Below are 57671 nucleotides of genomic sequence, written 5' to 3'. Positions count from 1 at the left end.
GTAGTCGTGGTCCTCGAGCCAGCCGTACAGGGGCAGCCGCTCGTCGAAGCGCTCGTGGGCCACGCCGTCGCGGCGGACGGCGAAGTTGCAGCCGTAGAGGGTGAGGCTGGGCTGCCAGGTGCCGCCGAGGGGCTCGGTGGTGGAGCGCTCGAGGGCGGCGCGGGCGGTCTCGGGGTCGACGGCGTCGCCGACGGCGCCGTCGAGGAGCACCCGCCCCGTGAGGGCGACGACGTCGGGGTGGGCGGCGAAGAAGCGCATCGCCTCGGCGAGGTAGTCGGGGCGGACCACGGCGTCGTCGTCGAAGAAGAAGACGTGGGTGGCGTCGGGCACGGCGTCGAGGCCGGCGTTGCGCTGGCTGGTGAGGCCGCGGGCGTGGACGACGCGCACGTGGTCGGGCAGCGGCGCGGCGGGCAGGCTCGCGGCGTCGGGCACGGACACCACGACGCGGACGTCGACGCCCAGGCCGGGGAGGGTCTGGTGGGCGAGGTCGGCGACGACCTCCCCCAGCAGCTCGGGGCGCCCCGCGGAGGCGAGGACGACGGCGACCCGGGGCTGACCGTCCCGCTGGGCGGCGGGCGCGCTCACAGCCAGCTCGCCCTCAGGAGACCGAGCACGACGTCCTCGGCGAGCCGGCGGCGCCCGAGCCCGCCGCGGGTGACCGGGGCGTAGGTGCCGGCGGCCGCGAGCCTCGCGAGCAGGCGGGCCCTGGCGGGCAGCCCGGCGGCGCGGTGCAGCTCGCTGCGCAGGGCGTACAGCCGCGCCACCCGCTCGTACCGCTCGACGACGGCGCGCCAGACCCCGCGGTCGAGAACGCTGGCGGGGGCGGACGGCGCGTGGCGGGTGGCCAGCTCGGCGCGGTGCGCGGCGGTGCGGGAGAGGAAGTCGAGCCGCTCGGAACCCTCGGCCACCTTGTTGCGGTACCGCTGCACGAACGGCACGGGTCGCACCCCGTACGACTGGGTGGGGTGCTGGCGGTAGTGCGCCAGCGGGTGGGCGATGAGCGCGCTGCGGCCGAAGTTGGTGGCGAGGAAGTAGACCCACCGGTCGTGCGGGAGCACCTTGGTGGCGGTGTACGTGTCGGTGCCGCGCTCGGCGTGCGGGAGCAGCTGGAGCAGGCGGGCGTCGATGGTCATGGCGAAGCCGAAGTAGAGGCCGAAGGGCTCCGACGCGCCGGGCTCGACCACGGCGTCGTGGGTGATGAGCTGCGGGTCGAGGCGGATCGGGGTGCCCTCGACGTCCACGAGCACCACCTGGTGGGTGGCCATCACGGCGTCGTGGGCGACGATCGCCGCCACCGACTCCTCGACCTTGCGGGGCAGCCACACGTCGTCCTGGTCGCTGAAGGCGATGTAGCGGCCGCGCGCCCGGCGGGCGGTCTCGAGGAAGTTGTCGGCGAAGCCGAGGTTGGTGGGGTTGCGCACCACGTGCACGGGGAACGCGCTGGTGGCGGCGAACTCCTCGAGGACGCGCAGCGTGTCGTCGGTGGAGCCGTCGTCGCCGACGAGGAGCTCGCACGGCTGCAGCGTCTGCGCGGCGATGCTGTCGAGCTGCTCCCGCAGGTGGCGCGCCCCGTCGTACGTCGCCATCACCACCGAGACACCGGGTGCAGCGCGTGCGTCGGTCAGGTCGCTCTGGTCGGGCACGGGAGCCAGCGTGGCGCACGGCGGTCGGCTGCGGGGCTGCGGGGTGGGACCGCGGGGTGGCTGCTCGCGAGCGGCTCCGTGGTAGTCCTGGGCGGGTGACGCGACGAGCCCGGTGGCTGCTGATGGCGAGCCACGTCCCCGCCAGCGGCCGTCTCGGCGGCATCGTCAGGTACACCGTCGAGCTGGCCAGGGCGCTGGAGCGGCGCGACGACGTCGAGCTGCACCTGCTCACCTCAGCGGCGGCCGCGCAGCCGCTGGCGGCCCTGGTCGGCGGGGACGCGTCGCGGGTGCACGCGGCTCCCGCGGCGGCCGACAAGGCGCTCCCGGCGTGGGAGCGGTGGGTGCTCGGGACGCGCCTCGGCGGGCTGGGTCTGGCCGACGGCGCGTTCGACGTCGTCCACGGCGTGAAGCACCTGGTGCCGCGCGGAGTGGGGGCGCGGACCGCCCTGACGGTGCACGACATGGTGCTCGCCGACCGCCCGCAGGACTTCCCGCCGGCCAAGCGGGTGCTGCTGCAGCGGCCGTACGCCGCCTCGATCCGCCAGGCCGACGCGCTGGTGTGCGTCTCGGAGGCGACGCGCGCCGCGCTGCTGGCGCACCACCCGCAGGTGGCGGACCGCGCCGCGGTGGTGCTGTCGGCGACGGGCCCGGCGCTGCTGGAGGCGCCCGCCACCCCGGTGCCGCAGCTGGCGGGGCGGCGGTTCGGGCTGGTGGTGGGCGACTCCTCCCCCCGCAAGAACCTCGCCACGGCCGTCTCGGCGTGGGCCCGCGCGGTGGACACCCACCCCGAGCACGCCGACGCGGCCCTCGCGCTGGTGGGTCCGCCGCCGTGGGGCGAGGAGGCGTACGGGCCCGACCACGCCCGGCTGGTGGCGTCGGGGCACCTCGTGCAGCTGCAGGGGGTCGACGACGCGGCCCTGCGCTGGTGCTACGAGAACGCCGCGGTGGTGCTGGCCCCGAGCCTGGTGGAGGGGTACGGCCTGCCGGCGCAGGAGGCCCTCGACCTGGGCGCGCCGCTGGTGACCTCCCTCGACCCGGCGCTGGTGGAGGTCAGCGGGGGCACGGCGCGGCACGTCGCGGCGACCGACGTGGAGGCGTGGGCGCGCGCCGTCGTCGAGCACCTGGCACCCGGGGCGCCCCGGCCGGCGCCGCGCGCGCACCCCCGCACCTGGGACGCGGTCGCTGCCGAGACCGTCCGCGCTGTCCTCCCCCACCCCCGCACGTGATCATGGGCTTCAGGAGCGCTTTCCGACCGGCAGGGGCCACAGGAGCACCAGACGCCCCTTTTCGGCGATCTTGCACCGGTTCGGACACGCCGGATCTAGCGGAACGCCCCTCGGGCGGCAGACCCGTGCGCCAGGATGGCCGGGTACGAGCCCCATGGAAGGTGCCCGCATGCCCGCTTCCCCGCGTGTCACGATCGTCCACGAGCGCTTCACGGAGTTCGCCGGCTCCGAGGCCGTGGTCGAGGCGATGGCCCGACGCTGGCCCCAGGCACCCCTGCACGCGCCGGTGGCGCTGCCGGGCGTCATGCCCGCCGACCTCGAGCACCGCGTGCGCTCCACCCCGCTGAGCCGCCTGCTGCGCGGCAGCCGGTACGCGCACCTGCTGCCAGCGCTGCCGCTGGCGATGCGCGCGATGCGCCTGCCGGCGTCCGACGTCGTCATCGCCAGCCACCACGCGTTCGCCACGCAGGTGGCCGTCCGGGCCGGTGGCGCCCCCGTGGTCGCGTACGTGCACAGCCCCGCGCGGTGGATCTGGGAGGCGTCGATGCGCCGCGGCGAGGGCGCAGGCCTGGGCGCTGCGGGCCTCGCGGCGTTCTCGAGCGCGTTCAAGCCGTTCGACGTGGCGGCGGCCCAGCAGGTGCACACGCTGCTGGCCAACTCCAGCGCCGTCGCCGAGCGGATCCGCACCTGGTGGGGCCGCGAGGCGCAGGTGGTCGCTCCGCCGGTGAACACCGGCTTCTACCGACCCGACGCGTCCGTGCCCCGCGAGGAATTCTTCCTCCTCGCCGGCCGGCTGGTGCCCTACAAGCGCCCCGACCTGGCCGTCCGCGCCGCGGCGCGCGCCGGGGTCCGCCTGGTGGTGGCCGGCGAGGGTCGCGCGCTGCGGCAGGCGCAGGCGCTCGCCGGTCCGGAGACGACGTTCGTGGGCCGGGTGGACGACGACGAGCTGCGCGACCTCTTCCGGCGCTGCCGCGCGCTGCTCATGCCGGGCGTGGAGGACTTCGGCATCGTCCCCGTCGAGGCCCAGGCCTGCGGCGCGCCGGTGATCGGCGTCCGCGCCGGGGGCAACCTCGACACGGTGCTGCCCGGCCTGACCGGTGAGCTGGTCGCCCCGATGGCGGGCCCCGCGGCCGCCGGCGACGACGAGGCCGAGGTCGACCGCTGGGCCGAGGTGCTGCGCGCCTTCGACGCCGCCGCGTACGACGCCCGCCGGGTGCGCGCGCACGCCGAGACGTTCTCGCGCGCCGCCTTCACGGCCTCGATGGCGCGGGTGGTGCAGGACGTGCTCGACGGCCCCGCCGTGCCGCAGCCCCGCTCCGAGCAGACCGAGCCCGTCGTCCTGCCGGTGGAGCTGCCGGTCACCCCCGTGGTGGGCGCGCCGGCGGCGCTCCGCCCGCCCCTGGGGACCGCCCCCCGTCCGTGATCAGGACGCCAGGTGGCGGCGAGCCGCGGCGTGCGCATGCACCTGCCGCGGGACGACGACGGGAACGGGGTCACCCGCACGCAGGCGACGCGTGACCAGGCGCTCCCGTGCCTCGGACTGGGCGACGGTGCGCCCGACCAGCAGCGCCAGCAGCGCGGCGACCGGGATCCAGGCGACGAGAACGGCGACGAGCCAGATGTCCACGGACCCAGTTCTAGGCCGTGCGACCGGGCGGTAGGTCCACGGAGCCTGTGAGCGTGCTGGACGCCGGTGCGTTCGCGCACCGGCCCGCCGTCGTCACCCGATCTGGTCTGGCCGGTCACCGTTCGCCCGGCGCACCATCGTGGGATGTCGTGGCGCTGCCGGCTGGGGTGGCACCGGTGGGTGCTCTACCCCGCCACGCTCCGGCAGGACGCCGGGGAGCCCGCCTACGTCTGCGAACGCTGCGGGCGCGAGCCCCTCACCTGGTGAGGAGCCCGCGCCCGCAGAAGTCGTGGGAGTGGGTGCTCAGGCGGCGGACCTGCCGCGGGGCCTGAGGGTGCGGACCTCGGCGAGGTCCGGGACGGGCTTGAGCTTCCGGAGGTCTCGGACCTCGCGGTGGCCGTGCCTCCAGCGGTCTGACTTGCCGGAGATGGCGAGCGAGCGCCCGACCACCAGGGCCAGACCGAGGGCGACCACGACCCACAGGCCGACCAGCGCGACGATGAGCATGCGCCAGTTGTACCCCTCCGAGGCAAGATCAAACCCGCCAGGGGCGTGGCGCGCGCCGTGTCGCCCTCAAGTGACACCTCCAGGGGGACACATCCGACATACCGCCTGGTCCTGCGGTTGGAGGCGGCTCCGCGGATGCGCCCCTTCGCGGTGACCGCTCCGTCACCCCTCCCGCGACGATCAAGCGCCTCCGCGCCACGTGCAGTCGCCCGTGCGTGGCAGTTCAGGCAGGCGCGGGGACGGCGAGGGCGAGCACCGCGCCGCCGGCCAGCAGCGCCGGCACAGCGACCAGGTCTCCCAGGGTGAAACCGTGCTCGGGCGAGAAGGTCAGCAGGATCGGCCCCTCGAGGGGCCCGTTCAGCAGCCACCACACCCCGGTGACCACGACGGCGCTGAGCCCGACGCGCCACCCCTCGTGCGGAACGGGCGCCTGCACCAGCACCGCGAGGCACTGCAGCGTCAGCGCCACCAGCGCGAGCCCGACGAGGACGGCGACGACGAGGGAAGGGCGTGCGTCGAGGGGCATCAGGGCATCGTGCCCTGCCCCCAGGCCCCCCGGCGGACGGGAGCACTCGGTCGAGCCTGGGAGGTGGCGCTGAGGCGCTTGATCGTCGCTGAGGGGGGCGGGGCGGAGGAGAGGGGTCAGCGGCCGAGCTGGGCGTACTTGGCCTCGGTGGCCGCCTTGCGGGGGCGCCACCAGGCCTCGTTGTCGCGGTACCACTCCAGCGTCGCCTTGAGGCCGGAGCGCAGGTCGCGGTGCAGGGGCCGCCAGCCGAGCTCGTCGCGCAGCAGCGACGCGTCGATGGCGTACCGCAGGTCGTGACCGGGGCGGTCGGCGACGAGGTCGTACGCGTCGGCGTCCTGCCCCGCCAGCTCCAGCAGGGTGCGCACCACCCGGAGGTTGTTCGCCTCCCCGTCGGCGCCGATGAGGTAGGTCTCCCCGATCCGCCCGCGCTGCAGGACCGCCCAGACGGCGCGGTTGTGGTCCTCGACGTGGATCCAGTCGCGGACGTTGGTGCCGGCGCCGTACACCTTGGGCCGCACGCCGTCGATGATGTTGGTGACCTGGCGCGGGATGAACTTCTCCACGTGCTGCCAGGGTCCGTAGTTGTTGGAGCAGTTCGAGATGGTCGCCTGCACCCCGAACGAGCGGACCCACGCGCGCACCAGCAGGTCCGACCCCGCCTTGGTCGCCGAGTACGGCGAAGAGGGGTTGTACGGCGTCTCCGCGGTGAACTTCGAGCGCTCCGGGTCGTCGGAGGGGTCGGCGAGGGGCAGGTCGCCGTAGACCTCGTCGGTAGAGACGTGGTGCAGCCGCACCCCGTGCTCGCGGACCGCCTCGAGCAGCGCGTACGTGCCGAGGAGGTTGGTCTGCACGAAGGGCCACGGGTCGTGCAGGGAGTTGTCGTTGTGGCTCTCCGCGGCGAAGTGGACGACGGCGCCCGGCCCGTCGGAGTCCGCCAGCTCGCCGACCAGCCGCTGCACCAGGGCGGAGTCGGCGACGTCGCCCTCCACCAGCCGCACCCGCGGGTCCGAGCCCTCGGTGACGGACGCCAGCGTGGCGCGGTCTCCCGCGTAGGTCAGCTTGTCGAGCACGGTGATCTCGACGTCGGGCCGCTGCTGCGCGGTGGCGTGCACGAAGTTGGCGCCGATGAACCCGGCGCCGCCGGTGACGAGCAGCCTCACAGCGTCTCCCCTCCGAAGCCGCCGGAGGCCACCGGGTCGCGGCGGTCGAGCAGCGACAGCAGGTACGCGCCGTAGCCCGACTTCACGAGCGGCTCGGCCCGTTCTCTCAGGTCGGCGTCGGAGAGGAAGCCCATGTGCCAGGCGACCTCCTCGGGCGCGCCGATCTTCAGGCCCTGCCGCTGCTCGATGGTGCGGATGTAGGTGCCGGCGTCCATCAGCGACTCGACGGTGCCGGTGTCGAGCCACGCGGTGCCGCGGGGCAGCACCTCGACCCAGAGGCGTCCTTGCTCGAGGTAGGTGCGGTTGACGTCGGTGATCTCGTACTCGCCGCGCGCCGAGGGCTGCAGGTCGCGCGCGATGGCGAGCACGTCGTTGTCGTAGAAGTACAGGCCGGGCACGGCGTAGTTGGAGCGCGGCGCGGCCGGCTTCTCCTCCAGGGAGACCGCCTTGCCCGACGCGTCGAACTCGATGACGCCGTACGCCGTCGGGTCGGCCACCCAGTAGCCGAAGATCGAGGCGCCGTCGATGTCGACGAAGCGCGAGAGCTGGGTGCCCAGGCCGGGGCCGTAGAAGATGTTGTCGCCGAGCACGAGCGCCACGGTGTCGCCGCCGACGAAGTCCGCGCCGAGCACGAACGCCTGCGCGAGCCCGTTGGGCTCGGCCTGCACGGTGTAGCTGATGGCGATGCCGAACTGCGAGCCGTCACCGAGCAGCCGCTGGAAGGCCGGGGCGTCGTGGGGGGTGGTGATGACCAGCACGTCGTCGATGCCGGCGGCGATCAGCGTGGAGAGCGGGTAGTAGACCATCGGCTTGTCGTAGACCGGCACCAGCTGCTTGCTCGTGCCGAGCGTCAGCGGGTGCAGGCGCGTGCCCGAGCCGCCGGCCAGGATGATCCCCTTCACGTCACGCACGGTATCGGTGCCGCCGACCAGGTGAAGGGCACTTGGGCTGCTCGCTCCGCCCGAGTGGTTGCCGCTCCCGACCGGCGCAACCTCCCCCGGGAGGGGGCCCCTCCCCCACTACCGTCGACGGGTGCAGATCGAGGCCCTTCCCCTCGAGGGCGCCTGGTCGTTCACCCCGAAGCAGTTCGGTGACGACCGCGGCACCTTCCTCGAAGCCTTCAGGTCCGACGCCTTCGTCGAGGCCGTCGGCCACCCGCTCTTCGTGGAGCAGGTGAACTGCTCAGTCTCCGCGGCGGGCGTGCTGCGCGGCATCCACTACGCCGACGTACCCCCGGGGCAGGCCAAGTACGTGATGTGCACGGCCGGGGCGGTGCTCGACGTCATCGTCGACATCCGCGTGGGCTCCCCCACCTTCGGCCAGTGGACCTCGGTGCTGCTCGATGACGTCGACCGCCGCGCCGTCTACCTCTCCGAGGGCCTGGGCCACGGCTTCTGCTCCCTCGAGGACGGCTCGACCGTGACCTACCTGTGCTCCACCGGCTACAACCCGACCGCTGAGCACGGCACGCACCCGCTCGACGCGGAGCTGGGCATCGAGTGGCCGACGGTCGGGCGCAACGGTGAGCCGCTGACCTACGAGCTGTCCGCCAAGGACCAGCAGGCCCCCACGCTGGCGCAGGCCCGCGAGGCCGGCCTGCTGCCCACCTACCCGGCGCTGGTCCGATGAGGGTCCTGGTCACCGGCGCGGGCGGCATGCTCGGGCAGGACGTCGTGGCGCTGTTCCGCGAGCGTGGCCACGAGGTGACGGCGGCGACGCGCGCCGACCTGGACGTGCTGGACCCGCGCGCGCTGGCCGAGCTGGTGCCGGGCCACGACACGGTCATCAACTGCGCCGCCTACACGGCGGTGGACGCCGCGGAGACGGACCCCGAGGCGGCGGCTGACCTCAACGCCGTGGCTCCCGGGTACATCGGCGCGGCGTGCGCCAAGGCCGGAACGCGGCTGGTGCAGGTGTCGACGGACTACGTCTTCGCCGGCGACGCCACGGAGCCGTACGCGGAAGACGCACCTGTGGCCCCCAAGTCCGTCTACGGGCGCACGAAGGCCGACGGCGAGCGCACGGCCCGCCGCGCATGCCCCGACACCCTCGTTCTACGGACCGCATGGCTCTACGGCGCGGGTGGCCCGTGCTTCCCCAAGACCATCCTCAAGCTGGCGCGGGAGCGCGGCGCTGTCAGCGTGGTCGACGACCAGATCGGCCAGCCGACGTGGACCGTCGACGTCGCACGGGTGATCGCCGACCTCCTGGACGTCGGCGCCCCAGCAGGGACGTACCACGCGACGTCGAGCGGCTCGACGAGCTGGTACGGCTTCACCCGCGAGGTGGTCGGCTCCGCGGGGCTGGACCGCGACGTCGTCTCCGCGACCACGTCCGCCGCCTTCGTGCGCCCGGCGCCCCGGCCGGCGTGGTCGGTGCTGGGGCACGACGCGCTGGAAGCGGTCGGTGTGACGCCTATCGGCCCGTGGAGCGCTAGGTGGCGAGCTGCGAGCAGCACCGTGCTCGGTCCCTGAGCTGACGCTCTCGACGCTGGCGATCGACTACCGGGGTCTTGCGCCCGCAGAGCCCCGAGAGGGTGTCGACAACTGACCAGGAAAACGCAGAGCACGGACACCCGGGCGCTGGCCCCGCTCGGAGGACACCCAGGCGGGCCGCGGACGGCCGACCCGTGCGGAGAGCGGCCGTGGTAGCGGTGCGGGTGCTCGCCGCCCTCGTGGCGGCGGGCGCCGTGGTCCTCTTCGCCGCTCCGCACGTCGGCGTCGAACGCTGGCAGGTCATCGCCCCGGCGCTCCCCGCGCGCGGGGCCCTGGCGGTCGCCGCGAGCGCGGCCCTCGTCGTCGTCCTGCTCCTGCTGGTCACGCGCGTCGTGCGGCTGCGGCTCGGACTGCCGCTCGCCGCTGCACTCGCTCTCGCCGTGGGCCTGCACCTACCCGTGGTGCTCGCGCGCGGGGTGGTCGGCGAGCCGGTCGCGGCACCGGCCGCCGGGCAGCTGCGGGTGCTGGAGTGGAACACCAACGGGCGACTCACCACGCCGGACGTCGTGGCGGAGCTGGCGGTGGCGCAGCACGCGGACCTCGTCGTCCTGCCGCAGCAGGCGCTACGCACCGACGACGACTACCGCGCCGCCTTCACCGCCGCTGGGCAGCGCATGGTCCGCGTCAACGACGAGCTGCCGTCGGAGCAGGTCGCGGTGTGGGCCTCCCCCGGCCTCGCCGGGCGCTACACCGCACTGCCGGGCCCCGACCCGAGGAAGGCGGTCGAGCTGGTTCCCGACAACGCGTCGCTGCCGACGGTGCTGGCGCTGCACGCCCCCTGGCCGGTGGGGCCAGGGCTGCCGGGGTGGGAGCGCGACGTCGACTGGGTCGCGGCGAGGTGCTCCACCACCTCGCCCGTGCTGGTGGCCGGCGACTTCAACGCGAGCGTCGACGACTTCGGCGGTCCGCGCCTCGGCCTCTGCGCAGACGCCGCGTCGCTGCGGCACAGCGCTGGGGTGGGCACGTGGCGGACGGGACTGCCGCCGCTGCTGGCGATGCCGATCGACCACGTGCTGGCCACCCCGGCGGTCGGGCGGGTCACCAGCTTCACCGTGCTGAGCAGCGAAGACGGCTCGGGAACGCGGCACCGACCGACGATGACGGTCTTCACGCCCACCGGCTGACGCCGCTCCAAGGGTCCGGATCTCCACCCGGCCGGTTCTGCCCGGGGTTCCGCCGACAGGTGGCGGGCTCCGCGGCCCGGCCCGAGGGCTGAGCGGTGCTCCGCAGAAGCGCCCCTTCGGAGTGACCGGGCGGTCACGCTGATGGGGCACATCTGCGGAGCGACCGGACGAGCGGCCGGTGGGGTCAGTGAGCGGCGCCGATGGCGCGGTCGTGCGCGTAGATCCGGTTGTTCACCTGCTGCAACCGGCTGCTCATGAGGCAGGCGTCGACGACCCACCACACGAAGAGCGCGAACAGCAGCACGTAGCCGATGAGCACCAGCGTCAGCAGCCAGCCCAGCAGGTTCAGGCACAGCTTGGCGACGCCGGCGCCGGTGTGGCGCAGGGAGAGGTCGTGGGCGCCGAACCCGCCGAGGAACACCCAGAACAGCCACGCGGCAGTCGTGTCCTTGTACGGCTGGGGGAAGACCGTCTGGCCCATCCCGTACCCCGGCGGCGGTCCGTACGCAGGGGGCTGCCCCGGGTGCGGCTGTCCGGCGTAGGGCTGCACGCCGTACCCCGGCGTCCCCTGGGGCTGGGGCCCGGTGTGCGGTGGCTGGCCGTAGACGTCGTCGGTGCTCATGGACTCCCCCGGTGGCCAGTGGCCGTCGGCCGCGCTGGCCCACCACGGTAGGCGCGCGGGCGGCGTCGGCACAGACCCAGCACCGGCGCGCCGCGCGTGGTCGCCAGAGCACGCGGCGTGAGCAGCACCCTCCGAACGGTCCCTCTCGCACCGCTGGTGATCGTCGGGTGCCGCTCCGGCAGGCGCTGCGTGCTTGGGTGGTCGCGCGCGTCTCGCGCCTCCTTCCCGCACCCCGGGGGCCAGCGGCCCCCTCGGACGACAAGGACCTGCCTGCTGTGACCGCGACGGCTCCCCAGCGCCCCGACGCCGACCCCGCCCGCGGGGGCGCCGCCTCCCCCGCCGCCTCCCCCACGGCGCCCCCCGGCCCGCCCCAGGCCCCGGCGCCCCGCGCCGCGCGGCCCTCCCGCTGGGTCCGGGGGCGCCGCGTCCCCGCCGCCTCCAGCCGGGCCACCGGCCTGCTGCGGGAGCTCGCCCGCCACGCCCCCCTCGCCCTGGCGGTCGCGCTGCCGGTGGCCCTGCTCGTCGGCCTCCTCACCGGCCCGCTGGGGGCCCGCGCCGAGGTGGTGCACCGCGCCACCACCAGCGGTGTCGTCGTCCCGGGGTCTGCCGGTGACACCACCGACCCCGACGACGCCGCCCGCGTCGCCGCCGCCTACGTCGCTGCGGCCACCGACCCCGAGCTGCTGGCCACCGCCGCGGCCGGCACCGGCTGGACCGCGGAGCAGGCCTCGGAGCGCATCGCCGTCGCGCTGGGCGAGACGCCGGGCGTCGTCGACGTCACCGTCACCACCTCGGGCGCCGGCACCTCCACGGAGCAGGCGCAGGAGGTGGCCGCCGCCGTCCTCCCCGCCCTCGAGCCCGCGGTGCTCGCCGAGCACACCGCGGCGGTCCAGACCTGGACCGACCAGCTCGACGAGCAGCTGGCCGCCGTCCAGGCCCAGCTCGCCCAGGTCAACGCCACCGCCCCCGGTTCCGCCGACGCCAACCGCCTCGCCGCCGACGCCGAGCTGCGCGTCCAGCAGCTGAGCCGCATCGAGCGCGCCCAGCCCCCGGCGCTCATGAGCTCCGGTCAGGCCGTCGCGCTGCCCGACGTCGTCCCCGCCAGCACCGCAGGACGGGCCTGGCGCGACGCCGCGGTCGCCTTCGTGGTCACCGCCCTGCTCGTGGCCGCGCTGGCCACGGCTCTCGCCGGACGGCGCGGTCACGCCCTGACCCGCGCGACGGGGCGCCGCCTCGCGCGGCGCGGCCTCGGCTCCTACCTCGAGGTGCCCCGCGACCCGGTGGGCACCTCGGCGCTGCTCCCCCTGCGCGCCGCTGTGGGCAGCGCGCTGGCCGCCGGCCAGCAGGTGGTGGTGCTCGTGGCCCCCGGCGCCACCCGCGGCGAGGCCGCCTCGATGGTGGCTCCGGCCGGGGCCGGGTCGGCGCACCTCGTCGTCGTCAACCTCGACCAGCCGTGGTGGCGCTACGTCGACGCCACCCGCGCCGCCCAGGTGGTGCTGGTGGCCCCGTACGGGTCGAGCTCGCGCGCGCTCGCCGACGAGGCCACCACCGCGCTGGCCCCCCTGGGCGCCCCCGTGCACGTGGTGCTGCTGACGGTGCCCGCGGGCCTGACGCCGTTCGACGTCACGACCACCGGCAGCCTCCCGGTGGTCCCTCCCGCCGCCGCGCGGAGTTCGCTCTAGCGGCTCGACGCGCCTACCGTCGGAGAGCGCGCCGTCCTGCGGGACGGCCAGCACCGGCCCAGCGACGCGGTGGTGCTCCCACCCGACCGCGAGGCACGGAGGACCCCCGTGAGCACCGACCAGGCGACCACCCCCGCCACAGGACCGCCCGCTCCGCCGCCGACGCCGCGCTCGCGCGTGGTCGCCCTCGCGCGCCGGAACCCGCTGGTGGTGCTCGCGCTGGCCCTCCAGGCGGTGATCGCGCTGCGCCTGCACAACTCGGCCTTCCAGGACGAGGCGCTGTACCTGGCCACCGGCCACTGGCTCCTCCAGGACCGGGCCGGCGGCCCGCCGCTCACCTCCGCCCCCGAGGGCTGGTTCACCGGTGCGCCGCAGCTCTACCCGGTGCTGGCGGCCCTGCTCGACAGCGCGGGTGGGCTCGGCCTGGTGCGGACCGCGTCGACGGTGCTGCTGCTGGCGACGACGGCGGCTGTGGCGTGGTCGGCCAGCAGCGTCATGCACCTGCTCGGGGGCGCCCTGAACAGCGATAGCGACGACGACGGCGACGGCGACGGTGACGACGCTGGCGCTGGCGGCACCGCGAGGGCCGCGCGGCGCGCCGCGGCGGGCGCGGCCTTGGCGGTCGCAGCGACGGGGCCGCTGCTGGCGCTGGGGCACTTCGCGTCGATGGACGCCGCCGCGTACGCCTGCCTGGCGTGGGCGCTGGCGCTGGGGCTGCACGCCGTGCGACGGGGTGGGTCGCGCTGGGCCTGGTGGGGCGCTGGCGCCGGCGCGCTGCTGGGGCTCGCGGTGCTGCTGAAGTACACCTCCGGCATCGCGGTGCCGTTCGTGCTGCTCGCCCTGGTGGGCGCGGCGCCCGCGGTCGGTCGCCCCCGGGCCGTGCGCGTCGCGGCGGTCGCCGCCGGGACGGGCGCGCTCGTGCTGCTGCTCTCGGCGCTGACCTGGGGCCGCGGGCTGGTGGCCGGGTTCGTCTCCAGCACCCTGGCCCGGCAGCCCGTGGCACCCGCCCCCGCGTCGGAGCTGGCGCTCGAGGTGCTCCGCGACGCAGGCCTCCCGCTGCTGCTGGCCGTCGCGGGCGCCGTCGTCCTCTTCCGTCACCGGCCCCTGCTGGGCGCCGCCCTCGGGCTCGGGGCGCTCGCCCCCGCGGTGCTGCAGGTGGTCACCGGCGAGCAGGTCTCCCTCTACAAGGCCCCGGCGCTCGGGACGGTGCTCGGGGCGGTCGCCGCCGGGGTGCTCGTCGCCGCGGCCCGCGCGTGGTGGGCCTCGGCGCTGGTGGTGACAGCGCTCGTCGTCGCCGTCGCGCTCGGGGCGGGCACCGCCTCGCGGCTCTTCGGCAGCTGGGCCAGCTCCGACCCCCTGCGCGACGTCCTCGTGCCGCTGGTCGAGCAGCGTCCGGGCGCCGGCGTGGCCGGGGACAACCCCGAGACGATGCAGTACCCGCTGTGGGAGCAGGTGCCGTCGCAGCGCTGGGGCGCCTTCTACCCCGGCGCCTACCAGCGCGACGGGCTCGTCGACGCCGCCGCCTACGAGGCCGCCCTCTCCGCCGGTGACTTCTCGGTGGTCTTCTTCGACGGCTCCTCGGCCACGGGCCGCGAGCTCGAGCCGCAGATGCCCGGGCTGGGGTTCGAGCAGGCGGCGCAGGTCAGCTCCCCCGAAGGCGGCCGCACCTGGACCGTCTGGACCAGCTCCCGGTGATCATGCAGAAGACCCGCACCTCGGGGCTCGAGGTGCGGGTCCTCTGCATGATCACGGCGTCGCGGGTGACTCCAGCTCGGAGCGCGCGCGGTCCAGCGCCGCTGCGCCGGCACCGGCCCGCTCCAGCGCCAGCAGCGCCGCGCCCGTGACGGGCGCCCCGCTCGGGCGCAGCACGCGGGCGTGCGGGGCCAGGGCGAGGATCCCCCGGGTGGTCCGCTCGGTGAGGCGGGCGTGCCCGGCCTGCAGCACCGAGCCGCCCAGCACCACGGGCACCGGCTCGGCGGCCAGGTCGAGCCGCCTGACGATCGCCGCGACGAAGGCGAGCACCTCGTCGGCCTGCCGGTCGACCAGCGCACCGGCCACCTCGTCTCCGGCCCCGGCGGCGCGGAAGACCTCCGGGGCCATGCGGTTGAGGTCCGACCCCGGGCGCTGTCCCAGGTGGATCTGCTCCACCACCTCCAGCACCGACGCGACGCCCATCACCCGGCACACGCCCTCGACCAGAGCGGTGGCAGGACCGCGGCCGTCGACGGCGCGCGCGGCGTGCCACAGCGCCTCCGCCCCCAGGCCGGCCCCGCCGCCCCAGTCTCCGGAGAGCGCGCCGAGCGCCGGGAAGCGCACCCGCTCGCCGTCGCCCCGCAGGCCGACGGCGTTCATGCCGGTGCCGCAGACCACGGCGATCGCGTCGGGGGCGCTCGTGCCGCTGCGCAGGAGGGCGAACAGGTCGTTGTCGATCAGGGGGTCCACGGCCCAGTCACAGCCGTCCAGGGCCCGCGCGTACGTCGAGACCTCCACGGGCAGGTCCATGCCCGCCAGGTAGAGGTCGACGCCGGACACGCGCTCGGCGCCGCCGGCCGCGGCGCTCACGTCGCGCACCAGGGCGCCCACCACCTCCACCGAGGGGGCGAGCCCCACGGTCTGCGGGTTGCTGCCCGTGCCGCGGGCGCGGGCCAGCACGCGGCCCTCGAGGTCGAGGGCGACGGCGTCGGTCTTGCTGCCGCCGCCGTCGACGGCGACGACCACGCGCGGACTGGTCACCGCGCCCACGGCAGGAACCCTGCGTTCTGCGCGAGCAGCAGGTCGGTGAGCCTCTCGGCCCGGGCGTGCTGCAGCACCAGCGGGTGCGCCCGCATCGCGGCGAGCACCCGCCCGCGGCCCCCGTGCACGGCCGCGTCCAGCGCCAGCCGCTCGTACCCGGCGACGGCGGCGACCAGCCCGCGGGCCGCCTCCGGCAGCGGCGCCACCAGCTCGGCCACGAACCGGCCGCCCGTGAAGGTGGCGGGCACCTCGATGACGTGGTCGTCCGGGAGGAACGGCAGGACGCCGTCGTTGCGCAGGTCCACCACGCGCGGGCGGCCGACGGGACCGCCGGCGGCTCCACCCCACCGGCTGCCCCGCATCGCGACCAGCAGCTCGACGGCGGCCTCGGAGTAGAACGCCCCACCCCGGCGTTCCAGCGCCGCCGGCTTGGTGTCGACCGACGGGTCGGCGTACACGGCCAGCAGCTCGCGCTCGATGGCGCGCACCGCCTCCGCCCGGGTGGGGCTGGTGAGCTGCTCGGCGAGCACCTCGTCGTGCGCGTAGTAGTAGCGCAGGTAGTACGACGGCACGGACCCCAGCTCCGCCAGCAGCGCGGGCGGCAGCTCGACGTCGTCGGCCACCTCCTGCAGCCGCTCCGCGAGCAGCCCCGGCAGCCTGTCGACGCCGCCGACCACCGCGCTGCGCTCCCACGTCAGGTGGTTCAGCCCCACGTGGCCGAGCTGCACGTCGTCGGCGGGCACCCCCAGCGCCGCGGCGAAGCGCCGCTGGAACCCGATGGCCACGTTGCACAGGCCGACGGCGCGGTGCCCGGCCTGCAGCAGCGCCCGCGTGACGATGCCGACGGGGTTGGTGAAGTCGACGATCCACGCGCCCGGCTTCGCGCGCTCCCGGACGACGTCGGCGATGGCCAGGGCCACCGGCACGGTGCGCAGCGCCTTGGCGAGTCCGCCGGGACCAGTGGTCTCCTGGCCGATGCAGCCCACCTCGTGGGGCCACGTCTCGTCGGCGTGCCGCGCGTCCTGCCCACCGACGCGCAGCTGCAGCAGCACCGCGTCGGCGCCGTCGACGCCCGCGGCGAGGTCGCTGGTGGTGGTCAGCCGGGCCGGGTGGCCGGCGCGGGCGAGCATGCGCCGCCCGATGCCGCCGACTAGCTCCAGGCGCTGCGGGTCGGGGTCGACGAGCACCAGCTCGTCGAGCGGCAGCACGTCGCGGTAGCGCTGGAAGCCGTCGACCAGCTCGGGGGTGTACGTCGAGCCGCCGCCGACGATGGCGAGCTTCACGGGGTCCTCCTGGGGTTCCGATGACCGGCGCTCACCGAGCGAGCAGCGCGTCCACCTCCGCCACCATCGTCACGGCGTGCTCGAGCATCTGTCGAACCCGATCACGAGACGGGTGGGTGGTGCCGTGGTGCGCGTCGTCCTTCTCGTCGAGCAGCCTCGTGAGCGCCTTCGCGCTCGCCTCAGCCCCGCGAACGGTCTCCAGGACCCTCACCGCCGTTCAGCGTGCCCGGGGCAGCGCCCGCGCCCGACGCGAGGTGCGCGGCTCGACCGGTGAGGGGGACGGGACGACGCCACAGCGCGAAGAGGACCGCCCCCCCATGTGCATCGGACGTGACACACCTCAACTCCAGCTGACACCCATCGCATCACGCGAGGAGGGCCATGAGCACCGCGGTGGTGGACCGGGCGAGCGCAGCAGCGCCGCGCAGCCGCGGGTGAGGTCGGCGTCGGCCAGCCGCTGGTCCGCGGGCGTCTCCCCGTGCGCCACCAGCCGGAGCGCGACGCCCTCGCGCATCCCCCGGCCCGCGCCGCGCGGCACCCCGGCGAGCGCGGTGCCCCACGCGGCGTCGTACACCGCGTCGTTGCGCCGCTGCACGTCACGCAGCCACGGGTGCGACGCCGCGAGCGCGCACGAGAGCACCCCGGCCCGCGTGGTGACCGGGTCGCTCCAGGCGTGCAGGTCGCTGCGGGCGGGGACGGCGGCCGCGTCGTCGACGGTCGGGCCGGGCGGCAGGAGCGCAAGCAGCTGGCCGGCCTGGGCGATGGCCGCGGCGGAGTGGTGCTCGAAGGACCTGGCGCTGCTGGGGGCGCCGGGTGCACCGGCGGCGGCGGGCTGGAGCTCGGCGAGCAGCAGGCGCACTCCCCCGCGTCGAGCAGAGCGGTGGTCATGGGGTGCGCGGCGAGGCGCTCGCGGGCCTGCGGGGTGCGGCGCGTCGACGTCCCGGGGTCGAGGAGGCGGCGCGGCACCCCGTGATCATCGCCCGCGGTCGAAGGAGACGTGCACGTGGTCGAGGTGGTCGAGGGTCACCGAGGAGCCCAGGGGGTTCTCGTAGTCGCGCCAGGTGGGCCGCTGCGCCGTCCAGATCCGGCCCTGCCAGATCACCTGCTCCACCCCCAGGCCGCGGTGGTCGGCCACGAGGGCGTTCGCCACGGCCCACCCCAGCTGGGTGCCCGCGGCGTCGGGCACGGAGCCGGCGGTGGAGACCATGACGTCGCAGGCGTGGCCGTCGTAGTGGTAGCTGTCCTCGACGTGCCCGGCGCTCGCGACGCACGAGGACACCGGCACCACGACGCCGAAGCTCGCCTGCAGCCACCGGCGCCCGAACTCCGCGTTCGGTGCGAGCCCGTCGGCGCCCACCGGCCACGCGGGCAGCGGCCGCTCCGGGACGGACCCCGCCACCACCAGGCCCGGGACGGTCTCCACGGTGTCGCGCGCGGCCATCGCGGTGATGGCCGCGACGTAGTCGTGGGTCTGCCCCGCGGAGAACGACGGCGGCGGCACCCCCTCGTACCGCGCCACGGCACCCGGCCCGGCGTTGTAGGCGGCGAGCATCAGGGAGACCGCGTCGCCGTCGTACCCCTTGCCGCTCACCTGGTCGATCAGGTGGCAGTCGTAGGCGGCGGCCGAGGCCAGGGAGTCGGCGGGGTCGGTGATCTCCGCTCCCCCGCCGTTCGCGTCGACGGCGTGCTCCTTCCACGTGCCGGGCATGAACTGGCCCAGCCCGCGAGCGCCGGCGGAGCTGACCGCGCGGGGGTCCCACCCCGACTCCTGGGTGATCTGCGCCGCGAGCACGGGAGCGGGCAGGGCGGGGCAGAGCGTGAGGGCGTAGTCGAAGGCGGCGCGGTAGCGCTGGGGCACGGCGCCGTCGGCCACGGCCACCGACGACGTGGAGGGCGCCGTCCCCCGCTGGGGGTCTCGGGCGGCCAGCACGCCGACCACCACGACCACGCCCGCGAGCGTCACCGCCACGGCCACCAGCGCCACGACCAGGGCGGTCGCGATGCCGGCGAACCACCACAGCTGGCGGCGCAGCCCCACTCCCGGCACGCCTCAGACGAGCCGCTGGGAGGTGTCGGCGATGCGCTGCTCGCAGCCGTGCAGCACGTGCTGCACGGCGCGGGCGGGCTCGCCGGGCACCTTCCACACCGCCTGGTGGGCGCCGAGCTGCTCCAGGGCGTCGACCTCGACGTCGGAGAACCCCAGGTGACGCCCGAAGACGCGGGCGTTGACGGGCTCCTGCCGGAACGACACGACGATGTCGGCGTCGCTGACGAAGCTGCCGCCCTCAAGCATGTCGACCAGGTGCTGGGTGGCCCCCAGGAACTCCACGCCGAGGGTGCGCGCCTTCTTCATCACCTCCTGGACCACCACGCCCAGCTCGGGCACCCGGAAGGCGTTCCACAGCTCGTCGACGACGACGACGCCCCACCCCTTGCCGGGCGCGGTCCAGCTGCCGAGCACGAGCGCCGCCGAGGCGGCCATGAGCACGGGGACGACGTCGGGGTGCGTGCTCGCCACCTCCGACAGGTCCCAGGTGACGACGTCGGCGTCCAGGTCGACGGTGTCGGAGGTGGGCCCGTCAACGAATCCGGCGAGGTCACCGTGCACGAGCCTGTCGAGCAGCAGCCCGAGGTCGCGCCCCCAGGCGAACAGCTCGCCCTCGGTGACGGTCGAGGCGGTGGGCTCCTCGGGCACCGGCGCCGCGGGGTCCGCCGGCGCGGTGAGCAGGGCCGCGCGCAGGTCGACGACGGTCGGAGCGCGCTCGTCGTCGTGCGGGGCGCTGAGGAGGCGGGCCAGCCGCACCCGCAGCGCGAACCCCTCCTGCGGGGTGAGGCGGCGCCCGGCGAGGAACTGCAGCACCGAGCGGACCAGCCCCTCCCGGCCCCCGGCGTCGCGGGCGCCGAAGAGGCGGGGGTCGAGCAGGTTGAGCCGCAGCGGCCCGCCGCTGGAGAAGCGGTGCACCGAGCCGCCGGCCTCGCGCACCAGGGCGCAGAACTCCCCCTCGGAGACCTCCCGCTCCACGCCGTCGACCCGCTCGACGTAGTTCACGGCCCGCGTGTCGTAGACCCAGGCGCGGAACCCGTGCTCGGCGACGGCCCGCACCAGGTACGACTTCAGCAGGGCGCTCTTGCCCGCGTACTTCGACCCCAGCACCAGCGTCGCCGACCCGGACGTCCCGGCGGAGAACCACGCGCGGCCGCTGTGGCGGACCGGCTCGCCGGTGTGCGCGTCGTACCCGACGAAGACGCCCTCGGGCGAGTCCCACGGCGCGCTGTGCGCGAAGGGGAACAGCGGCTGCAGGGCGTACAGGTCGCTGCGGATGGGCGGAGCGCCGTAGTCGTCCATCCCCAGCGGGCCCCGGGCGAGGGCGACCAGGCGGGACCGCTCGTCACCGGTGGGCGCCAGCGACGCGCCGTGCTCGACGGGCGGCCGCGGTCCCGTGCCGTCACCCGGCTCGCGCAGGCGGTAGGCGATCGCGGCCGCTGCGCGGGCGACGCCGTCCCACGCGGCCTCGGTGGCGCGCCGGCCCCGCTCGCGAGCGCGGGCCAGACTCGGAGGTGCCGGGGCCGGAGGGGCCGGGGCCGGGTGCACCGCGACCGGGGCCGGTGGAGCCGGTTCCCGGGGCTCCGCAGATGGGCCCCTTGGGAGTGACCGGTCGGTCACAACCATGGGGCGCATCCTCGGAGCGCCCCCACCAGAGCGCGGCGCCTTCCGCGATGACGAGCTCCCCGATGACGAGCTCCGTGGTGACGGGCCTTCAGGCGGCGCGGGGCGCGTGGTCGACACCCGGTCTGCGGGTGTCCGACCCGGTGCGTCGTCGACGGGAGGCTCCGCGGATGGGCCCCTTGCGAGTGACCGGTCGGTCACCGCGATGGGGCGCACCTGCGGAGCGCGGCGGCGGGCCACCGGCTGCGCGGGGCGCCGCTCAGAGGACACGCGCGAGCCCCCGGCCCAGCAGGGTGCCCGCCACCACCGCCTGGTCCTGGCGCAGCGCGGCCACGGGGGACAGGTGCACCCCGCAGCCCCGGGCGGCGGCGACGAGGGCCTCGCAGTCGGCGTCGAGGTCGTCGAGGGAGGCGGCGTTGACCACGAAGAACCCCGCGCCGTAGCCGCCGTGCCAGCCGCCACCGGCGGAGGAGACGTTGTGCTGCCGCTCGTCGGCGGGCCGGTCGAGGCTGGCGCGCAGGTGGGAGGTGGACTCGCGGACCTGCCGGCGCAGCTCGGTGCCCTGGTCGTGGCGCTGGGCCTCGTTGAGGGTGGCCACCCGCCCGCGCACGTCGACCACCACCGCGGTGACGTACTCCAGCGTCCGCCCGCGCACGGCGGCGCCGAGGGTGTGGAGCGGCACCAGCGACTGCGACGTCTTCACCTCGTCGGTGAAGCCGGCCACCTCGAAGCCGCGCAGGAACCCGTCGCCGTGGCGGCCGTGCACGCCCACGTGCGTGGGGTGCACCTCCATCGGGGGCACCATGCGCGAGAGGTCGGTGGGCGCGTCGTCCCACAGCGACACCGACCTGTCGAGCAGCCCGCGGTTCACCCCGGCGAGGGCCTGGGCGTCCAGCGGCCGGCGGACCACCACCTCCGCGGCGGCCAGCAGCGGCACCGCGGCCTCCAGCCGGGCGGCGACGACGCGCGCAGCGGCCAGGTGCGGGTCGCTCTCCCCGCGGGCCCGGGCCTGGCGGGCGGCGGCCCGCAGCGGCGCCGAGGAGGTGGCCCACAGGGTGAGGAAGTGCTCGTAGGTGGGGTGGGCCGCGGCGTCGTCGCGCGAGGCCTCGGTGGCGGCCCGGAACGACGCCGGGGCCGCGTCCGACGGCGGCGGCAGGGCGCTCACGTCGGTGTAGGAGCACACCGAGTACATGGCGACCCTGTCGAAGGAGTCCGACAGCTGCCCCAGCGCCCGCGCCAGCCCACCGCGCAGGCGGTCCGAGCGGAGCACGTCGGGCAGGCCGCCCCACGCGGCGTCGACCTGCACGGTGACCCCGTAGTGGCCGCCACCGCCCGCCTCGGGCTGGAAGAACACGCACACGTCGCCGTCGGCAGCGGGGCGGCCCAGGGACACGGGGACGTCGCGCCAGGTGATCCGCCCGAAGGCCGACGGCGGGCGCCCCGGCGCGTGCCGCCCGCCCTCCATGCCGGCGAAGCCGCCGGCCGAGGAGTACCGCAGCTCGCCGCCGCGCGCGAGGGTGCGCCAGCGGACCACGTCGAGGAGGCGCTGGTAGAGCGGCCGCACCCCGAACGGGGCCGAGAACAGCACCACGCCGGCCACCCCGAGCACCGCCCCGGTGACGATCAGCTCGGGGCTGCGCGCCCACACGCCCAGCGGCACGCTGAGCACGAACACGCCGACGAAGAACCAGGGCAGCAGCGCCTCGCGGGCGAACCTGCCGCGGGCCAGCGCCGCGAACGTCACCGACCGCTCGCCGACCACGTACTCATTGGGGACGCGGGCCACGGGGGCTCCTGCCTCTCGGGGGGCGGCCGGACCGGCCCGGACCACCGCTGCCGCCGGCGCTGCTCGAGGAGCCGCCGACGCGCCGTCCCCGGCGCTCGCGGGCGCGGTCGCCGTAGGTGCGCGGGCCCGACGGGTCCCCGGAGCCGGTCGCGCCCGGTCCGCCGGGCGCGCCGTCGGGGCGGGTGCCCGCCGCGGGGGTGCGGTGCTCGGGCGCGCGGCCGAGCCAGTACAGGGGGTTGGCGCGGCTGCGGGCGGCGGCGCGATCCTCGCGGCGTGCCTCGCGGTCGGCGCGGCGGGCGTCCCAGCGGGCCCCGGCGGCCGAAGCCAGCCGGCTCTGCTCCAGCCGCGAGGGGGGCCGGTCACCGCTGCGCGAGGGCCGCCACAACCGGCCGCGCTGCCGGCGCCGCTGGCCGGCCCGCCGGGCGCCCGCGTAGGCGGCGTGCCCGGCGTAGGTGCCGAACACCAGCGACAGGAACGAGCCCCCGAGCAGGGCGAACAGCACCACGCCGATGATGTAGAGCAGGCTGATGAAGCTCTCGTCGGCGGTCGAGAAGTCGAGGAACGACACCCCGATGACCATCAGGTCGACGAACTGCAGGGGGAAGAGCAGGGTCCCCGCCATGATGCGGAAGTACGTGCGCAGCGCGGCGCCGTCGTCGCCCGCGATGGCCTGCAGCAGGCCGAACTGCCCGAAGACGGGGATGGCGTAGACGGCGATCTGGCGCAGCACGAACGCGAACAGCACCACCAGCAGCAGCGGGAAGAGGAACGCCGTCAGCAGCACCGCGGCGAGGAGCGCGCCGGGTGAGTCGCCCAGGGCGACGGCGCTCGACACCTGCCCGGCCAGCTCGGTGACGCGCGAGGCGAACACCCCCGCGAAGGCACCGGTGACGGCGAGCACGCCGGCGTCGACCAGCAGCAGGAAGAACGGCACCGAGAACGCCCCCGGCAGGCCCACCGCCAGCAGCACGAACGACCGTCCCGCCGAGCGCATCCCCTCGGCGGCACCGTTCACGACCAGCGAGACCATCCACTGCACCACCGCCACGAGCAGCGCGACGACGACGAGCAGCCCGAAGTGCCAGAGGTAGACCTGCCAGTAGTTCCCGCGCAGCGGGTTGAAGGCCACGTACGTGGTCACGGTGGTGACCGAGTACTCGAACATCCAGCTGACCGAGTCGCCGAGGGTGTCGGCCAGGCAGTCGTCGGCGGCCCCCGGCGAGCTCACCCAGCCGAACAGGCCGCTGGGGCACGACGCCGCCCACGCACCGGAGCCCGCGGCGCCGTCCGCCCCCGCGGCGGTGCCGGTGGCGTCACCGGTGGCGCCGGTGGAGGGCGAGGGCACCGGGATTCGGGAGACCGGGTCGTCGGCGCCGGGGGCCGCGGCGGCGCCGGAGGTGTCGGGCGGCACCGGCAGCGCCGACGCCGCGAGCGCCGCGCCGGTGGGCACGAGCACGAGGAGCAGGGCGAGCAGCAGCGACGTCGCGAGGCCCGGCGCGGCCGGCTCGGCCCGCACGGGTGCTCCACCGGCGACCGGCCTCATGTGAGGAGGTCGAACCAGCCGAGCGTGAAGGTGGAGAACGCGCCGATGATGACGATGACGAGGGCGCAGCCCACCGCTGACAGCAGCGACCCGGTGGCCTTCGAGCCCTTGCGGAGCCCGCCGACGGCGGCGATCAGGGAGATCACCAGGCCGAGGACGGCGGCCACGAGCACCAGGAACAGCACCACGCCGAGCAGGCGCCCGGCGGGGCCGGCGAAGGAGGAGAAGGGCCCCGGGGAGGGCGAGGACTCCTCCAGCATCCGGCGCAGGAACTCCCGCGAGGTGCCGTAGTCGGTGTCGTCGGTGGGCGACGGCGTGGCCGAGGCTGCCAGGAGCGAGCCGTGCAGCGCGTGGGCGGCCTGCACCGCCGGCACCGCGACCGCTGAGACGCCCACCAGGTTCCTCCTCCGGGCGCAGCAGATCACAACTGCACCATCTGTCCCATGTGTACCAGATGGGTCCCCCGCAGGGGGAGGTCTGGGGAAGGGCGCAGCAGGAGGGCGGCAGCCCGGGGGCGCCGGCGGAGGCGCGGCCGGGTCAGTCCGCGGGCGTCGCGGGCTCGTCGGCCACGGGGGTGGCCGGGACGGCGGGGGTTGCGGGGGTTGCGGGGGTTGCGGCTGCGGCCGGAGCTGCCGCGGCGGCGGCCCGCTCCTCGGCCTCGGCGGCCCATCGGGCGTCACGGGCGCGGCGGGCGGCATCGGCGATGCCCCCCGGTCGGCGGCGGCGGTCGGCGGTGGGGGGCACGGGTGGTCCTCAGAACGGGCGGCGCCCGCTGCTGGACGGCCGTCAGCCCCGATCGTGGCACCGGACGGCAGGCCGCGGGAGGGGGCCGCACCCGTGGTGGGGGCCTCCCCTTCGGGGGTCACGCACCGTGATCACCGCCGGTGGGGCGGCACCCCCTGGACCATCGCGCCCCAGTAGATCCAGGTGGCGGCCCGCAGCGCGAGGGACTCACCGGCCGCGCCGGGGTCGTCGCGGCCGTCGTCGCCCGTGGCCAGCACCCGCATCGCCGTCCCCTCGCCCAGGGCCCCGATCGCCCGGCACAGGTCGGTCGGGTCGACGTCGTCGCGCAGCCCGGCCCCCGTGGCGGTCGCCACCGCCTCCAGCCGGGCGGCCACCACGGCGTCCTCGCGCGCGTACGCCTCGCGCAGCCGCGCGGCCACCACCGGGCGCGCCCGGGCGAGGGTGGTGAGCAGCAGCCGCAGGCGCAGCCCCGGGCTGCGGTCGTGGCTGGTGAAGGCGGCCTCCGCCGAGCGCCGCGTCGCGTCGCGCAGCTCCACGCCGGTGCGGGGGCGCTGGTCGGGGACGGAGGCGACCACCAGCGAGGCGTCGCGGACGGCGAAGGCCACGACGTCGTCCACGAAGTGCTCCCGGTTGGGCCACCGGTCGCGCAGGCGGGCGCTGGTGGCGCTCGCCCCGGCCCCGCCGGCGGCCCGGGCGACCTGCACGACCCGCGCCACCGACAGCACGTCGAAGAAGCGCGACGGCGCCGGCGGCGGCGCGGGCGCTCCCCCCGGCCGGGGCCGGGTGACGCCGAACTCCTCCGCCAGGACCTCCAGGCCGCCGACGAGCAGCTGGCGGGTGATGCCGTCGCGCGCGAGGCGCTCGCGCGCGGCGGCGGTGCGGCGCGCGCCCGAGAGCGGGTCGGTCAGGCGGGTCAGGACGGCGGGGAGGTCGCCCTCGGGGTCGGCCGCCCACACCGGCCACCGGCCGAAGGCCCCGCCGGGAGCACCCCGAGCGCCCGGGGCCCCCGGCGCCTCCGCGGGCTCCGCCGGCTCCAGGCAGGCCCGGGCCAGCGCCGTCCCGCCGGCGACGAGCAGCCGCACCGCCTCGGCCCGGCGCTCGGGGGTGTCTCCGAGGGCCAGCAGACGCAGGTTGGCCCCCTCCGCGAGCGCCGCCGCCGCACGGACGCCGTCGAGCAGGTGCCGCGGCGAGCGCGGCCGGTACCCGGCGGCCCGGAACAGCTCGGTCCACGCGGTGGCCCAGGTGGCGTTGAGGCGGGCCTGGGCGCGGGCGCGCTCCGCCCGCAGGCCGGGGCGCACCGGCCCCAGCGCGCTGGCCAGCACCTCCAGGCGGCTGGAGATGGGCAGGGCGCCCACCACGAGGGTGGCGTCGGCGACGGCGGCGAGGACCCGGGGAACGTCGGCGGGCCCGGCGGGCGGCTGCAGGTCGCGCATCCGCGTCGCGTAGGCCGTCAGCCAGTGCTGCGGCCACAGGGCGTAGGCGAGCAGGTCGTCGACGTAGGGGGCCGAGCGCGGCCACCGGTCGCGCAGGTGCCACGAGGTCACGCGCAGCGGCCCGGCGGCCGTGGCGGCGGCCGCGACCCGGCGGGCCGAGAGCACCTCCAGGAACCGGGCCTGGGGCAGGCCGGCGACGCCCGAGCCGGCGGCGGAGACCTCCCCGGTGCCGCCGATCTCCTCCATGAGCACGGCCACGCCCGCCTCGAGCAGGGCCCGGGTGGTGGGGTCGTTGGCCAGGCGCGTGCGTGCGGCGGCGGTGCGCCGGGTGGACGTCGCGGGGTCGACGAGGCGGACCAGCACGGCCTCCAGGCCGGGGGGCACCCCCGGCGCTGCGCCGCCACCGCCCCCCGCGCCAGCGCTCGTCACGTCGTCCACCACCGGTGACTCTGCCCCGGAGGGTGCCGCTGCGTCAGGGTTCGTGACCGAACGGTGATCATGGCGCTCCCGGTGTGCCGCGGGTCTCCTCGAACGCTCGTGGAAGTGTCGCGCTCGACTGGCACCGCGCCCCCGCTGCCGAACACCCTGTCGACCTGCCCGGCGAGGTCCGGGCGCGCACGGGGGTGAGCACGGTGCTGGTGGAGCACGAGGTGGACGGCAGTGGGGGCGACGGACGCCCGCGGGGGACGACGGACCTGCTGCAGCGGACGGACACCGCAGACGCACGGGGCGCGGCCCGCCCGGGCCCGGCGCTGGGCCTGGTCGGCGGGCACCCCCTGGGTGCGGTCGGCCTGTCCGCGGCCTTCGGGGGCTCCGAGGTGGTCGCCGTCGGCAGCGGGGCGCTGCCCCCGCGCTCGGTGGTGGTGGCCGACCTGACCTGCTCGGGCTGCTCGCCGGCCACCGCCGACCTGGCGCAGCTGGCCCGCCAGCACCGCCTGGTGCTGCTCATGGGCCAGGGGCAGGTGGGCCTGGCCGAGGAGGCGCTGGCCGACGGCGCGCTGTGCTCCGTCGGCGCGTGGGAGCCGGTCGCGGAGCTCCGGCGCGCGGTGGCCGCCGCCGCGGCCGGGACCCCGTGGGTCTCCCCCGCCGCCGCCGCGGCAGGCGCCCAGGTGCGCGAGGTGCGCGCCCTGCTCTCGCGCCAGGAGCGCGAGGTGCTGCGCCTCTACGGCGCGGACCTGCCCGTGAAGTCGGTGGCCCGCCGGATGGGCATCACCGTCGGCACGGCGAAGGAGTACCTCAAGCGCATGCGGGCCAAGCTCGCGGTGCGCGGCGTGCCCGTGGGCACCAAGGTCGACCTGCGGGTCCTCGCCGAGCAGCTCGGCCTGCTCTCGCCCCGGGCGCAGTGCGGGAGCGCACCGGCCGTCGTCGACCTGCGCGCCGAGGTCGGCTGACCGCCCGCCGACCTCAGAGGACGGCGAGCACGGGCACCGCGGACGCCTCGCGCCCCGCGGGGGTGCGCTGCGCCGGGAGCACCACGGCCAGCACCGGCACCACCGGGGCGACCGCCAGCGCCGCCCCCGCCACCGGCGCGAGCACGGCGGCGGGGGCGAGCGCGGCGGCGGGGCCCGCGAACGACACCAGCGCCGCCTCCGGCAGCACGAGGACCTCGCGGCGGGCGAAGACGAGCCGGCTGCTCACCGCGAAGGACACCAGGCAGCTGACGGCCGTCGCGAGCAGCGCGCTGACCAGCGGCGGGGCGTCCAGGAGGCGGTGGGCGGCCGAGAAGCAGGCGGAGTTGACCCCGAAGGCCACCAGCGCCGACCCGTGGAACAGCGCCCACGCCCGCACCAGGCGGCCGGCGCTCTCACGGCCCGGAGCGCGCCGGCTCGACCACGTCCACCAGTAGCTCGCGGCGAAGTTGGCCTGGACGGAGACGCCGAAGGCGACGGCGTTGGCGGCCTCGGCCACCACCAGGTGCACCGCCAGCGACAGCACCGCCAGGTGCACGGCCGTCGAGGCGAGACCCACCACGAGGAAGCGGGCCCGCGGGTCGCGGAGCACTCCCAGCGCCACGGCGCGCTGCGTCGTCATGATCCCTCCCGGGACGTCACCTGCGGCCAGTATGTGGTCGCGCGACGCCGCCGGGAGGGGTTTCGCGGAGCCCGTCCCGGGGTCCTCCCCCGGCGGGTCAGCGGCGGGTCAGCGGCGGGGCGCCGTGCGCTGCTGGTCCTCGACGGCGCTGTTCTGGCTGTACCCCGTGCGGAAGCCCACCAGCTGCATCCCCGGGGAGACCTCCTGGGCGTAGACCTGCTGGTAGTGGCCGCGGAAGTACTGCTCCACCGCGTCCTCGTAGCCCTGGTCGTAGCTCAGCAGCAGGTACACCCGCTGGTGGCCGGCGACGAGCTCGTCGACCTGACCGGGCAGCGCGGCCTCGTCGAAGGCGGGCAGGCCGCCCTCCTGGCGGCGGTCCCACTCGGGCAGGGTCACCACGCGGGCGGCGCCGTCGTAGTAGCGCTCGAAGGGCCAGATGGTGAAGGGCGAGCTGACCACGACGAGGTCGGACGGCGTCACCTTGGCCTCCAGCAGCTCGGCCGCGCCGCGGTAGTCCTCCTTGACGGGGGTGGCCGCGGAGGTGGCCTGCACCCCGGTGCCCACCACCGTCGCGACCAGCAGCACCGCCGCGAGCGCCACCCCGACCCGCTTCGACAGCATCCGCAGGAACGCCGCGACGACCACGAGGAGCGCCGGCAGCGCCGCGATCATGTAGCGGGACAGGAAGAACGGGGTGATGAGGTGGCTGACGGCGAAGGCCATCAGCACCGGCCCGAAGGCCGCCACCAGCAGGTACGCCGTGGCGCGCGACATCCGCACCCCGACGCGCACGCTGGCGAGGCCCGCGAGCGCGAGCAGCGGCCAGGTGGCCACGAGCACCGTGTTGGCGGCGTCGCTCTGGAAGCCGAAGAGGAACTGCGAGTAGACGTTGGAGAAGTCGACCGACGACGGCGAGGGCAGCTGGGGCCGGGTGTCGGAGGCGGCGCCGCTGGCGGTGAAGTACAGCAGCCACGGGACGAGCGCGAGGCACACCAGCGCCGCGGTGCCGGCCATGCGGCCCACCCCGCGCCAGCTGCGTCCCGACGGCGCGAGGCGCGCGACGAGGAAGAACGCGCCCTGGGCGAAGAGCACGAAGAGGAAGAAGTAGTGGGTGTACGCCCCGACCACCGCGGTGGCGGCGTACCCGGCCCAGGCGCCCCAGCGGCCGGTGGTGGCCGGGTCGAGCACCTTGAGGAAGAAGTGCTGGCTGGCCAGGGTGACCAGCACGAGCATCGTGTACATCCGCGCCTCGTTGCCGTACCAGTTCATGAACGGCGACAGGCTGAAGACGACGACGGCGAACAGCGACCACCGCGTGTCGAGCGCCCTGCGCGCGACCAGGTACAGCAGGGGGATCGACGCCAGGAAGAAGATGAGCGACAGGGCGCGAGCCGTCTCCAGGTCGGTCCCGTACAGCAGCCGCCACGTGCGCAGGAGCAGGTGGTAGCCCGGGACGTGCACGTCCTGGGCGACGGTGACGAGCACCTCGGAGTAGCGGTGGTCCGTCTGCCCGAGGCTCTGCGCCTCGTCCAGGCGCATGCTGAGCCCGGCGAAGTACAGGCGCGACAGGAGCAGGACCGCTGCGGCGCACGCGAGCTGCACGCCGGCGACAACGGCGAGGCGGTGCCGCGCGGCGAAGCCCTCGACCCCGTCCCACGTGCGCCGGGTCCGGCGGCGCAGGGCGGGCAGGCCGCCCGCGGGGGCCCCTGCGCGGGCGCCGCCGGCCGGCGCCCCGGGCCGCTCGCCCGGGGCGAGGGTGCGGTCGTCCAGGGCGGTGCTCATCGGGTCTCCTCCCCCGCCAGGGCGGGCGCGGTGGCGGTGGGGCCGGCCGTCGGGCGGACGGCGGTCGGCTGGTCGCGCAGGTCGCGCTCGCGCAGGTCGAGCACCGCGTCGTCAGCACCGCCGGCGGCGGGCTGCGCGCGGCGCGGGGCCGCGGCGGCGATGAAGGGCAGCGAGATGGCGACGTGCACCGACAGCCACGCGGCGTTGGCCATCAGGGAGGCCGACGTCCCCTCGCGGGCCAGGCCGACGGCGAGCGCCGTGAGGGCGACGCCGATGTACACCAGCTGCGGGACCACGAGCCGCAGGAAGTTCGGCTGCCCGCCGGCGCCGACGGCCTTGCTGGTGACCACGAAGCTGGTCTTGCGCTGCAGCAGCACCGCGGTCAGGGCGGACAGCTGCAGCCACCACGCCGACAGCGAGAAGGCGATCGCCTGGAAGCTGTAGGAGGCGTTGCTGGTGCGCTGCAGCACCGCGAGGTTCAGCCACAGGTAGGGCACGAAGACCAGCGCCAGCACCATCGTCGAGGTGACGATCGGGGTCTGGCCGGTGAGCAGGAAGATGATCGGCAGCAGCGCCCCGGCCAGCACCACGGCGCCGGACAGGTAGTAGCTGGCCGAGGTCAGGTACTGCACCTTCTGCGAGAAGGACAGGCCGCGGCGCAGCAGCGGGTTGTACTTGAAGATCACCTCGAGGCTGCCGCGGGTCCAGCGGAACTGCTGCTTGTAGTAGTTGAGGAAGTCGTCCGGGGCCAGGCCCTGCGCCAGGACCTTCGGCACGTAGACGCTGCGCCAGCCCTTCTCGTGGAGGAACAGCGACGTGAGGAAGTCCTCGGCGATGTTCTCCTCGCACATGCCGCCGACCTGCTCCAGCGCCGTGCGCCGGATGGCCATGTTGGTGCCGCACAGGAAGGCGGAGTCCAGGCGCGACTTGCCGCTCATGATCGGCCCGAAGAACAGGGTCTGCTGCTGCCAGGAGGTCCGCGTGACGCGGTTCTCGTCGAAGTTCTTGTAGTACTGCGGCGTCTGCACGAAGCCGAGCCGCTCGTCGGTGAAGTACCCCATGACGTGGAGCAGGAAGTCGTCGTGGGGCACGTGGTCGGCGTCGAAGACCACGACGAACGGGTTCTCGGTGCGGCGCAGCGCGTGGTTGATGTTGCCGGCCTTGGCGCCGCCGGGGGTGGTGCGGGTGAAGCACTCGATCCCGAGCTCGGCGGCCAGCACCTCGACGTCGCGCCAGTCGGCCTTCTTGGCCACCAGCCCGTCGTTCAGCAGCGCGATGCGCACCGGCCCGGGGTAGCGCATGGCCAGCGCCGCGAGCGCGGTCTCGCGGACCACCTCGACGGGCTCACCGCAGACGGTGATGAAGACGTCGACGCCGCCGGCGAAGCCCGCGGCGAAGGGGCGGGCGCGGTCGCGGCCCCACACGGTGTGGCAGTAGCCGGCCAGCTGGGCGAGGTGGAAGACCTCGGTCACCACGAGCAGCCAGAACAGGAGGGCGTTGCCGCGCTGGAAGGCGAAGCAGATCATCGCCACGTAGGCCACGGCGAGCACGAAGCTGCCGACCAGGAGTACGCGGCTGGGCACCGGCTCCAGGAAGGACTCGTCGGGGACGTGCTGCGCGGCCGGCTGCTGCCCGGCGGGCACCGGCGGCCCGGCGGGCCGGGCGGAGGTGGTCTGGCTCATGGGACGTCGCTCCCGGGGCTCGTGTTCAGGTTCGGCAGCGCGCCGAGGTGGAGGGCCGTGCCGAACCACAGCCAGTTGGCGTCGTAGTAGCCGAGGCGCTCGGGGGTGCGGCGCAGGTCGGCGTCGTACTGGGGGCGCAGCTGGGTGCGGTAGACCTCGTCGGCGGCGCGGGGGTCGGCGGCGTCCAGGGCGCCGATCGCGCCGCCGGCCATCGCGACCGAGGTGTAGTCGACGGCGCGCTGGCCGTCGCGCTGGTACACCGCGGGCAGCTCGCCGGCGTCGTCCCGCGCTGCGGCGAGCACCGGCGCCTGCTGCTGCAGCAGCGCGAGGGCGCGCGGCTCGCCGTGCCACAGGTGGTCCAGCGACAGGCGCCACGGCAGGCGCAGGCCCTCGTAGCCGAAGTCGGTGCCCGAGCCCCCGCTGGTGGCGGCGAGGTCGGCGGGCAGCGCCTGGCCGGTCTCGCGGTCCAGGCGCACCCAGTCGGGCACCAGGCCCACCCCGGCGGCCTCGGGGCCGTCGCCGATCTGCTCGGTGCTGAGCTGCTCGAGCACGGTGTAGGTGTTGTCGACGAGCCCGTTCCAGTCGTGCTCGGGGTCGACGTGGGCGAACGCGCGGTAGGCGTACGGCGCGAAGTAGCTGGGGTTCACGAGCACCGAGGTGGCGTCGTTGCGCTCCAGGTCGTTGGCCACGAGCACCGGGCGCCCGGCGACCTCGACGACCTCGGCCTGCCAGATCGCGCCGACCAGCGGCAGCGCGTCGTAGAGGTAGTCGTCGTCCTTCCAGCGCGAGTGGGCCATGAGCAGCGCGAAGGCGACGTCGACGTCGGCGTCGCTGGCGGTGTTCTGCCCGCCGCGGTCGGTCTGGATGCCGTAGGTGCCGTCAGCGCTGTCGGTGAGGGGGCCGAAGCGCCACGACAGCAGCCCGTCGGGGCGCTGCAGGTTGTCCTTGGCCCACTGCCAGCTCTCGTCGAAGGTCTGCTGGTCGTCGCTCCAGACGGCCCGCATCATCGTGTAGCTCTGGCCCTCGGAGGTGGTGATGCCGCCGTCGACGGGGTCGACGGTGCGGCGCGTGCCCTCCTCCAGGAAGTCGTCCCGGTACCCGAGCCAGAGGTCCTCGAGCATCGTCTGGTCGGACTGGGCCAGGGCGGGGTCGGAGCTCACGGCGTCCACCGCGCGGCGCGGGCCGCCCGCCAGGGCGACGGCGACGCCGAGCACCAGCACGAGGGCCATCGCGAGGGCGGCCCCGCGCAGCAGGCGGCGGCGCGGGCGACGCCCCCCGCCGCTGCGGTCGGGCTCCTGCGGCGGAGCGCCCGGAGGCGGGCCACCGGCGCGGTCGAGGTGGTCAACGGACACGACGGCCTCCGGAGGTCGGGCTCTGGTCAGGGGTCTGGTCGGCGGGCTGCCCGGCGTGCTGGTCGGCGGGCTGCTCGGCGGTGGTGAGGTCGATGACCTCCCGCGCGGCAGCCGCGCGGGCGGCGCCGACCGTCGGGTCGGCGTCCAGGAGGTCGGCGTGGCGGGCGACCAGCACGCTGACGCCCGGGTCGGCGGGGTCGGCGCCCAGGCGGCGGAGCAGGCCGAGCGCGTCGACCTCGTCGGCGCCCGGCAGCAGGGCGCGCACGCGCTCGCCGTCGCGGGCCCACACGTCGTCGCCGCGGCGGGCGCCGTCCTCCCACCCGTCCGGCAGGGAGGTGACCGGCACGTCGAGCACGACCGTCACGTCGTTGCCGGCGCGGCGCTCCCCCGCACCGGTGGCCCGGGCGCGGCGCCGCCGGGCGCGGGCGCCGCGGGCGGCCTCCGCCCGCACGGCGGCCAGCACGCCCTCGGCGCTGCGCTGCCAGGTGAAGCGCGCGGCCCAGGCGCGGGCGCCGGCGGAGAGCCGGGCGGCCTCGGCCGGGTCCTGCAGCTCGGTGAGGGCCCGCACGAGGGCGTCGGCCAGCACGGCGGCGCCCCCGTCGGCGCCACCGGCTGCGCTGGTCTCGTCGACCAGCCACCCCGTCTCGCCGTGGCGCACGGTGTCGCGCACCCCGGTGACGCGGCGCGCCAGGGCCGGGACGCCCGCGGCGTTCGCCTCGAGCAGCGACAGGGCCCAGTCACCCCCGTCGGAGGAGCTGACCGTGAGCCAGGCGGTGGCGAGCACGCGGTCGCGCTCGTCGTCGGAGAGCCGGCCGTGGAACACCACCGGCGCGCCGGTGGCGCGGACCCGGTCCTGCAGGGGCTCGCGGCCCCAGCCGTCGCCCACGAGGTGCAGCTCGGCGCCGGGGACGCGCGCCGCGACGTCGACCATCGCGTCGACCAGGGGGTCGAGGCGCTCGTAGGGCGTGAGCCGGCCCACGACGACCACCCGGGGCCGCGGGGCGCGGCGGTGCTCCAGCAGCCGGGTGTCGGTGCCGCCGGGGACCACGCGCACCCGTCCGCGCAGCCGCAGCCTGCGCCGCACGGCGGTGCGGGCCGACGGCGAGGGCACCACGACGGTGCGCCGGCCGTAGACCGAGCGCGTCGCCGGACCCTCGAGCCAGCGCGCCAGGCGGGCGGCCAGGGGGTGCAGCGCCCGGGCGAAGAGGTCCTGGTGGACGTGGTGGACGAGCAGCACCACCGGCCGCTCGCCCGCCACGAGCGGGGTGAAGAAGGGGACGCCGTTGGCGGAGTCGAGCACGGCGTCGACGTCGTCCCGGTGCCGCGCCAGCCACAGGAGCGCCAGCGGGTACACGCTGACCCACCCGCCCAGGCGCCGCACGGCGTAGCCGTCGGTGCGCTCGCGGGCCGCGGTGCCGCGGGGGCGGCTGGTCACCAGCACGACCTCGTGGCCCGCAGCGGCCAGCTCGCGGGCGATGCGCTCGCAGTACAGCTCGGCACCACCGGCGGCGCGGTGCCGGCGGTCGCGCCAGTTGAGGACGGCGATGCGCTCGCGCCCCGGGGCGGCCGGCGCGCCGGGTGCGGCCGCCGCCTCCGGCCGGCTCACGCGGCCCTGCCCAGGGAGGCGCGCAGCGCGCGGATCTCGGAGATGACGCGCGGGCCGTGGGTCCACAGGCTGAAGGAGGAGCCGCCGGCGTCGTCCGTCCACTGCACCGGCACCTCGGTGACGGGCAGGCCCAGGCGGGCGGCGACGGCGAGGACCTCGACGTCGAAGGCGAACCCGGAGGCGGTGACCCGGTGGAAGATCGCCTCGGCGGCGTCGGCGCTGAAGAACTTGAAGCCGCACTGGGTGTCGGCCACGCCGCCGGTCAGCGAGCTGGTCATGGCGCGGAAGGCCCGCGAGCCGAGCCGGCGGACCAGCGGCTGCGGCACCACGTAGGCGGCCCCGGGCACGCGCCGCGAGCCGATGACGACGGGGTCGCCGGCGAGGAGGGCGCTGGCGACGGGCAGGAGCAGGGACGGCGGGGTCGACAGGTCGGCGTCGACGAAACCGCGCCAGCGCGCCGAGCTGGCGAGCATCCCGCGGCGCACCGCGGCGCCCTTGCCCTGCCGCGAGCAGCCGATCAGCCGCACCCGCGTGTTCTCGGGCGCGAGGTGGGCGGCCTCGTCGACCACCTCGGCGGTCCGGTCCACGGAGCCGTTGTCGACCACCGTCACGCACACGCGCATCGGCAGGTCACCGGCGCGGGCCAGGAGCGCGCCCAGGGTCGGGCCGAGGCGCAGCTCCTCGTTCCAGACGGGGACGACGACGTCGAGGTCGTCGCGCGGGTCCTTCGGGGGGTGGTTCACGGAGTGCCTCTTCCTCGGGTCGGGCGGCGCCGCGGGGCGCGCGGGCTGGAGCCGCGGACCGACCGGGCCATCGATCGGGGTCCGCGTGCTGTGCGGTGGAGGTGCGGGTCTGGGTGGGTGCGTCAGGCGGAGCGCGTGGAGGCGGCCCGGGACGGTTGTGCGTCGACGGCGTCGACGGGGAGCTCGAGCACCGGGCCGTGGGCGGCGGGCAGCTGCACCACGGGGCCGGGAGCCGGCGCCAGCGTCCGCTGGGCGAAGACCAGCCGGGAGCTGACGACGAAGGAGACGACGGCGCTGAGCACCGTGGCGACGACCGCGCTGAGCAGGGGCGGGGCGTCGAGGAGCCGGTGGGCGGCGGCGAAGGCGCCGGCGTTCACGGCGAACGCCACCAGCGCGGAGGCGTTGAAGAGGCCGAGCCGGCGCACCAGCTGGCGCGCGCTCTCTCGGCCGGGACCCCGGCGCGAGGCCCAGGTCCATGAGTAGCTCACCGCGAAGTTGACCTGGGTGGCCACCACGAAGGCGAGGGCGTTGGCGGCCTCGGGCACGACCACCGGCAGCAGGGCCGCCAGGACCACGAAGTGCACCCCGGTGACGCCCAGCCCGACGAGCGCGAACCGCGCCCGGTGGTCGCGGCTGAGCGCGACGAGCTTCTCCACTGGCACTACGGCCCCCCGGCGACGGTTCCTCGGTCCGAGTGCCCCGTCGCACAGCCGCCGGTCAGCGGTCGGTGGTACGACAGTAAGGGGTCTGGACGGTGAGTGGTCCCGCGGAGATCCGCACCGGAGGCGGGTTCATACCCAGCGTGACGCCCGGTCACGCTGCGCTCGCAAAAGCGATGACGTTGTCCGTGTAGTGGCCGGTGGCCCGGTCGAACTCCCCACCGCACGTGACCAGGCGGAGGACCGGCCCCGGCTGGGGCCCGTAGACCTCCGCCGTGGGGAACGCGTCCTTGCCCACGCGCCGGACCTCGTCGACGGTGAAGACCACCACCTCGCCGTCGGCGCGCTGGACCCGCACCTCGTCACCGGGCACGAGCTCGTGCAGGCGGTAGAAGACCGCGGGACCTGACGTCGAGTCGACGTGGCCGGCGATGACGCTGGCACCCGCCTCTCCCGGCACGGCGCTGGTGGTGAGCCAGCCCGCGCGGTCGAAGTCGCCGCGGCCGGGCACCTCCAGCGACCCGTCGGAGGCGATGCCCAGCGGCACCAGGGGCGTGTCGACGCCGATGCGCGGGACCGCCACCTCCACCGGGGTCGACGCCGCGGCGTCCTGCTCGGTGGGGCGCGTCGGCGTCCAGCGCGACCGAGCGGGCGAAGCCCTCCCGGTCGCCCGTGGGCTCCCGGGGCGGCAGCGGGGTGGCCGCGGGCTGCGCCGCGGCCGCAGCCCCTGTCGAGGCGGCCGCGGGGGCCGCCTCGACAGCGGGGGCGGACCGGTCGGCGGCGGCGCCCGCGGCGGCACCGGCGGCACCACCCACCAGGGCGAGGGCGACCAGGACCGTCGCCGCGCGGCGGCGGGGCCTCACCGGTCCAGGGCCGTCCGCGCACCAGCGGCGGCCGGGGCGCTGAGCGACGACCGGCGGACCAGCACGAGCGCCCCGAGCCCGGCTGCGGCCAGGGCCCCGAGCGAGCCGCCGACCAGAGCCGGCGCGTCCGGGTGAGCGGTCGCGGTGCCGCCGGCGCCGGTGGCCGCGCCGCCCACGGGCACCGCAGCGGCCCCGGCGGCGTCCGCCACGGGCGTGACCTGCAGCTCCCCGTCCGGGCCGTCGGTGACGGCCAGCGTGTAGGTGCTGCCCGCCGCCAGGTCGACGGCCGTGGTGGCCGCGGCGGTGGTGGTGCCGGAGGCCGCGGCGGCCCGGAGCGTCCAGCGCCCCGCCGGGACGTCGGCGTACGTGGTCGAGCCTCCGAAGGCCGCCCCGCGGGCGACCACGGGTCCGTCGACGGCGCTCACGTCGACCGAGGAGGCTGAGCTCGCGGCCGAGAGCACGCGCACGCGCGCCTGGCCCTGGGCCGGCGGGGTGAGGTCGTCCTGCAGGGGCACCAGGCGGGCGTCCTGGGCGGTGCCCAGGGCGGCGATCGTGTACGCCCGGCCCGGGTCGGCCTGGAGGGTGGTGCTGAGGACGGGCACCGACGCCGGGTCGGCGCCCTCCCCGCGCACCTCGACGGTGAACCCGCCGGCCGGGACGCGCACGTAGGTGGAGACGTCGCCGTAGCCGGCGCCCTCGACCGTCGTCGTGCCGCCGCCGGCGAGCGAGACCAGGGAGACGTCCATCTGCGGCAGGTCGGGCACGAGGTGGGTGGCGCGCACCCAGGCGGGCTGGGCCTCGCCCGCCTCCGGCTGTTCCGCGGGAGCGGTGGCCGCCGCGGCGGAGGTCGCCGGCAGCAGCAGGGCGGCTGCGGCGAGGAGGACGACGGCGCAGCGTCGGCGTGCGGAGGTGGACGGGCTCACGGGTGGTGTTCGGGGCCGGTGCGCCCGGCGTTCGGTCGCGAGCATCACGAAACGGACACATCGGGCGCTCCGGGGACCGGAGGGGCCCGATCGGTGCGTGATCGCCACGCTGCGGTGATCGGCGACTCCGGAGGGTTCACCCACGGCCCCCTCCGGTCGGGTGGCGCCCCTTCCGACGGGGTGCGCCCGGTCCCTACGGTCGGGGCGCCGCGCCCTCGCGCGGTGATGACCCGGGGGCCCACCCCGGGTTCCCACCCCGACGCCCCGCCGACGCCCAGGAGCAGCCGTGGACGACCCGACCCGGGCGCAGCAGCAGGCCGCTCCCGCCGCCGACGGCGCCCGGGCCCCCTGGTCACCGCCGGAGCCCACCACCAACCGCGCCGCCGTGTGGTCGTGGGTGGTCGCACTGCCGTGCGCGGCGCTGGGCGCGGTGCTCGGCGTGCTGGGCCTGGTGCGGGCGCGCCGCCGGGGCGGGGTGGGCGCCACCCACGCCGTCGTGGGGCTGACGGCGTCGGCCTTCGTGCTGCTGGCCTGCGCCGCGGCCCTGCCCGCGGCCGCACTGGTCGGCCTGTCCTCGGCGGTGGGGCCCGTGGTCGCCGACCGCGTCGAGGACGGGACGGCGCCCGCGCTCACGCAGGACGAGCAGGACTTCATCGACGGGCTGTGGGACGAGACCTACTTCGCCTACGACGACGAGACCCTCCTGGCCATGGGCCACGGGTTCTGCGACGACCTGGACGGCGGCGCCGGCGTGCAGGAGGCCGACGCGGCGCTGCTGGAGCGCTGGGCGGACGTCGACCTGGACCTGGACGCCGCCTACGACGTCGAGGCGACGGCCACGACGTCCCTGTGCCCCGCGCACGCGGAGGAGTTCGGCGACTGGGACCCCGCCGCCAGCGGTCCCGGGCTGACGACCTGACGCACTGACGCGACCGGGTGCCCGTGGGGCAGGATGGAGGGCCAGCACGGCAGCACGACAGCACCCCCGGCACGTCAGCTCGGCGCAGGAGGCACGGTGGAGACGGCAGCACCCGGCGCGGCGGCGCAGGACGGCAGCCCGCCCGCGGGCCTGATGACGGTCGGGGAGATCGCCGAGCGCGTGGCCCTGTCGCACCGCACGGTGCGCTACTACGACGACGAGGGCCTGCTCCCGGCGCGGCGCTCCCCCGGCAACTACCGCCTGTACGGCGAGGACGCGCTGGCGAAGATGCTGACCATCCGCCGGCTGAAGCCCCTCGGCTTCACCCTCGACGAGATGCGCGAGGTGCTCGCCCTGCTCGACGCGCTCTCCGCCGAGGGCGCCGCCGGCCCCGAGCACGAGGGGCGGGTGCAGCAGCTCGTCGACCTCGAGGTCGACGTGCGCCGGCGCCGCGACAAGCTGGTGGAGCAGCTGCAGGGCGCCGACGACCTGCTCGCCTCGCTCCACCCGCTCCTGCCCGAGCGCGGTGCGTGAGGCACCCGCACCGGGTGTTGGGGTTCCGTTCACGTCAAGGACGCACCTCACCTTGACGTAAGGGAAAGGTTGTCGCAGGGTGGGGCGCGTGACCGCCTCAGCCCCCCCTGCCCGGGACGCCGCGCGCGCTCCCCGCGGGGCCCGCGCGGCGAGCCCGCGCGGCACGCGCCACCCGAGCCTCGCCGCCGCGTACGACCCGCGCCACAACGCGTTCGACGTGCTGCGCCTGGTCTTCGCCGGCGTCGTGCTGGTCACCCACACGACGGAGCTGTCGTTCGGGTGGCAGCCGGGCGTCCGCGGCACCGACGTCAGCGACCTGGCCGTCGACGGCTTCTTCGTGCTCAGCGGCTTCCTCATCACCGCGAGCTGGCTCCGCCTGGGCTCGCTCCCCCGCTTCGCCTGGCACCGCGCGCTGCGCATCCTCCCGGCGTTCTGGGTCTGCCTGGTGGTCACGGCCGTCGTCGTCGCGCCGCTGGCCAGCGTGCTCAACGGGGGCAGCGCCACCGCCGTCTTCACCGCCCCCGGCGGGGCCGTGACGTACGTGCTCCACAACGCCGCGCTCTTCATGGCGCAGTTCGGGGTGGGAGGGATCCCGGCGTCCGCGCCCGGTGACGGGGTGGTCAACGGGTCGCTCTGGACGCTGTTCTACGAGGCCGTGTGCTACCTCGCCGTCGCCGCGCTGGGCGTGCTGGGCCTGCTGCGCTCGCGCACCTGGCTGGTGCTGGCCGGTGTCGTGGCCCTGCAGCTGGCCACCACCGCCGAGGCGACCACGGGCGTCGACGTCGTCCCCGGTGACCTGGTGCAGCGGCTGCTGCTGATGTTCGCCCTCGGCGCGCTCGGCTTCCTCTTCGCCGACCGGGTGCCCACCCACCCCGCCCTGCTGGTGGCCGCGGCCGCGAGCGTCCTGGCCGGGATGGTCTGGCTGGACGACTACCGCGCCGTCGGCGCCGTCGGCTTCGCCCTGCTCGTGCTCGTGGCGGCGGCGCGGCTGCCCTGGCGCCCCCGCCTGAGGCACGACCTGTCCTACGGCGTGTACATCTGGCACTGGCCGGTGGGTGTGGTGCTCCTCAGCACCCCGCTGGCCGCAGCGCCCGTCGCCGTGCAGCTGGTGGCGGTGGCCCTGGCGACCACCGCGGTGGCCGCCGCCTCGTGGTTCGGGGTGGAGGCGCCTGCGCTCAGGCTCAAGGACGCCGGGCGCCGTGTCGGTGCGCACCGTGACCGACTGACTCCGCAAGGTTGATCTTCGGGGGGCTCGTCGTCTCCACTGCGGAGGACGCGGCCCGTCCCGGTTCGGCGTCGTCGCCCACCGTGACGCATAGTCCCGTGACGAGGCGCTGCGACGCGCATCATGGACGCTGCAGCAGGACGGCGACGAAGGGGTTGAACGGCATGGTGCTCGTGGGGGCGGTCGACGACCATCCGGTGGTGCTGGCGGGGCTCAAGACCGTCCTGGAGGAAGCGGCGCCGGAGGTCGAGCTGGTGGCCTGCGCGCCGACGGTCGAGCAGCTGCTCGCCGAGCGGTCCGACCTCGACGTCGTGCTGCTCGACCTGCGCCTGGGCGACGCCTCGACGCCGGGCACCAACACCGGGCAGCTGCTGGCCGGCGGCGCGCAGGTGGTCGTCTACACCGACGGCGCCAAGCCCGCCCAGGTCTACGCCGCCGTCGCGCGGGGCGCTCTGGGGGTGGTGCTCAAGGACGAGCCGCTCGACGTTCTCGTCGAGGCCGTCCGCGCCGCCCACCGCGGGGAGGCCGTGGTCTCGGTGCGCATGGCGCGCGCCCTGGAGACCGCCCCCCACCTCGACGACCTGCTCTCCCACCAGGAGCGGCAGGTGCTGCGCCTGTACGCCGCCGACCTGCCCGCCAAGTCCGTGGCCCGGCGCCTGGGCATCGGCGAGGGCACCGTGAAGGAGTACCTGAAGCGGATCCGCAGCAAGCTGGCGGCCGTCGACGTCCACGCCACCAGCAAGCTCGAGCTGCGCGACGTCGCCGAGACCATGGGCCTGCTCGACGACGACGCGGACGGCGCGCAGCAGCGCGCCTGATCCCCCCGCGCCGCCCGCACACCCGACGTGAGCCCGACGTGAGCCCGACGTGAGCCCGGCCCGCGCCCAGGCCACGGGGCAGCGGCTCGTGAGCACCGCCCTCGGGCTCACGGCGCTGGTGCCGGTGGTCGCGGCGGTGGTCACCCTCCTGGTCGACGGCCCGGAGGGCCCGCCGGTCGCGGCGGCAGCCCTGCTGGTGGCCGTGGTGGTGGCCTTCGCAGCCGTCGTGAGGGCCGCCGTGAGCGCCGCGCCGCCGGCGCCCCCGGCGCTGGCGCTCCTGATGACCTCCGGCGGGGCCCTGCTCGCCCAGCGGGTGCTGGGCGGGGACGAGGGGGTCGGCGCGCCCTCCCCGCCGTGGGCGCACTTCCTGGCCATCGCCGTGCTCGCCGCGACCGCGGTGCTGGTGCGCGGCTGGAGCACGTGGCAGGCGGGCCTTGTGCTCACGCTGTGCTCGGCCGCCGTCGCCGTCCTGCGCAGCACCCCCCCGGTGAGCGGCGCGACCCACACCATGGCCCTGGTCGACGGGGCCTTCCTCCTCGGGCTGGGAGCGGCCGTGTACGCCGCGGTGCGCGGCGTGGAGGACGTCTCCAGCCGGGTGCGCACCGCCCGCGCCGCCGCCGTGCGCGCTGACGCGGAGGCCGAGGCCCTGGTCACCGCCGAGGCCGAGCGGAGCCGCTGGGAGGCCGCCGTGCACGACGACGTGCTCACGGCGCTGCGGGTGGCGGCCGCGGCGCGCTCCCCCGAGGAGGTCGCCACCGCCGCCGGCTCCGCCCGGGACGCCCTCGACAGCATCGCCCGCGGGCCCGCGACCCTCGTGGTCAGCGCAGCCCTCGCCGTGCAGCAGCTGCGGGCCGCGGCGGCCACCGCCCGCCCCGGCACCGAGGTCGCCCTCTCCTCGGGGCCCGGCTCCCTGCCGGGCAGCGCTGCCGAGGCCCTCGTCGACGCCACCACCGAGCTGCTGCGCAACACCGCGCGGCACAACCCCCTCGAGACCACCTCGAGCGTGCGCGGGCACCTCGCCGGTGACGGCGCCCGGCTCGTGGTCAGCGACGACGGCGCGGGCTTCGACCCCGACGGCGTCCCCGCGGGGCGCCTCGGCATCCGCGTGTCCGTGGTGGGCCGCATGCGCAGCGCGGGCGGTGACGCCGAGGTGACCAGCGCTCCTGGCCGGGGCACGACCGGACGCCTGCGGTGGCCCCGGTGACGCCGCCGCGGGCCCCGAGCGCCGCCCCGCCCCCCGACGACGCGGCGCTCGACGCCGACGGGCCCCTGGGCCTGCGCCGCGAGCCCCTCACCGCCGCACTGGTCACCTGGCTCGGCATCCAGGTCCTGCTGGCCGGCTTCGGCCTGTCCCGGCTGGCGGAGCCGCTGCTCGGCGCCGCGGCCGCCGCCACCGCGGTGGCGCTCTGCCTGGCCGTAGTGGCCCCGCTGGGTCGCGGCCGCGTCGCCCTGGGAGCGGGTCCCGCCACCGCCGCGGTGCTCGCCGTGGGCGCGGTCGCGGTCCTCAACGCCGTCGCCGTCGGGTCCGAGCCCACCGACGCGACGAGCCTGTTCTTCCCGGGGCTGGTGGCCCCCGTGATCGGCGTGCTCGCCCTGCGCGGACGAGCCCTGCACGGCGTCGTGGCCGGTGTGGTGGTCGGCGTCGTCATCGCGACGACCACCCTCGCCGACGGCGGCGGCCGGTGGTGGATGCCGCAGAGCTTCGTCTCCGGGGCGCCCCTGCTGCTGTGGTGGACCGGCGGCGTGCTGGTGCGCCTGCTGCTGCGCACCACCCGCCTCGACCTGCGCCGCAGCGACGGCGCCTTCGCCCTGGCCCGCGACCGGCGCGAGCGCACCCGCGAGCGCGAGGCGGCCCGCGACCGGCGCCGCGACCTGCTCCAGAGCGCCGCCGTGCCGCTGCTGGAGCGGGTGGCGCGCGCCCAGGGCCCGCTCGACGCGCAGGTCCGCGCCCGCCTCACGGCCGTCGAGGTGGAGCTGCGCGCCGAGCTGCGGGGCCGCGACCTCATGGACGCCGACGTCCGCCGCGCCGCCGCGCAGGCCCGCGCGCGGGGGGTGCGCGTCGACGTCGTCGACCACGCCCCTCCCGGCGCCGACCTGCGCGCGGTCAGCCGGCTCCGGGGCCTGGTCGCGGCCGCGCTCGACGCCAGCACCGACGGCGAGATCACCGCGCGCCGACCCCCGCACGAGGTGGTCATGACCGTGGTGCACGTGGGCTCGGCCGCCTCGATGGCCGCGGTGGCCGCCGCCGTGCGGGAGCGCAGCGCCACGCTGCGCGGCCTGGTGGTGGAGCTGTCCGAGGACGAGGACGCCGTGGTGGTCGACGTCGTCCGCTGACGACCCACCGGCCGCGCGGTCAGCGGCGGGCGGTCAGCGGCGGGCGGTCAGCGGCGGGTGGTCAGCGGCGGGCTGCGAGCGCCGCCTCGTACAGGTCGCGCCTGCCCACCCGGTGGCGGCCGCGACATCGGCGACGGCCTCCTTGAGGCGCTCCCCGGCGGCGACGCGCTCCAGCACCTCCGCCAGCGCCCGCTGCGGGTCGGCGGCGCTCTCCGGCGCACCGCCCACCACCACGGTCACCTCACCGATCTTCGCCAGCTCACCGGCCCACGCCGCCAGCTCGGCCAGCGGTCCGCGGCGCACCTCCTCGTGGGTCTTGGTCAGCTCGCGGCACACCGCGGCGGGGCGGTCGGCGCCGAACGCCTCCCCCATCGCCTCCAGCGACACCGCCAGCCGGTGCGGCGCCTCGAAGAAGACCATCGTGCGGCGCTCGCGGGCCAGCTCGGCCAGCGCCGAGGCCCGCTCGCCGGCCTTGCGGGGCAGGAACCCCTCGAAGCAGAACCTGTCGGTGGCCAGGCCGGAGACGGCGAGGGCTGCCAGCACGGCCGAGGGGCCGGGCAGCGTGGTCACCCGCACCCCGGCCTCGGCGGCGGCCACGACCACGCGGTAGCCCGGGTCGGAGACGGTGGGCATGCCGGCGTCGGTGACCACCAGCACGGTGGCGCCCTGGGCGGCGGCCTCGACCAGGTCGGCGCCGCGGGCGCCCTCGTTGTGCTCGTGGGAGCTCACCACGCGTCCGGTGGGCACCACGCCGAGCGCCGCGCACAGGCGGCGCAGGCGGCGGGTGTCCTCGGCGGCGATGACGTCAGCCGTGGCCAGCGCGGCCGCCAGCCGCGGCGGGGCGTCCTCGGGGTTGCCGATGGGGGTGCCCGCCAGGACGACGCGCCCCGCCGGGGCCAGGTGCTCGCTCACCCGCCCATCGTCGCGCGCGGGCGCCACCGGGCGCGCAGCCGGGCGGCCCAGCGGGCAGCCCAGCCGTCCGCCCACGGGACGGCGTCAAGCGCGGAGCCGGCGCTGCCGATGCTCCGGGAGTGACGGCACGGTCGGGGGGAGCTGCGTGAGCGAGGTGCTGCCGGAGCACCGGCGTCCGGTGCGGCGCTGGGCGGCGCGAGCCGTCCCCGCGGCGTGGCTGCTGGCCGCGGGCCTGCTGGCGCGCCAGGTCCACCTGCCGGGCAGCGACGTGGCGCTGGTGTGGCCGGTCACCGGTCTGGCCGTGCTGTGGGTCGCCCGGCACCGCGGGCTGCGCCAGCGCGCCGCCGTCCTGGCGTGCACCGCGGCGCTGTGCGCGCTGGTGCGGGCGCTGACCGGTGCCCCGCTCACCAGCGCGCTCCTGGGGGGCGCCGCCGACGCGGTGGCCGCCGGCGTCGTCGTCGCGGTCCTGCGCGCGGCCCAGCGCGGCCCGCTGCGCCTGGAGCGCGGCGGTGACGTCTGGGCCCTGGCCGCCGCCTGCCTGTGCGGCGCCCTCGCCGGCGGGCTGGTCTCCGCCCCGCTGCTGGCCGCCGAGCCGGAGTCCGCGCACGCCGCGCTGGTGCAGGTGCTGGGCACCGCCGCGGGGGGCCTGGTGGTGGTCGCCGTCCGGCTGCTGCTGCAGCGCCCCCGGGCCGGGGCCGGCGGCGGCCACCGGCAGCAGGGGCTCGCCGGTCCGGCGGAGTCGGTGGCCCTGTGGCTCGGCGGCGGCGCCGCCTTCGTCGGCGTCTTCGTGGTCCTCGACGGTGCGCAGCTCGCCTTCGCCACGCTCCCCCTGGCCGTCTGGGCCGCGCTGCGCCTGCCCGCCCGCGCCACCGCCGCGCACCTGCTGCTCGCCGCGGCCACCGCGCTGGGGGGCACGCTGGCGGACCGCGGGCCCTTCGCCGCGATGCCGGCCGCCCTCGCCGTCGCCACCTGCCAGGCCTACGCCGCCGTGCTCGTGGTGGTGGCGGTGTCGATCTGCCTGCACCGCGACGAGCGCTCGGTGCTGACCGCCGAGCTGGGAGCCGCCCTGGCCCGCACGCGCGAGCAGACCGCCCTGATGCAGGCCGTCCACCAGGCCGTGACCGAGGGCATCGTCGTGTACTCCGCCGACGGCGCCAGCCTGTCGCGCAACCCCGCGGCCGAGGCCCTGCTCGGGGCGAACCCCCGGCGCGGCCAGCCCCGCTCCTGGGAGGGCGCCTACCAGCTGCTCCACCCCGACGGCAGCACCCCCGACCCGCAGCGGCTGCCGGTGGTCCGCGCCCTGCGCGGGGAGGCCGTCATCGGGGAGGACCTGCTGGTCATCGGCCCCGGGGGCCCGCAGGGCCGTCTGCTCAACGTCGACGCCCACCCGCTGCCCGACGCCGAGGGCGCGGCGTGGTCGGGCGGGGCCGTCGCCGTCTTCCACGACGTCACCGAGGAGCGCACCAGCGCCGCCGCGGCGGCGCGCACCCGCGACCTGCTCGCCGGGGTGCTCGACGGCGCCACGGAGCTCGGTGTGGTCGCCACCGACACCCAGCACCGCATCACCGTGTTCAGCTCCGGCGCCGAGCGGATGCTGGGCCGGACCTCCGCCGAGGTCGTGGGCACCACCCCGGAGGCCCACCTGCCCCCGGAGCTCCTGCTCGGCCCGGCCGAGGGGGGCAGCGCCACGGGGCGGTGGGACCTGGTGCGCCGCGACGGCTCCACCTTCACCGCCGAGGTCACCCGCACCCCGATGCTGGACGACGACGGCGCCGTGGTCGGCACCATCGCCGTCTTCACCGACGCGACCACCCAGATCGCCGCGGAGCAGCGCCTGGCCGACTCCGAGGAGCAGTTCCGCCTCGCCTTCGAGACCAACCCCACGGGCATGCTCGTCATGAGCCTGGACCCGGGTGAGGTGGGCCGGCTCGTCAGGGTGAACACCGCCTTCGCCGCCTTCACCGGCCGCCGCCGCACCGAGCTGCTCGGAGGCCGCGTGCGCGACCTGCTGCACCCCGACGACGTCGCCGGCCACCTCGACCGCCTGGGGCGGATCGCCCGCGGCGAGCGCGTCGCCGCCGACGGCCTCGAGCAGCGCTTCACCCGCCCTGACGGCTCGGTGCGGTGGGCGCGGACCTCGCCGTCGCTGATCCAGCCCTCCGACGGCAGCGCCCCCCCACCTCCTGGTGGCCGTCGAGGACGTCACCGAGGCGCACGCCGCGGCCGAGGAGCTGCGCCGCGCCGCCCTGCACGACCCGCTGACCGGGCTGCCGAACCGCGCGCTGCTCGCCGAGCGCCTGCGGGCCGCCCTGGCGGAGGACGCCCCGGACGGCGTGACGGTCGTCTTCATCGACCTCGACGGCTTCAAGCCGGTCAACGACACCCACGGCCACGCCGCGGGTGACCTGCTGCTGCGCGAGGTCGCGGCGCGCCTGCGCGAGGTGGTCCGCGAAGAGGACGTGGTGGCGCGCCTGGGCGGCGACGAGTTCGCCATCGTCTGCCCCGGCCTGCTCGAGGCCGACGCCACCGGCCTGGTGGAGCGGCTGCAGGCCGCGGTGGCCCGGCCGGTGCGGCTCGCCAGCGGTGCGGACGTGCGGGTCAGCGCCAGCACCGGCACCGCCACCTCCTCCCCCGGCGACGACGCCGAGCGGCTGCTGGACGAGGCCGACCACCGCATGTACGCCGCCAAGCGCCGTCGCCCGGGTGCCCGCGGCACCGGGGCGATCAAGGTCGGTGCCTGATCGACCGACACAGGGGTGTGCCGACCTCCAGCCCCCGGGGCCGCCGCCGCGCCGTCGCGGCGCTCGCGCTCCTGGCGTGCGCCCCCGCCGTCGCGGTCGGGTGCAGCGGCGGGGCCGCCGTCCTCGCCGTCGCCCTCGCCCGCACGCCCCGCGCGCGGGCGCTCACCGCCCTGCTGGCGACGGCCTCCACCGCCCTCGGCCTGCTGGCCGTCGGCGCCCCGGTCGCGCGCGCGCTCGTCACGGCCGCCTCCGTCGTCACGGGTGCGGCGGTCGTCGCTGTGGTCGCCGAGCACCTGGGGCGCCGGCGGGCGCACCGGACGGTCCCCACCGGTGGCGCCTGCACCGCCAGCCCCTGGCTCTTCGTCGACCTGGGCCTCGGTGCGCTCGCGGGCGGCGCCGCCGTCCTGCTGGTGGGTGGGGTGCTGGCCGCGCTCACGGGCCTGCCGGCGCCGGTGGGGGCGGCCTGGGCGTGGGCGGTCGGCACCGCCTCGTCGGCGCTCCTCGCCCTGGCGCTGCGGGCGCTGGTCCGCCCGGGCGCGCTCGCGCCCTCCCCCGGGGTGGGGCCGCTCGAGCACGCCGGGGTCTGGGTCGTCCTCGTCCTCGCCCTCGCCGCGCACGCCGTCGCCCCCGAGGCGGTCCCCCTGGCCCTGGCCTCGCTGGGGGGCGTCCTGTGGGCCGCGCTGCGCCTCCCGGCCCGCGCCGTCGCGCTGCAGCTGGCAGCCACCTGCGCCGCCGTCGTCGTCGTCGGCACCCACGACCTCGGACGGACCCCCTTCTCGTCACTGCTGACCGAGACGCACGCCTTCCCGGTGGCCTCCCGCACGGTCCACGACCTCATGGTCATGACCAACGGGCAGGCCTCCCTGGGCGAGCTGGCCGTCATCGTCCTGGTCGTCACCGCGGTGCGGGGGACGCTGCTCGCCCAGCAGGCCCGCGCCACCGCCGCCGTCGCGCTGGCGCAGCAGCACGAGCAGGTCCTCGCGGTGGTGCTCGAGGGCACCACGGAGCAGGCCGTCATCGGCACCACCCCGGACCTGAGGGTCTCGATGTTCAGCCGCGGGGCCGAGCGCATGCTGGGCTGGACCGCCGAGGAGGTCCTCGGCAGGTCTCCGCTGGACCTGTGGTTCCCCCACGCCGGGCGCGACGACGTGGCCTGGGCCGAGGTGCACCGGACCTTGGAGGACGGTGAGTCCGGGGTCTTCTCGAAGCGGGCGGTCTGCAAGGACGGCAGGACGCTCGACGTCGTCCTCAGCTTCGCGGCGCAGGTGTCGGCGACGGGCGTCGTGGAGGGCCACGTCTCGGTGCTCACCGACGTCACCGCGGTGCGCACCGCCGAGAGCGCCCTGGCCTCGTCCGAGGCGCTCTTCCGCCACGCCTTCGAGACCGCCCCCACCGGGCTGGTCCTCATCAGCCTCGCCCCCGGCGAGGAGGGCAGGGTGCTGCGGGTCAACCAGTCGTTCGCGACCTTCACCGGCCGCCCCGAGGCCGAGCTGCTGCAGCTGCGGGTGCGCGACCTGCTCGACGCGCGCGACGTCGACGCCCACCTCACCTACCTGGTCCGCGCCGCCGGCGGCGGGGAGCCCGAGCCCCTCGGGGTCGAGCGCCGCTTCACCACCCCTCCGGGGAGGTGCGCCACGCCCGGAAGTCGACGTCGGTGCTCCGGCCCGACGGCGAGCACCCCTTCCTGATCGCGGTCATCGAGGACACCACGGCCCAGCGCGCCGCCGAGGACGCGCTGGTCAGGCTCGCGATGCACGACCCCCTCACCGACCTCCCGAACCGCGCGCTCCTGGGCGACCGCCTCGAGCGCGCCCTGACCGCCGACGTCCGCCAGCGGGTCGGCGTCACCGTCATCTACATCGACCTCGACGGGTTCAAGCCCGTCAACGACTCCCACGGCCACGCCGCCGGCGACCTGCTGCTCAAGGCCGTCGCCGCGCGGCTCTCCGGCGCCGTCCGCGCCGGGGACACCGTCGCCCGCCTCGGCGGCGACGAGTTCGCCGTCCTGTGCCCCGGGCTCGGCGCCGACCAGGTGCCCGTGGTCCTGGGCCGCATGGCCCGGGCGCTGGCGCCCCCGGTCCGGCTGCCCGGTGGCGCCGTGGTGCGCGTCGGCCTGTCGACGGGCACCGCCACCTCGGTCGGCGGGGGTGACCCCGCGAGCCTGCTCGAGGAGGCCGACCAGGCCATGTTCGCGAACAAGCGCCGCCGACGCACCGACCGGGCCGCGGCCCGGGAGGACGCCGAGCGCCTCGCCGCCCGCATCGACGAGCGGATGGCGGAGCGGGCCGCGGAGCGGGCCGCGGAGCGCAGCGCGCTGCGGTCCGCCGGCGCCGCCGGGCCCCCGGGCTCCGCCGGGACCTCGGGCTCCGCCAGCGCACCCGCGGCGGCCAGCGCCACCTGGGGTGCCCCCGTGGCCGCTCCCGTGCCCTCTCCGGCGCCCGCCGCGGACGACGACCTGCCCGCCCGGGCGGTGGCAGACTCCTCCCGGTGAGCCGCCCCGCTGGACTCGTGCCGCGCATGCGGCCCTTCACCACCACGGTCTTCGCGGAGATGAGCGCCCTGGCCACCCGCACGGGCGCGGTGAACCTGGGCCAGGGGTTCCCCGACACCGACGGCCCGGCGTCGCTGCTGGCCGGCGCGGTCGACGCCGTGCTCGGCGGCCGCAACCAGTACCCGCCCGGCCCGGGGGTGCCCGAGCTGCGCACCGCCGTCGCCGAGCACCAGCAGCGGTTCTGGGGCCTGGACGTCTCCCCCGACGACGTGCTCGTCACCACCGGCGCCACCGAGGCGATCGCCGCCGTCGTCATGGCGCTCACCGGCCCCGGCGACGAGGTCGTGGTGCTCGAGCCCTACTACGACTCCTACGCCGCCGTCATCGCGCTCGCGGGCGCCCAGCGCCGCACCGTCCCGCTGCGCGCCCCCGACTTCCGGCTCACCGAGGAGGCGCTGCGCGCAGCGTTCTCCGAGCGCACCCGCCTGGTGCTCCTCAACACCCCCCACAACCCCACCGGCACGGTGCTCTCGCGCGCCGAGCTGGAGCTCGTGGCGCGGCTCGCGGTCGAGCACGACGCCGTCGTCCTGTGCGACGAGGTGTACGAGCACCTGGTGTTCTCCGGCGCCGAGCACGTGCCGCTGGCCTCGCTGCCGGGCATGGCCGAGCGCACGCTCGTGACGTCGTCGGCGGGCAAGACCTTCTCGGTGACGGGCTGGAAGGTCGGCTGGCTGCACGGGCCCCCCGACCTGGTGGGGGCGGCGCGGGCGGTCAAGCAGTTCCTCACCTACGTCTCGGCCGGCCCGTTCCAGCCCGCGGTCGCGGCGGCGCTCGCCCTGCCCGAGGAGGTCTTCACCGGCTTCGCCGCGGACCTCGAGCGCAAGCGCGACCTGCTCTCCGAGGGCCTGCGCGCCGCCGGCCTGGCGGTGAACCGCTGCGACGGCACGTACTTCGTCACCGCCGACACGACCCCGCTGGGCGTGACCGACGCCTCGGCGCTGGCCTGGCGGATGCCCGAGCTGGTGGGCGTGGCCGCCATCCCGGTCCAGGTCTTCTGCGACGACCCGGCCGCGGCGCCCACCCTGCTGCGGTTCGCGTTCTGCAAGCGCGACGACGTGCTCCAGGCCGCCGTCGACCGCCTCGCGGCCCTCGGACCGCGGCTGGCCGCCTGAGGCTGCCCCGCGCTCCCAGGACCTCGCGCCAGGATGGGGGCGTGACCGCCACCCTCGAGCGGCGTCGGGACTCCCCGCGCTCGCGCCGCCCCTCGAGCGACGCCGACCCCGCGGCGCTGGCCGCCGAGCGCGAGCGGCTGCTGGGCCCCCCGCTGGCGACCACCGCGCGCGAGCGCCTCGCGGGCTGGCTGTGGCCGCTGGCGGTCACCGCGCTGGCCGGCGTCCTGAGGTTCTGGCACCTCGGCACCCCCCACCAGCTGGTCTTCGACGAGACCTACTACGTCCGCAACGCGTGGACGATGCTCGCCACCGGCATCGAGATGCGCTGGCCCGAGGGCACCGACGTCGACTTCGCCGCCGGGAACGTCGACGTCTACACCTCCCAGGGCGACTACGTGGTCCACCCGCCGGTGGGCAAGTGGATGATCGCGCTGGGCGAGCACCTCTTCGGGGTGCAGAGCGCCTTCGGCTGGCGGTTCTCCGCGGCGCTGGTGGGCACCCTCAGCGTGCTGCTGGTCGCGCGGATCGGCCGCCGCCTGCTGGGCTCGACCCTGCTGGGGACGACGGCGGGGCTGCTCCTCGCCGTCGACGGGCTGCACCTCGTGATGAGCCGCACCGGGATCCTCGACATCTTCCTGGGGTTCTGGGTGCTGGTGGCGTTCGGGCTGCTGCTGCTCGACAGGGACTCGTCCCGCGCCCGGCTCGCGGCGGCGCTGGCGCGCTCGCGGGCCCGCGGAGAGGGGCTCGCCGGGTCGCTGGACGTGCGGCTGTGGTGGCGCCCGTGGCGGTTCGCCGCGGCCGTGGCGCTGGGCCTCGCGTGCGGGGTGAAGTGGTCGGGCCTGTACTTCATGGCCCTGTTCCTGCTGATGAGCGTGCTGTGGGACGTGTCCGCGCGCCGGCGCGCGGGCCTGCCGCAGTGGTGGTCCGGCCTGTGGCGCGACGGGGCGCCCGCGGCGCTCGTGGCGCTGCCGACGGTGCTCGTGGTCTACGTCGCCAGCTGGGCGGGCTGGTTCGCCTCGACCACCGGGCACCTGCGGAGCTGGGCCGCCGAGAACCCCGGGGAGGGCGTGCAGTGGCTGCCCCCCGCGCTGCGGTCGCTGTGGAAGTACCACCAGGACATGTGGGCGTTCCACACCGGGCTCGACTCGCCGCACGCCTACCAGTCGTCGCCGTGGGCGTGGATGGTGCAGGGGCGGCCCACCTCGTTCTACTACCAGGGCCAGGCGCAGGGGCTCACCGGCTGCGGCGCCGACTCGTGCACCGAGGCCATCACCTCCCTCGGCAACCCCGTGGTGTGGTGGGCCGGGTGCGTGGCCCTGCTGGTGCTGCTCTTCTGCTGGGCGCTGCGGCGCGACTGGCGCGCCGGCGCGGTGCTCGCCGGCGTCGCCGCGGGCTGGCTGCCGTGGTTCACGGTCGGCGACCGCACGATCTTCCAGTTCTACGCCGTGGTCTTCGCGCCCTTCGTGGTGCTCGCGCTCGCCCACTGCTGCGGTCTGCTGCTCGGCCCCCGAGCGGGAGCCTCGCGGGCGCGGCGGGCCGGGGGCGCCGCGGGCAGCGGGGCGCTGGTGGTGCTGGCGCTGGTCGCGGCGTCGTACTTCTGGCCGGTGTGGACGGCGCAGCTGACCACCTACGACGCGTGGCGCGCCCGGATGTGGTTCGCCTCCTGGATCTGAGGGCCGCTCGCGGCTGAGCGGCTGAGCGGCGGGTCAGCTGGTCAGCGGCGGGCGCCGCGGACGGCGGCGGTCGTGACCAGGGCGTTGACGAGCAGAGCGCCGGTCGCTGCGCACCAGAGGCCGAGGGCGAACAGGTCTCCCAGGTGGATGCCGTGGGTGCGCGTCAGCACCGCGACGACGGGCCCCTCGGTGACCACGCGGCCCGAGACGATGAGCACGAAGAAGGCCGTCAGCACGGTGACGGCCACCGCCGTCGCCGTCCACAGCGGGGCGAGGCGCACCTGCGCGGCGCTGCGGGCGGGCAACGGGGTCCGGTGCGCGGCGGGCGGGCTGGTGAAGGTGAAGGTGTCCGGGGTGGGCGTGGGCCGGGGCGGCGCCGGAGCCGAGGTGAGGGCGGTGGTCGGGGTGGTGGTGAGGGCGGTGGTGACCACCGGCGCGGCCAGGGCCGTGCCGCCCGCGCTCCCGGAGGTGGCGGGGCTGGCGGTGGCGGTGGTCTGCTCGGTCACCCGGTGTGCATCGGCGCGCGGCGCGCAGAACTGCAGCCTGCGGGCCAGGGCGGGGTCTCCTGACCGCAACCAGGCGCTCGACTGGTGCTCCCGTGCCCCCGGGAACCGCAGCCAGGCGCTCGGCTGCGGCTCCCACCCCACCCCGGACCGCAACCAGGCGCTCGGCTGCGGCTCGGGCCGCGTCGTCGTCAGCGGAGACCGGTCGGCGCTCGTCACGCGCGTGCCGGAAGGTCGCCGGGGCGGGGTTGGCCTAGCGTCAGGGGGTGGAGATCGGCATCAGCTCGTTCGCGGAGACCACCCCCGACCCGGTCACGGGCGCCGTGCCCAGCGCGCAGCAGCGCCTGGCCGAGGTGGTCGAGGAGGTGGTCCTGGCCGACCAGGTGGGCCTGGACGTGTACGGGCTGGGTGAGCACCACCGGCCCGACTACGCCTCCTCCGCGCCGGCGGTGGTGCTGGCGGCGGCCGCGGCCCGCACGCAGCGCATCCGGCTGACCAGCGCGGTCACCGTGCTCTCCAGCGAGGACCCGGTGAGGGTCTACCAGCAGTACGCCACCCTCGACCTGCTCTCGGGCGGCCGCGCCGAGGTGCTGGCGGGGCGCGGCTCGTTCATTGAGTCGTTCCCGCTGTTCGGCTACGACCTCGCCGACTACGACGCGCTGTTCACCGAGAAGCTCGACCTGCTGCTCGCGCTGCGCGAGGAGGGGCCCGTGACCTGGAGCGGCGAGCACCGCGCGGCGCTCGACGGCGTCGTGGTGCAGCCGCGGGCGCTGCAGCAGCCGCTGCCCGTGTGGGTGGGCGTGGGCGGCAACCCCGAGTCGGTGGTGCGGGCCGGGGTGCGCGGCCTGCCGCTGGCGCTGGCCATCATCGGCGGGCAGCCGGAGCGGTTCGCGCCGCTGGTCGACCTGTTCCACCGCGCGGCGGTCCAGGGCGGGCACGACCCGATGGCGCTGCCGGTGGCCTCGCACAGCCACGGGTTCGTCGCCGAGACCTCCCAGGCCGCCGTCGACACCTTCTACGGCCCGTACAAGGTGGTCATGGACCAGCTGGGCCGCGAGCGCGGGTGGCCGCCCCTGAACCGGCCGCAGTTCGAGGCCGGCCGCACGAAGCGGGGCGCGCTGTTCGTGGGGAGCCCGGCGGAGGTGACCGAGAAGATCCTCTTCAACAGCGAGGTGCTCGGCATCGACAGGTTCATGCTGCACGTCTCCCCCGGCACCATGCCGCACCGCGAGGTGCTGCGGGCGATCGAGCTGCTGGGCACGGAGGTCGCGCCGGCGGTCCGGGCGGCCACCGCCTGACGCGCCGCCCGAGACGCCGTCCGGAGCTGGTCAGCGCAGGGCGCGCCGCCCGCGCTTGACGGCGTACATGCGCTGGTCGGCGGCGCCCACCAGCTGCTCGGCGGTGGGCCTGCCGAGCTCGGCGGAGGACACCGCGCCGACGCTGGCGGAGACGGCGTCGAGCACCCGCACCACCTCGGGCGAGGTGGCCATGCCGGCGAGCTCGGGGGCGAGGCTGAAGGGCACCGAGAGGGCGGTCTCCAGGCGCTCGCGCAGCTCGGCGGCGGCCTCGTGCGGGGCGCGGGGGGCGCCGTCGTCGTCGACGACGAGGACGGCGAACTCGTCTCCGCCGAGCCGGGCGACGACGTCGACGGGGCGCACCACCTGGCGGAGCCGGGCGGCGACGGCGACGAGCAGCCCGTCACCTGTGCCGTGGCCCGCGTGGTCGTTGACGGCCTTGAAGGAGTCGAGGTCGCAGAAGGCGGCGACCACCGGCGGGCCGTCGTCGAGGGCGGCGACGAGGGCGCGCGTGAACGCCGCGCGGTTCGCCACCCCGGTGAGGGGGTCGGAGTAGGCGAGGTCGGCCAGAGCGCGGGAGCGCTCCTGGAGCTCGCGGGTCAGCGCGACGTTGTCGACGACGACGAGCGCCTGGCGGGCGAGGACGAGGAGCACCAGTGCGGCCGCCGAGGCCAGCAGCGGGGCGGTCAGGGGCCGGCGGACGCTCTCGTCGACCAGCACCAGGCAGGTGACGGCGAACGGGACGTACGGCAGCACGTGCGCCAGCACGGAGGTGCGCACCAGGGCGCCGCTGCTGGGTCCGCGGCCGCTGAGCACCGCGGCGACGGCCATCACGGCGAAGGCCGCCGTCCAGAGGACGTCGGTGGGACCGCCCGTGGCGAAGGTGCCCGCGAGGCGCAGGTAGACGTAGGCGGAGTCGCCGAGGGCCATCAGCGAGGCCCCGACCACCAGGGCGGTCAGGGCGCGGCTGGCGCCCCAGCGGGCGAGCACGGTGGTGGCCACGGCGAGGACGAGCACGTCGCCGGCGGGGTAGGCGGCGGAGACGAGCACCGCGACCAGGTCGTCACCGCTGGTGACGATGGGGCGCAGCAGCAGCGTCCAGCTCAGCAGCCCCAGCGCGCCGGTCGCCACGACCCCGTCCAGCAGGCCCCGCAGGCGGGAGGCGACGCGCAGCCGCCCCTGGGCGAGCAGCAGCACGCCGGTGGGCGCGAGCACGGAGAACCCGAGGAAGCCGGCGTCCGCCACCGAGACGGGCGGCACCTCCCGGTGCAGCACGGCCTCGTAGCCGGCGAAGGCGACCTGCCCGGCGCACCAGGAGGCGCACGCCGCGGAGAAGACCCACCACCCGGCGCGCTGGCTGCCGCGCTCCCGCCGGCCGCGGCGGGCCGTGGTGAGGGCTGCAGCGGCGGCGACCAGGGCCTCGGTGGCGCCGACGACCGCGGTGGGGACCCGCCCCGGGAGGCCCAGCAGCACCGAGACCGGCACTGCGAGCACGACGAGCAGGACGGGGACCGCCGCCAGGAGCACCGCCCGGCGCAGCACGCGCTCCGGAGCGCGTCGGCCCCGGGGTGCCGTGGTGGAGGTCACCTCCTCCCATCGACGGCGCGCGCGACGACCGGAGGACGCCGCGCCGGCACCACCCGGACGGCTCAGCGGGGACCCGTCAGGCGCAGGTCGCCGACGGCCGCGCCGTCGCGCTGGTCGGAGCGCGCCCGCTTGGCGGCGTACATGCGGCGGTCGGCCTCGCGCAGCAGCCGGTCAGCGGTGACCGGCCCGCTGCCGGCGAGCTCGCCCGAGGCCACCACGCCCGTGCTCGCCACGACGCCGGGGCCCGCGGGCGCGGACGCCGGCGCGAGGGCCGCCTCCAGGCGGGCGCGCAGGTCGGCGGCGGCGCGCAGCGCGTCGTCACCCGCGGGCACCGCGACGACGACGGCGAACTCGTCGCCCCCGAGGCGGGCCACGACGTCACCGGGCCTGACGGCCCCCAGCAGCTGCTGGGCCGCGGTCACGAGCAGGGCGTCCCCGGCGGCGTGGCCGAGGGTGTCGTTGACGGCCTTGAACCCGTCGAGGTCGCAGTAGGCCACCACGACGCCGGCGCCCGCCCCGGCGTCGGAGGAGGCGGTCGAGGACGCCTCGAGGGCGGCGTCGAGGACCTCGGTGAGCGCGGCGCGGTTGGCCAGCCCGGTCAGGTGGTCGGTGTGGGCCAGGACGCCCAGCGCGTCGGCCCGGGAGGCGAGCTCGCGCGCCAGGCGGCGGTTCTCGGCCACCACGAGGCCCTGGCGCGCCAGCAGCGCCGCCGTCAGCACCAGGGTGCTGACCACCTCGACGGCGCCCAGGTGCCGGTGGGTGCCGGCCACGAGCACCGCGGGGACCGCCAGCACGAGCGGGAGGTACGGCAGGGCCGTCAGGAGGCCGCCGGTGCGGGGCCGGGTGCGGGTGGCGCCGGGGGCGTCCTCGACGACGGCGGCCGCGGCGAACCCCACCAGGGCCACCGCGTAGCCGACGCTGATCCAGCCGCCGGGCGCGAAGCGGCCGGTCAGCACCAGGAGCAGGTAGGTGGCCTGGGTGGCCGCGGCCACGAGGGCGCCCGCGGTGAACAGCAGGGCGGCCGGGGAGGGCCGGCACCGCGCGGCGAGGGCGAGCACGGCCGTGGTCAGGGCGACGACGCCGGCCAGGCTGACGGCGCTGGCCACGACCACCGGAGGGGCCACCCGGTCGCCGGCGAGCGCGGGCTGCAGCAGGGCGAGCCAGCCGAGCACGAAGAGCCCGCCACCGGACAGGAGCCCGTCGAGCGCCCAGCGCAGGCGCGGCGCGGAGGGGTGGGCCGCGTGGGCCAGGAGCACCATGCCCACCGGCGCGAGGAGCGGTGCGGCGCTGAACCAGGCGACGACCACCGGGTCCACGCGGGGGTCGCGCCCGAGCAGCTGCTCGTCGACGAGGAACAGCACCTCGGCGACGGCCCAGCAGCCCAGCGCTGCGGTGAACAGCACCCACGGCGCCGCGTCGCGGCCGCCCCGGCCGGCGCGGAGGGTGCGCACGGCTCGCAGGCCGCACAGCGCGGTCGCGGCGGCGCTGATCACGGCGAGGACCAGGACGACGACGGCCTGGGCCGCGCCGGCGGGCAGGCCGAGCAGGTGTCGGGCGGGGCCGGTGGCGGTGACCAGCACGACGGCCGCCACGGCGAGGGCGGCCGCGACGGCGGTGCGAGCCCTCCTCCACCGGGTGCGGCCAGGTGCGACGGAGTCCCCCACGGTGGAGGCGTCGGCACGTCGGCGGCCCACCTGGAGCCGGACCGGCCCGTGGCACGAGAACGGCGGCCACCCGGGTGGGTGACCGCCGTTCTGCTGGTGGAGCTGAGGGGACTCGAACCCCTAACCCCCTCGATGCGACCGAGGTGCGCTACCAATTGCGCCACAGCCCCGAAGGACGCACGAACACTACCACCCGGGTCTCGGGCGCCCCGTCGTCGGCACAGCGGCTCACTCGCCGACGGCGCGGCGACGCGGCGCGGCGGCCGTGCGCTGCTCACGACCGGCGGCGGCGCGGGCTGCGGCCAGCTCGCGCTGGCGCTCGGCGGCGAAGGTGCGCTCGGCGGCGGCGGCGCTGGCGGCA

Annotated in this window: 52 protein-coding genes, 1 tRNA gene and 1 pseudogene (2 of these 54 cut by a window edge); 21 read left to right on the top strand and 33 right to left on the bottom strand. The window is 76.6% G+C overall.

What is annotated here, in order from left to right; translation table 11 throughout:
• A protein-coding gene (locus tag F1641_RS00730; protein ID WP_194902594.1) for a glycosyltransferase family 2 protein crosses the window boundary here: on the bottom strand, positions 1 to 585 show its 5' portion. Its footprint begins 342 nt before the window's first position; 585 of the gene's 927 nt are visible here — the first part of the coding sequence; its start codon is at positions 583 to 585; the stop codon falls past the left edge of the window.
• Positions 582 to 1643, bottom strand: coding sequence for a glycosyltransferase (locus tag F1641_RS00725; protein ID WP_194902593.1), 1062 nt, complete (start codon positions 1641 to 1643; stop codon positions 582 to 584). Before F1641_RS00725 ends, F1641_RS00730 begins: the two co-directional genes overlap by 4 nt.
• A 95-nt stretch (positions 1644 to 1738) precedes the next feature.
• Between F1641_RS00725 and F1641_RS00720 the strand changes: the two genes are divergently transcribed.
• Together F1641_RS00720 and F1641_RS00715 are read left to right on the top strand one after the other, a co-directional pair.
• Entirely contained in the window at positions 1739 to 2869 is a 1131-nt protein-coding gene (locus F1641_RS00720) for a glycosyltransferase family 1 protein (protein WP_206690356.1), read from the top strand.
• A gap of 169 nt (positions 2870 to 3038) precedes the next feature.
• Positions 3039 to 4292 (top strand): glycosyltransferase, encoded by a 1254-nt coding sequence (locus F1641_RS00715; RefSeq protein ID WP_194902592.1) that lies wholly within the window; start codon positions 3039 to 3041, stop codon positions 4290 to 4292.
• Here F1641_RS00715 and F1641_RS00710 read toward each other — a convergent pair whose 3' ends face one another.
• From F1641_RS00710 to rfbA, 5 genes are all read right to left on the bottom strand, one after another.
• Positions 4293 to 4496, bottom strand: coding sequence for a hypothetical protein (locus F1641_RS00710; protein ID WP_194902591.1), 204 nt, complete (start codon positions 4494 to 4496; stop codon positions 4293 to 4295).
• 303 nt (positions 4497 to 4799) lie between these two features.
• Positions 4800 to 5003 (bottom strand): hypothetical protein, encoded by a 204-nt coding sequence (locus tag F1641_RS00705; protein WP_194902590.1) that lies wholly within the window; start codon positions 5001 to 5003, stop codon positions 4800 to 4802.
• A gap of 223 nt (positions 5004 to 5226) precedes the next feature.
• Positions 5227 to 5529: a hypothetical protein gene (locus F1641_RS00700; protein ID WP_194902589.1), complete on the bottom strand. Its 303-nt coding sequence runs from the start codon at positions 5527 to 5529 to the stop codon at positions 5227 to 5229.
• A gap of 116 nt (positions 5530 to 5645) precedes the next feature.
• Entirely contained in the window at positions 5646 to 6689 is a 1044-nt protein-coding gene (rfbB, locus tag F1641_RS00695; RefSeq protein WP_194902588.1) for a dTDP-glucose 4,6-dehydratase, read from the bottom strand.
• Positions 6686 to 7591 (bottom strand): glucose-1-phosphate thymidylyltransferase RfbA, encoded by a 906-nt coding sequence (rfbA, locus tag F1641_RS00690; protein WP_194902587.1) that lies wholly within the window; start codon positions 7589 to 7591, stop codon positions 6686 to 6688. The genes rfbB and rfbA overlap by 4 nt, the downstream gene beginning before the upstream one ends.
• Positions 7592 to 7721: 130 nt before the next feature.
• Between rfbA and F1641_RS00685 the strand changes: the two genes are divergently transcribed.
• From F1641_RS00685 to F1641_RS22700, 3 genes are all read left to right on the top strand, one after another.
• The gene (locus F1641_RS00685; RefSeq protein ID WP_194902586.1) at positions 7722 to 8318 is read left to right on the top strand and encodes a dTDP-4-dehydrorhamnose 3,5-epimerase family protein; all 597 of its coding nucleotides are present in this window, start codon (positions 7722 to 7724) and stop codon (positions 8316 to 8318) included.
• Positions 8315 to 9163 (top strand): dTDP-4-dehydrorhamnose reductase, encoded by an 849-nt coding sequence (gene rfbD, locus F1641_RS00680; RefSeq protein WP_194902585.1) that lies wholly within the window; start codon positions 8315 to 8317, stop codon positions 9161 to 9163. Before F1641_RS00685 ends, rfbD begins: the two co-directional genes overlap by 4 nt.
• Before the next feature lie 170 nt (positions 9164 to 9333).
• Positions 9334 to 10308: an endonuclease/exonuclease/phosphatase family protein gene (locus F1641_RS22700; protein WP_194902584.1), complete on the top strand. Its 975-nt coding sequence runs from the start codon at positions 9334 to 9336 to the stop codon at positions 10306 to 10308.
• A 184-nt stretch (positions 10309 to 10492) separates the two neighbouring features.
• Here the strand turns inward: F1641_RS22700 and F1641_RS00670 are convergent, their stop codons facing one another.
• Positions 10493 to 10930: a TM2 domain-containing protein gene (locus F1641_RS00670; RefSeq protein WP_194902583.1), complete on the bottom strand. Its 438-nt coding sequence runs from the start codon at positions 10928 to 10930 to the stop codon at positions 10493 to 10495.
• Positions 10931 to 11205: 275 nt separating this feature from the next.
• Between F1641_RS00670 and F1641_RS00665 the strand changes: the two genes are divergently transcribed.
• The gene (locus tag F1641_RS00665) at positions 11206 to 12612 is read left to right on the top strand and encodes a hypothetical protein (RefSeq protein WP_194902582.1); all 1407 of its coding nucleotides are present in this window, start codon (positions 11206 to 11208) and stop codon (positions 12610 to 12612) included.
• Positions 12613 to 12720: 108 nt separating this feature from the next.
• Positions 12721 to 14307, top strand: coding sequence for a glycosyltransferase family 39 protein (locus tag F1641_RS00660; RefSeq protein WP_194902581.1), 1587 nt, complete (start codon positions 12721 to 12723; stop codon positions 14305 to 14307).
• 51 nt (positions 14308 to 14358) lie between these two features.
• On the opposite strand, the gene F1641_RS00655 is transcribed toward F1641_RS00660, so the two are convergent.
• From F1641_RS00655 to F1641_RS00610, 10 genes are all read right to left on the bottom strand, one after another.
• Entirely contained in the window at positions 14359 to 15345 is a 987-nt protein-coding gene (locus F1641_RS00655) for a BadF/BadG/BcrA/BcrD ATPase family protein (RefSeq protein WP_206690354.1), read from the bottom strand.
• Positions 15342 to 16628, bottom strand: coding sequence for a 6-phospho-beta-glucosidase (locus tag F1641_RS22695; RefSeq protein WP_194902579.1), 1287 nt, complete (start codon positions 16626 to 16628; stop codon positions 15342 to 15344). The genes F1641_RS00655 and F1641_RS22695 overlap by 4 nt, the downstream gene beginning before the upstream one ends.
• A 340-nt stretch (positions 16629 to 16968) precedes the next feature.
• Positions 16969 to 17487, bottom strand: coding sequence for a hypothetical protein (locus F1641_RS00645; protein ID WP_194902578.1), 519 nt, complete (start codon positions 17485 to 17487; stop codon positions 16969 to 16971).
• Between the two features lie 114 nt (positions 17488 to 17601).
• On the bottom strand, positions 17602 to 18675 hold the full coding sequence (locus tag F1641_RS00640; RefSeq protein ID WP_194902577.1) for a lytic transglycosylase domain-containing protein: 1074 nt from the start codon (positions 18673 to 18675) through the stop codon (positions 17602 to 17604).
• Between the two features lie 3 nt (positions 18676 to 18678).
• Positions 18679 to 20220: a hypothetical protein gene (locus F1641_RS00635; RefSeq protein WP_194902576.1), complete on the bottom strand. Its 1542-nt coding sequence runs from the start codon at positions 20218 to 20220 to the stop codon at positions 18679 to 18681.
• Positions 20221 to 20554: 334 nt separating this feature from the next.
• Positions 20555 to 22081, bottom strand: coding sequence for a hypothetical protein (locus tag F1641_RS00630; protein WP_194902575.1), 1527 nt, complete (start codon positions 22079 to 22081; stop codon positions 20555 to 20557).
• Positions 22062 to 23624 carry a hypothetical protein gene (locus F1641_RS00625; protein WP_194902574.1) on the bottom strand — a complete coding sequence of 521 codons (1563 nt, stop codon included), beginning with the start codon at positions 23622 to 23624 and terminating at the stop codon, positions 22062 to 22064. Before F1641_RS00625 ends, F1641_RS00630 begins: the two co-directional genes overlap by 20 nt.
• Complete coding sequence (locus tag F1641_RS00620; protein ID WP_194902573.1) at positions 23621 to 24019, bottom strand: hypothetical protein; 399 nt, start codon at positions 24017 to 24019, stop codon at positions 23621 to 23623. The genes F1641_RS00625 and F1641_RS00620 overlap by 4 nt, the downstream gene beginning before the upstream one ends.
• A gap of 142 nt (positions 24020 to 24161) precedes the next feature.
• A complete protein-coding gene (locus F1641_RS00615) occupies positions 24162 to 24368 on the bottom strand; it encodes a hypothetical protein (RefSeq protein WP_194902572.1) in 207 nt (68 codons plus the stop codon).
• Between the two features lie 131 nt (positions 24369 to 24499).
• A complete protein-coding gene (locus tag F1641_RS00610) occupies positions 24500 to 26239 on the bottom strand; it encodes a hypothetical protein (RefSeq protein WP_194902571.1) in 1740 nt (579 codons plus the stop codon).
• A 185-nt stretch (positions 26240 to 26424) separates the two neighbouring features.
• Here F1641_RS00610 and F1641_RS22690 point away from each other — a divergent pair, with 185 nt between their 5' ends.
• Positions 26425 to 27192 carry a LuxR C-terminal-related transcriptional regulator gene (locus tag F1641_RS22690; protein WP_194902570.1) on the top strand — a complete coding sequence of 256 codons (768 nt, stop codon included), beginning with the start codon at positions 26425 to 26427 and terminating at the stop codon, positions 27190 to 27192.
• 13 nt (positions 27193 to 27205) lie between these two features.
• Here F1641_RS22690 and F1641_RS00600 read toward each other — a convergent pair whose 3' ends face one another.
• The 9 genes from F1641_RS00600 to F1641_RS00560 form a co-directional block, all read right to left on the bottom strand.
• Positions 27206 to 27832, bottom strand: coding sequence for a GtrA family protein (locus F1641_RS00600; protein ID WP_194902569.1), 627 nt, complete (start codon positions 27830 to 27832; stop codon positions 27206 to 27208).
• A gap of 108 nt (positions 27833 to 27940) precedes the next feature.
• Positions 27941 to 29614, bottom strand: coding sequence for a glycosyltransferase family 39 protein (locus F1641_RS00595; protein WP_194902568.1), 1674 nt, complete (start codon positions 29612 to 29614; stop codon positions 27941 to 27943).
• Positions 29611 to 31296 carry a glycosyltransferase gene (locus tag F1641_RS00590; RefSeq protein WP_194902567.1) on the bottom strand — a complete coding sequence of 562 codons (1686 nt, stop codon included), beginning with the start codon at positions 31294 to 31296 and terminating at the stop codon, positions 29611 to 29613. Before F1641_RS00590 ends, F1641_RS00595 begins: the two co-directional genes overlap by 4 nt.
• Positions 31293 to 32648: a glycosyl hydrolase family 8 gene (locus F1641_RS00585; protein WP_194902566.1), complete on the bottom strand. Its 1356-nt coding sequence runs from the start codon at positions 32646 to 32648 to the stop codon at positions 31293 to 31295. Before F1641_RS00585 ends, F1641_RS00590 begins: the two co-directional genes overlap by 4 nt.
• The gene (locus F1641_RS22685) at positions 32638 to 34254 is read right to left on the bottom strand and encodes a glycosyltransferase family 4 protein (RefSeq protein ID WP_194902565.1); all 1617 of its coding nucleotides are present in this window, start codon (positions 34252 to 34254) and stop codon (positions 32638 to 32640) included. Before F1641_RS22685 ends, F1641_RS00585 begins: the two co-directional genes overlap by 11 nt.
• Positions 34251 to 34997 (bottom strand): dolichyl-phosphate beta-glucosyltransferase, encoded by a 747-nt coding sequence (locus F1641_RS00575; RefSeq protein ID WP_194902564.1) that lies wholly within the window; start codon positions 34995 to 34997, stop codon positions 34251 to 34253. Before F1641_RS00575 ends, F1641_RS22685 begins: the two co-directional genes overlap by 4 nt.
• 122 nt (positions 34998 to 35119) lie before the next feature.
• On the bottom strand, positions 35120 to 35653 hold the full coding sequence (locus tag F1641_RS00570; RefSeq protein WP_194902563.1) for a GtrA family protein: 534 nt from the start codon (positions 35651 to 35653) through the stop codon (positions 35120 to 35122).
• Positions 35654 to 35810: 157 nt separating this feature from the next.
• Positions 35811 to 36455 (bottom strand): class F sortase, encoded by a 645-nt coding sequence (locus F1641_RS00565; RefSeq protein WP_309225288.1) that lies wholly within the window; start codon positions 36453 to 36455, stop codon positions 35811 to 35813.
• 60 nt (positions 36456 to 36515) lie between these two features.
• Positions 36516 to 37442 (bottom strand): DUF4397 domain-containing protein, encoded by a 927-nt coding sequence (locus tag F1641_RS00560; RefSeq protein WP_194902561.1) that lies wholly within the window; start codon positions 37440 to 37442, stop codon positions 36516 to 36518.
• A 286-nt stretch (positions 37443 to 37728) separates the two neighbouring features.
• Between F1641_RS00560 and F1641_RS22680 the strand changes: the two genes are divergently transcribed.
• The 6 genes from F1641_RS22680 to F1641_RS00530 all read left to right on the top strand — a co-directional run bounded on the left by F1641_RS22680 (position 37729) and on the right by F1641_RS00530 (position 43272).
• Entirely contained in the window at positions 37729 to 38361 is a 633-nt protein-coding gene (locus F1641_RS22680; RefSeq protein ID WP_194902560.1) for a DUF732 domain-containing protein, read from the top strand.
• A 96-nt stretch (positions 38362 to 38457) separates the two neighbouring features.
• On the top strand, positions 38458 to 38895 hold the full coding sequence (locus F1641_RS00550) for a MerR family transcriptional regulator (RefSeq protein WP_194902559.1): 438 nt from the start codon (positions 38458 to 38460) through the stop codon (positions 38893 to 38895).
• A gap of 88 nt (positions 38896 to 38983) precedes the next feature.
• Positions 38984 to 40135, top strand: a complete 1152-nt coding sequence (locus tag F1641_RS00545) for an acyltransferase (RefSeq protein ID WP_194902558.1) — start codon at positions 38984 to 38986, stop codon at positions 40133 to 40135.
• Between the two features lie 149 nt (positions 40136 to 40284).
• Positions 40285 to 40938: a response regulator transcription factor gene (locus F1641_RS00540; RefSeq protein WP_194902557.1), complete on the top strand. Its 654-nt coding sequence runs from the start codon at positions 40285 to 40287 to the stop codon at positions 40936 to 40938.
• A 49-nt stretch (positions 40939 to 40987) separates the two neighbouring features.
• A complete protein-coding gene (locus tag F1641_RS00535) occupies positions 40988 to 42142 on the top strand; it encodes a sensor histidine kinase (protein WP_194902556.1) in 1155 nt (384 codons plus the stop codon).
• On the top strand, positions 42139 to 43272 hold the full coding sequence (locus tag F1641_RS00530) for a hypothetical protein (protein ID WP_194902555.1): 1134 nt from the start codon (positions 42139 to 42141) through the stop codon (positions 43270 to 43272). Before F1641_RS00535 ends, F1641_RS00530 begins: the two co-directional genes overlap by 4 nt.
• Positions 43273 to 43305: 33 nt before the next feature.
• On the opposite strand, the gene rsmI is transcribed toward F1641_RS00530, so the two are convergent.
• On the bottom strand, positions 43306 to 44184 hold the full coding sequence (rsmI, locus tag F1641_RS00525) for a 16S rRNA (cytidine(1402)-2'-O)-methyltransferase (RefSeq protein WP_309225287.1): 879 nt from the start codon (positions 44182 to 44184) through the stop codon (positions 43306 to 43308).
• Here rsmI and F1641_RS00520 point away from each other — a divergent pair.
• The 6 genes and pseudogenes from F1641_RS00520 to F1641_RS00495 form a co-directional block, all read left to right on the top strand.
• Positions 44072 to 46339 (top strand): annotated as a pseudogene (locus F1641_RS00520) (PAS domain S-box protein); the annotation flags it as partial. The gene rsmI and the pseudogene F1641_RS00520 overlap by 113 nt on opposite strands.
• 31 nt (positions 46340 to 46370) lie before the next feature.
• On the top strand, positions 46371 to 46925 hold the full coding sequence (locus F1641_RS00515) for a GGDEF domain-containing protein (RefSeq protein ID WP_309225286.1): 555 nt from the start codon (positions 46371 to 46373) through the stop codon (positions 46923 to 46925).
• A gap of 17 nt (positions 46926 to 46942) precedes the next feature.
• Positions 46943 to 48613, top strand: coding sequence for a PAS domain-containing protein (locus F1641_RS22675; protein WP_194902553.1), 1671 nt, complete (start codon positions 46943 to 46945; stop codon positions 48611 to 48613).
• Complete coding sequence (locus tag F1641_RS00505; RefSeq protein WP_206690353.1) at positions 48553 to 49416, top strand: GGDEF domain-containing protein; 864 nt, start codon at positions 48553 to 48555, stop codon at positions 49414 to 49416. Before F1641_RS22675 ends, F1641_RS00505 begins: the two co-directional genes overlap by 61 nt.
• Entirely contained in the window at positions 49413 to 50588 is a 1176-nt protein-coding gene (locus F1641_RS00500) for a pyridoxal phosphate-dependent aminotransferase (RefSeq protein WP_309225285.1), read from the top strand. Before F1641_RS00505 ends, F1641_RS00500 begins: the two co-directional genes overlap by 4 nt.
• 41 nt (positions 50589 to 50629) lie before the next feature.
• Complete coding sequence (locus F1641_RS00495) at positions 50630 to 52261, top strand: phospholipid carrier-dependent glycosyltransferase (protein ID WP_206690352.1); 1632 nt, start codon at positions 50630 to 50632, stop codon at positions 52259 to 52261.
• Between the two features lie 41 nt (positions 52262 to 52302).
• Here F1641_RS00495 and F1641_RS00490 read toward each other — a convergent pair whose 3' ends face one another.
• Entirely contained in the window at positions 52303 to 52767 is a 465-nt protein-coding gene (locus tag F1641_RS00490; RefSeq protein WP_194902552.1) for a hypothetical protein, read from the bottom strand.
• 263 nt (positions 52768 to 53030) lie between these two features.
• On the opposite strand from F1641_RS00490, the gene F1641_RS00485 reads away from it, so the two are divergent.
• Entirely contained in the window at positions 53031 to 54062 is a 1032-nt protein-coding gene (locus F1641_RS00485) for an LLM class flavin-dependent oxidoreductase (RefSeq protein ID WP_194902551.1), read from the top strand.
• Between the two features lie 30 nt (positions 54063 to 54092).
• Here the strand turns inward: F1641_RS00485 and F1641_RS22670 are convergent, their stop codons facing one another.
• From F1641_RS22670 to F1641_RS00465, 4 genes are all read right to left on the bottom strand, one after another.
• Complete coding sequence (locus tag F1641_RS22670; protein ID WP_194902550.1) at positions 54093 to 55646, bottom strand: diguanylate cyclase; 1554 nt, start codon at positions 55644 to 55646, stop codon at positions 54093 to 54095.
• A 62-nt stretch (positions 55647 to 55708) separates the two neighbouring features.
• A complete protein-coding gene (locus F1641_RS00475) occupies positions 55709 to 57310 on the bottom strand; it encodes a diguanylate cyclase (protein ID WP_194902549.1) in 1602 nt (533 codons plus the stop codon).
• 94 nt (positions 57311 to 57404) lie between these two features.
• Positions 57405 to 57480 (bottom strand) — tRNA-Ala (locus tag F1641_RS00470).
• Positions 57481 to 57538: 58 nt separating this feature from the next.
• A protein-coding gene (locus tag F1641_RS00465; RefSeq protein ID WP_194902548.1) for a hypothetical protein crosses the window boundary here: on the bottom strand, positions 57539 to 57671 show its 3' end. It continues 596 nt past the right edge of the window; 133 of the gene's 729 nt are visible here — the last part of the coding sequence; the start codon falls outside the window, past its right edge — the gene reads right to left on this strand; its stop codon occupies positions 57539 to 57541.

The organism is Quadrisphaera sp. INWT6 (assembly GCF_015390235.1).
Classification (GTDB): domain Bacteria; phylum Actinomycetota; class Actinomycetes; order Actinomycetales; family Quadrisphaeraceae; genus Quadrisphaera.
Note: the sequence above shows the minus strand (reverse complement) of the source record. Positions and strands in the feature narration are given on the sequence as shown.

Excerpts from the sequence above, each read along its gene's own strand:
- F1641_RS00700 (WP_194902589.1), bottom strand. The coding sequence starts at position 5,529 with ATGCCCCTCGACGCACGCCCTTCCCTCGTCGTCGCCGTCCTCGTCGGG.
- F1641_RS00540 (WP_194902557.1), top strand. The coding sequence starts at position 40,285 with ATGGTGCTCGTGGGGGCGGTCGACGACCATCCGGTGGTGCTGGCGGGG.
- F1641_RS00595 (WP_194902568.1), bottom strand. The coding sequence starts at position 29,614 with ATGAGCACCGCCCTGGACGACCGCACCCTCGCCCCGGGCGAGCGGCCC.
- F1641_RS00590 (WP_194902567.1), bottom strand. The coding sequence starts at position 31,296 with ATGAGCCAGACCACCTCCGCCCGGCCCGCCGGGCCGCCGGTGCCCGCC.
- F1641_RS00625 (WP_194902574.1), bottom strand. The coding sequence starts at position 23,624 with ATGAGGCCGGTCGCCGGTGGAGCACCCGTGCGGGCCGAGCCGGCCGCG.
- F1641_RS00600 (WP_194902569.1), bottom strand. The coding sequence starts at position 27,832 with ATGACGACGCAGCGCGCCGTGGCGCTGGGAGTGCTCCGCGACCCGCGG.
- F1641_RS00715 (WP_194902592.1), top strand. The coding sequence starts at position 3,039 with ATGCCCGCTTCCCCGCGTGTCACGATCGTCCACGAGCGCTTCACGGAG.
- F1641_RS00705 (WP_194902590.1), bottom strand. The coding sequence starts at position 5,003 with ATGCTCATCGTCGCGCTGGTCGGCCTGTGGGTCGTGGTCGCCCTCGGT.
- rfbD (WP_194902585.1), top strand. The coding sequence starts at position 8,315 with ATGAGGGTCCTGGTCACCGGCGCGGGCGGCATGCTCGGGCAGGACGTC.
- F1641_RS00670 (WP_194902583.1), bottom strand. The coding sequence starts at position 10,930 with ATGAGCACCGACGACGTCTACGGCCAGCCACCGCACACCGGGCCCCAG.